The sequence below is a fragment of the Gemmatimonadota bacterium genome (genome assembly GCA_016712265.1).
Lineage (GTDB): Bacteria > Gemmatimonadota > Gemmatimonadetes > Gemmatimonadales > Gemmatimonadaceae > RBC101.
Map to the genome: position 1 here is coordinate 1,323,353 of JADJRJ010000028.1, position 57,671 is coordinate 1,381,023.

The following is a 57,671-nucleotide window of genomic DNA, read 5'->3' on the forward strand; positions in this document are numbered from 1 at the left end:
CGCTGGTGAACGATCGGAACCTGGTGGGCAGTATCGCCGCGTCGATGCAGCGGGTACTGCTCGGCTTTGGCCTCGCGGCGCTTGTGGCGATTCCGCTCGGGATCGTGGCCGGGGCCTATCGCCTGGTGGACGCCGCGGCCCAACCGGTGTCGGTGTTCATGCGCAATATCCCCGTCGCCGCGCTCCTGCCGTTGACGTTGCAGGCCTTTGGGGTCGGGGAATTGCAGAAGGTGATGTTCCTCTTCCTCGCGTGCGCCCCCTTCATGTTTCACGAGACCGCGCGGGCGATCGTCCAGGTGCACGACCGGTATGTCGACACCGCGCAAACCCTGGGTGCAACCTCCACGCACATCATCTCCAAGGTGCTGATCGCCCTCGCGCTGCCCGATATCTACGCGACGTTGCGCTCCAACTTCGGGCTCGCGTTCGGCTACGTCATGCTCGCCGAAGTGGTGGACGCCAAGGCGGGGCTCGGCTTCATGCTCCTCCAGAGCCAGCGACGCGGACTTCCCGAACACCTCCTGGCCACGCTGCTGGTCATCGGACTCATCGCCTGGTTGATCGACCACGGGTTCAAGTTCTTCCAGCGCGGCTTCTTTCCGTACCGGCCGGTCCATGAGTGAGAACGCCACCACGGGCGGGACCCCGGGGACGCCGGCGCCGCATGATAAGCTGCTCGAGGCGCCGGTCGCGCCCAAGCTGCTCGATACCCCGGTGGTGCCGGCCCTGCTCGCCCCACCCGCGCTTCCCCCGGTCGTGAAGTTCGCCGGCGTCTCCAAGACCTACGACGACGGTTACACCGCGGTCCGCGACATCAATTTCACGATCGAGGACAACCCGAACCACATGGAGATCGTGGGGGTCCTCGGCCCGTCGGGGTGCGGAAAGTCGACGGTCCTTCGCCTGATCGCTGGGCTCACGCCACAGTACCCGGCCACCACCGGCACCGTGGAAGTCATGGGCAAACCCGTCACCGGCCCCGGTCCGGATCGGGGATTCGTCTTCCAGGACTACACGTCGTTTGACAACCGATCGGTGATCGACAACATCGCCTTTGGCCTCGAGTGCCAGGGGGTCTCGACCGCGGAACGGTACGAGCGCGCCCGGGAGTGGATCGGCAAGGTCGGCCTCAGTGTCGATCGCGATCAGTACAAATACCCGCATCAACTCTCAGGGGGCATGCGCCAGCGCGTCGCGCTGGCGCGCAGCCTGATCCTCAAGCCGCGCGTCATCCTGATGGATGAACCGTTCGGGGCACTGGACCCGCGGACGCGGTATGCCATGCAGGATCTTCTGGTGGCGTTGGCGCACGAGGTACAAGCCACGGTGTTCCTGGTGACCCACAGCATCGAGGAAGCCGTGTACGTCGCCGATCGCTTGCACATCTTTTCCAGCGCGCCGGGCACGATCCTCAAGGAGATGCCGGTGCCGCCGCCCGATCGCCCGGCGCTCGTGATGCAACGCGAACCGGATTTCATCAAGACCGTGTTCGAGGTGCGCGACCTGATCGAGACCCTGGAGACCTCCACGAAGGCAGGGGATTGATGGCTCCCTCTACGCCACCTCGCCCGAGCTTTAGCCGCTACTTTGGCGCCGCCTTCCGAAACAAGTGGAACCTGCTGCTATTCGGCGCAGGTGCGGCGTTCGCCATTCTGTCGCCCTTTCCGGACGCCCTGGTGCCGATGGTCCTCGGCGTGGAAGGGCTCGTCGCGCTTGGGCTGGCGTCGCACCCGCGCTTCCAACAGGCGGTGGATGCGCAGCTGCACAAGGTGAATCGCTCGGCGACGGCCGTCTCCTCCTCGCAGACGTTCCTGAAGTTGCTGGATCGCCTCGACCCGCGGGACCGGACCCGCTTTCGTCAGTTGGTCACGCATTGCGAGCAGATGCAGGATCTGGCGTCCGGTGTGGGCAGTGGACCGTCCCCCGCCGACGACATGCGGCAGACCGCCCTCAATCGGCTGCTGTTCTTTCACCTCCGCCTCCTCATCACCAGGGACTCACTCCTCACGTTCCTGGAGCAGAGCAACCTGCTGGAGATCAAGGACCGCCAGGTGCGCACCGAGCGCCAGCTGGCGACCGCACGCGCCAATAATGATGCGCGGCTCGTGGGCTCGCTTGAAGACACGCTGAAGGACCTCACGACGAGGATCGCGAACCTCGAGAAGGCAGAGCATGACGCGAAGTTCATCGAGGTCGAGCTGGAACGCATTGAGGGGAAAGCGCAGGCACTCGCCGAGTCGGCCATCGCGCGGCAGGACCCCACCGAGCTTGCCGCGCAGGTGACCGCGTTCACCGACACCCTCAAGCTGTCGGAGGACGTGGAGTCGCGCATGGTGTCACTCAAGGACCTCGAATTGTCGACGACCGACGCCCCCATGATCCTCAATTCCGCGGCGGTGCGTGTCCGTGAGTAGCACTTCCCTGACCAACGGACGTGTCGTGCCCGACTGGCACCCGGACTGGGCGCGCTCGGTCGCTGACGCATACTACGCCGGGACCGCTTCGGTCTTCATTCTGCACGGGAACACGTACGACGAGGTACCGCTCGAGCCAGACCCCGGGACGGCCTACGGTCCGGTGACGACCTTCCTCGCCGAGCAGTTGTTCGGGTCCTGGGATCTCGTGCTGCACTATGACGTCGGGCGTGGGATCCGGCCGTTCGCCGGACGCGACATCACCCGGTTCCGTGCGATGTTGCCGCGCACCGCGGACATCTTCGGCACGGACCTGGAGAAGGCGCGCGTGGTCGAGCCGCAAGCGGTGTTCGCTGCGCTGGATCGCTACCTCATTCGCCAGCTGCACACGCCGAGTGAGGAGCGCCTGCGCGTCGCGCTCCTGGTGGACCACGCCTCATTCGTCTTTCCGTCAGCGGAACCAGGCACCCTCTCGCTGTCCGCGAGCGCGGCCGCCGTGACCATGGTGAACTGGGCCGCCGCGCCGCAGGTGCGTCGTATCGACTTCGCCTGCGTCATGATCGATGAGCGGCGTTCCAACTTGCAGACGCGCCTGGTGCAGAATCCCCACGTGATGGTGCAGGAGATCCCATTGCCAAACGAGGGACAGCGAATTCGCTTTGTACAGGCGATGGTGAACGGTCGCACCCCGACCCTGTCCGACGGACTGACCCTCGACCGGTACGCGAAGGAAACGGCGGGGCTCTCGCTCAACGACCTCGCGCCGCCGCTGCGCGCGGCGCTGGATGGCCGGGCGCTGACCGGCAAGGCGTTCGCTCAGCTAAAGAAGGGGCTGATCGAGCGCCAGTGTCACGGCCTCCTGGAATTTGTCGAACCTCGCTGGACGCTCGAGGACGTGGTGGGGCTGGACGCAGCCAAGCGCACGCTGCGTGAGGACGCGAAGCTGGTCACCAGTGGCCAACGCCAGTTCGCGCCGATGGGGTACCTGATTTGCGGCCCGGTCGGGACCGGGAAGACCTTTCTCGTGATGGCGGCAGCGGGCGAGATGGGGATGCCATGCGTCACGCTGAAGAACTTCCGCTCCAAGTACGTCGGCGAGACCGAGGCCAACCTGGAGCACGTGCTCGCGGTGTTGCGTGCCATGGGCCCGGTCATGGTGATCATCGACGAGGCAGACGCCATGCTCGGCGACCGCGACGATGGCGGTGACGGCGGAGTCTCCAGCCGCGTCTTCGGCATGATCGCCCACCAGATGGGGAACTCTGCGTATCGGGGGCAGATCATCTGGGTCCTGATGACGGCGCGCCCCGACCTCCTGCCGATCGACCTGAAGCGGCAGGGACGTGCCGAGGTCCATATCCCGCTGTTCTACCCGGATAGCGGCGTTGAGCTGCAAGCGATGCTCACGGCGATGGCTCGGAAGGTGGGGACGGCGCTTGCCCCCGATGCACTGCCGGCCGCGGAGTCTATCCCCCACATCGGCATGCTCTCGGGCGCCGACATCGAGGGAATCATTACCCGTGCCGCACGCCAGGCGCGGATTGCCGGAGAAGACACCATCGCGAAGGATCGGCTCGCAGCGGCGCTGGCGGACTTTGTGCCGTCGGCGCAGTCACTGGAGAAGCGTTTGCAGATCCTCGCCGCCGTCCTGGAGTGCACGGATGCGAAGTTCCTGCCACCCGCGTACCGTGAACTGGATCGCAGCGCGGTACAGGGAGAGCTGGCCATGATCCGGGCGCAGCTGGGTTAGGAACGAGACGGCAGATGATCGAGGGCGGGGCTGCCGCTCCGCTCCCCATGCACGTTCGCGTGTCCGACGTGCCGCTCAGGCCTTCGCCGCGGGCCCCGGTGGCGTGGCGTAACCATGTGCCGCCGTGCGACGCCCGCCCTGCGCGTACGCTTCGGCTGGCATGTCGCTCACGCCCGTCGCGTCGATCCAGCGGTTGTAGAAGTTGAACAACGCGCAGACCGTGATCGCGTCGTAGATCGCCTCCTCGCTCCAGCCGGCCGATTTCACGCGGGTAATGTCGTCGGGCCCGATGCGATGCGAGGCCTCGTTGACCTGCACCACAAACCCGAACAGGACGCGCTCCGCGTCGGACAACGGCGCCGTCGTGTAGTCCGAGAGCACGGCGTCCACGACTTCGCGCGATCCCAGCAGCTCCGCCGCGACCGCGGCGTGGGACCCCGTTCAAAACGGGCAGTCGTTTCGCCTGGAGGTAAAGGCTGCGATGAGCTCACGTTGGCCCGGCGACAGCGGCGACGGGCCGCGCATGACCTGCTGGGTGTACTGGGCGAGGAAGTCAGTCGCCGCCGGCTTGTAGGCGAACAAGTGCATGATCTGCGGCACCACCGCGCCAAGCCGCCGGAGTCCGTCGATGCGGCTTCCGTACGCGCCAGCCGCCGGTCCGAACTCGACTTCTGGGAGGAACATCGGGTGCATGGGGATCCGGAACGAGTTCCGTGAACGTATCGGTCGGCGAGGCCGCGCGGAATGTGGCTACGAACCGTTGCGCCGCACCCGAAACACGGCGCTCCTTGCTTCAATCACCCGCCGCTCGCCGCCCAGGAGCCGCGACAGGAGCGTACGTGCCCCGCGGCCGAGGGCGGTCCCCGGATTGCGCCGACCACGGACGGCCGGGTTCAGGTCGCCGCGCACCCAGCGTTCGAGCTCGGCGAGGTCCGAGACGGAGAGCATCTCCAGGGTCAGGGTCGCGGTGTAGTAGAGCGGGGCGGTGTCGTCCGAGGCTCCGCGGAGCGTGGCGCGCTCTGGCTGTTCGATGGCGAGCACGGCATCGGCAAGCCGCTCGAACGTGCCAATCGAGGTGACGTCGTCGTTCACGACCCGCACGCCTTCGTACAGCCGGCGCACCGGGTCGAAACGGAGGACCACGGCCCACGTCGTCGTCTGCAGGCGCCGGTCGAATACACCCGCGGTACTCCACAGCTCAACCTGGTAGGTGAGTCGGGCAGGGAAGCCATGATCGAGGAGCTCGCGAATCGCGTTGGCGCCGAGTACCCCCGTGGCGCGGACGCGTGGTCCAACGATCGCCAGCGAGTCACTGGGCGGAAGGAGGAGCTGGAGGAGTGGGCGCCCCTGGGCGAGCGCGGCAGGCGCAGTCAGCAGCCCCGCCAGGGCCGCACCCACGCTCACCGCACGACGCGCCCACCCGACCACTCAGAACCTCGGACGCAAGCGAATGAAGAAGTTGGCGGGCGCGTCCGGTTGGTGGAGGGGCTTCGCCAGGTACAATCCAAGGTCGTCGAGCACGAGACCGAGCCCGACGTTCGTATGGAATGTGGAGAGCCTCGGGATCGTGTGCCGGGGGTACGAGCGGCCGCCGTCCTCGGGGCCGACGAGCCACCCGCGGCCCGCGTCCGCAAAGACGACCCATTGCGCCCCACGTCCCCACCCGCGGCGGCGCCACTCACGATCGCCATCGAGGATCCCGAATGGATCAAAACCGAGGTCGCCGCGGAACTCCACCTGGGCCATCGCCATCCGTTCGCATTCGCCCGGGGACCCCACAGGGATCGTGCCTGCGGTGCCTTGCAGGTTCGAGCACAGGAGCCGGTCCACCCCGTTCGTCACGGTCGGGAGGCGGAAGTTGTATCCGGGGAGCGCTCCGGGGCCTCCCAGGGAGAACCGTCGCTGCATGGGCAGCTCATCACCGCTCAGCCATCCGCCGGCGACGAGCCGAAAGTTGAGCTGTGCGCCCGGGGCGACGCGGTTGTAGCGCCGCAGGTCGACGAACAGCCGATCGTAGGTCGTCGCCCCGTCGGTGGTCGGGAGGCGCACGCCCGCCGTGGTGGGTGCATAACGAGTGGTCGTGCCGTCCCCGTACTCGTATTCGCCCGACAGGTACCAGCCGGTGGTGGGCTGGCGTTCGTCACTGCGCGTATCGAGCCGGACAAAGCCCTGCCAGAGGTGCATCTGTGCCTCGTCCATCTGCGGGTTCGCCCGCCAGCGATCGGTGTCACGGAACGGCGTCCAGGGATCGTTCGCCGTCCGCGAACCCCACCGGACGTCGGACCAGGTGGCGCCAAGCTCCAGCTGACGCCCCTGGTACACCGAGGCGGTGAGCGATCCGCCGTGTCGGGAGTAGTAGTCGCGGAAATCCCGATGCAGGAAGAACGCTGCGAGGCCGGATTCGGCGTCGCTCAGTTGCCAGCGCTCGACCGATTCCACGACGTCGAAGTGCCGCGCCCCGAAGCGCAGCCCCTGGGACTGTCCCAGCCTCAACTCGGCCTTTGCGGTGTGACCGACATTGTCGGGAGTCCACGCAAACGAGTTCGCGGACCTGATGATCCCGAGCGCATCAACGGAGAGTCGCCCCCAGTCAAATTCGCGGCCGAAGACCGGACCGAACTGGATGGGCAGCCCCTCCACCCGGTTGTAGGTCCTGGCGGACACCAAGCGCAGGTCGCCCCACCCGCGATCGCGCCAACGATCCCGACGGCGCCACCAGGGATCTTCGGCACGTTCCGACCACACCATGCGTTCGCCACGCTGCTCGTACGCGAGGCGGGCACTGTAGGTTCGAATGCTCCCTCGGACCTGCCCTGCTTGCGCGCCGACGACTCGACCACCGATGACGAGCAGGTCGCCTTCGACGATGCCGCCGGGCCGAAACTCCGCGTCCCCGTTGATCACGATGACCTTGCCCGTCGCACGGCCTTCAATCACGAGCGGTCCGCTCAGCACCACCAGGTCAGCCAGGGTCACCCCTTCGCGCAGGGTATACGCGCCTTCGGCGCGTGTTGTCCCCTGCGCGTCGTGCAGCGCCATGACCTCATCGACCACCTCGCGAGGAATCGCGGCCGCATCGAGCCGTTGCGCACGAAGCGTGGGCGCGGACGACAGTGTGGCGAGAGCCAGGCAGAGAAGAGAGCGCGTCATCGGGAAACCGAACGGAAGGGGGACACGGCTCCCATGGCACGAGCCGTACCACACACAAGGTTGCCTCATGACCTTGTCGGCACAACAACTTCCACGACTGTCACTGGTCGAGCCGTCCCCACGGGAGGTCAGCTTCCCTGTGTCGCAATGACATCGGGTGCGATGTCGAGCCGACGCATTCGGCGGTACAGGTTGGGTCGATCGGTCTGGAGGCGTCGCGCGGCCTCGGCCACGTTGCCCCCACTCGCCGCGAGGGCGCGGGTGATGAGGACTCGCTCGTAATCGTCGAGCATTTCGGCGAGCGGGCCGGCAGATTCGGCTCCCAGGGCCACGGCACGAACGGATTCCGGCGTTTCGGGGACCGCGATGACGCGTCGGACGTCGCCGGTCGCGATTTGCTGGCCCGGGTGCAGGATCACGAGCCGCTCCACGATGTTCGCCAGCTCACGCACATTCCCGGGCCATCGGTACGCACTCAGGAGGGCGAGCGCGCCGTCGGTCCATGCCGGGAGGACACGGCCGGTGCGTACGCGCGTCCGCACGGAGAAGTGCCTGACGAGCAGTGGGATGTCGCCGGCACGGTCGCGCAGCGGCGGGAGCGCGATGGGGATGACGTTGAGCCGGAAGTAGAGGTCGTCGCGAAAGGCGCCGTCCCGCGCGGCACGCGGCAGGTCCTTGTTGGTCGCGGCGATCAGGCGGGCGTCCACGGGGATGGCTTTTCCGCCCCCGACGCGCTCGATCTCGCGCGCCTCAATGGCCCGCAGCAGCTTGGCCTGCGCATCGAGCCCGAGGTCACCAACCTCATCGAGGAAGAGGGTGCCCTTGTGCGCAAGCTCAAAACGCCCGATGCGCCGCTCGGTTGCACCGGTGAATGCCCCGCGTTCGTGTCCGAACATCTCACTTTCGACGAGGTCGCGGGGGATGGCGGCACAGTTCACGCGGATGAACGCGCGGTCGCGCCGGCCACTTCCGGCGTGGATCGCGGCGGCGACCAACTCCTTGCCGGTCCCCGACTCTCCGGTGATCAGCACGCGCGAGTCGGTCGGAGCGACGCGGGCGATGAGGTCGCGCAGGGTGCGCATGGCCTCGCTTTCGCCGACCATCTCGTCGGAGATCCCAAGCTCCTGACGGAGGGCCGCGGCCTCGCGCCGCGCGGACCGGAGGTCGAGGGCACCGCCCAGCGCGAGGATCACCCCATCCGGCGTGAGCGGTTTCTCCAGGAATGTGAAGGCCCCAAGCTTTGTCGCACGGACGGCGTCGCTGAGCGCCGCCTTGCCGCTCATCATCACGACCGGAAGGTCCGGGAAACGCTCCCGGAGGATCGTCATCGTGGCGATCCCGTCGAGGTCGCCGGGCATCATCAGGTCGACCAGTGCGACGTCCGGTTCGCTTTCCACTGCGGCGGCAATCCCACTGCGACCGTCGACGGCCTCGCGGACCTCGTATCCCTCCGCGCCGAGCAGCGCGGACACCATGCGGCGAAGGTTGGCTTCGTCGTCGACGATGAGGACGGACGGCATGGGCGAGGCTCAGCCCTTGTGTTCGTGCTGGCGGATGGGTTCGGGAACCCGGGCGCCCTGGGGCCACTGCTCGAGCGGGTTAGGGGCGGGAAGTGCCTTCATCTCCCCGAGCAGCTTGTTGGTGAATCGTTGGCCCTCCGACATCCGCTCGACCTCGATGGCGACGGCGTCGATGGCCTGTTCGAGGCGATCCAGGCGGGGGTTGGGATCGGCGCCGGCGGGAGCGACCGGTCGCGGCTCGAACCGTCGGGCGATCATCCGGATGATGGGCGTCCCGAGAAAAATCATCACGAGCCCCACCATGCCCATCTCGATGACGTTCTGAACGCCGCGCGGAATGTCGTTGGAGTCTTGTCCCCCAGAGGCGCCGGGCCGCGTGCTGCCGGTGATCGCCTGGTCCAGTTGCTCTCGGAGGGACTCCAGCCGGTCCTGCGCACTTGAGAGTTGGTCTTCAATGGCACCCTCCCGCGCTTCGGTGGTGCCAGGTGTCAGCTGACCGGTTAGCGCCTTGATCTCCGCCTGGACGGCGTTGATCTGTCCCTGGATCAACTCGATCGCCCGTTCCTGGTTGGTTTGTGCGAGCGGCTGCACGGCGGGTGGCGGGGGAGGGGTTGGCTGCGGCATGGCTCAGACCGGGGTGGTGTGACGAACGCGCTCGGTGTCGCGCGGGCGCGCCGTCCATGGAGGCAGGGGATCGGCGGCGGGGAGCGCTCGCAGTTCGCCGAGCATCTTGCTGGTGTATCGCTGTCCCTCGGCGATGCGCTCCACCTCGACGGCGACAGAGTCCAGCGCCTGCTCAATACGGTCGAGGCGCCCGGTGTTCTCGGGGGCGGCCGCCGGTGCTCCACGTCGGTCCAACCAGCGGGCAAAGGCCCGCACGAGAGGAATCCCGATCGCCAGGGCCACGACGGTGAAGAAGAATCCCTCAGTTGCATTCCGTGCCATGCGTTCGATGCGTTCGCCGTCCAGTCCGGGCGGAAAGGGGTCGCCTTGCTCGGTGAATGTGATCGCCGGCTGGCCACTGAGCAGCTCATCGAGGCGGGCCTGGAGTTGGTTGAGCCGTGTGCTTGCCTGGTTCAGTTGCGCCTCGATCGCTTCCTGCTGCCGTGGCGCGCCGGACCCCAGGCGCGCGGTGAGATTAGCGACGTCCTCGCGCGCGACGCTGATCTCACCGCGCAGCACGTCCAGCAGGAAGTTGCCGTCAATCGGGGTGGTCGGCGCTGGGAAGTCCGGTCCGCCCTGCAGCCCACCCGTCGCCCCGCCCATTGCTCCGCCCGTCGCCTCGGCCGCGGCCTCACGCGCGGCATCGCGCGCATCGCGGACCACCTGACGAATTTGGTCCTGCACCTGTGTACGGATCTCGTCGCGGGTCTGCATAACGCCTCAGGAAGGAAAGCGCCGCGCCGTTGGCGGCAGGTTGGCCGGCTCCGCTACGCCACGCTCACTGAGCAACTTCGTCGTGAACCGCTGGGCTTCGGCGACGCGCTCGATCTCCACCGCCATGGCGTCGATCGCCTGCTCCATGCGCTCGAGTCGGACATTGCCCTCAGGACCGAGACCGGCCCCGCGTCCCTCGAGTTCCATGCGACGTTCCTTGTGCTGCAGCACCATCCGAATCACGCTGCCCACCGTGATGAAGAAGGCGATCGGGATCAGGAATTCCGGTCCGTTCATGTACGCACCTCGACGGGGTGGACGGGCAGGTGAAAACGAATGGTGGTCCCGCCACCTGGGGGTGACAGGGCGACAATGGTGCCGCCGTGAGATTGCACTACCTGCTGCGCGATCGCCAACCCCAGCCCGGTGCCCCCCGGCTTTCGGGTGACATACGGCTGGAAGATCTGGGGGAGCAGGGCAGGGTCGATTCCAGGGCCCGAGTCCACAACCTCCGTGAGCACGCCGGCGCCCTCCCGCTGCGAACGGACGGTGATCGTGCCCGCGTTTCCACACGCGTCCACCGCGTTCAGGATGATGTTCATCACGGCACGCTGCAGCGCATCGTGCTGGGCGAGGAGCGGCGGCAGGTCGGCTGCGAGCTCCAGGCGAAGCGCGATGTGTGATGGCACGCACGCGGTGGCGGTGGCGCGGAGCAGCTCCGCCATGTCTACCGCCGCCGGTGGCCCGCTGGGCAGCGTACCAAACTGAGAAAAGCTCGTCGCCATGCGCTGCAGCCGGCCCGTCTCCTCCTCGAGGACGCGCAGGCTCTCGGCCCCTTCGGGCGACGTGACGCGGCGCAGGTTGGCCAACGCGAACTGCATGGGGGTCAGGGGATTCTTGAGCTCGTGCGCCACGCGACGGGCGGTCTCCCGGAAGGCCACCAACCGCTCGGCCTCCACCGCGCGCTGGCGCCCCAGCTCGAGTTCGGCGGCCATCTCGCGCATCCCCGTTCGCAGGACCTCGAACTCCGGGGCCCCGCGGGCCCCGGCCTGGGCGGGGAGCGGGGTTCCGGAGCGAATCGTCCGGGTCCAGCCGACCAGCTCGTGGACCGGGCGGCTGAGCTGTCGGCTCAGGTGCCCGGCGACGCGCGAAGCCGCCAGTCCGACGAGGAGAAGCACGGCGGCTGCGGCCAGGGCAACGACCGGTGAAAACCGCTCGATGATGAACTCCAGGCGGCGTGCCTGAGTGGCGGCGTCCTCGAGTTCGCGGGCGTGAGCCAACAAGGCAGCTCGGGCGTCGGTGCTCAGGGAGTCCCTTCCGGTGGCTTCCAGGGCGCTATTTCCACTCTCCACCACCCGCTCCCAGGCCGCGCCCGCCGTGACGAGGGGCAAGGCGCGCCAGGTGACGACGGCCCAAGCCACGGTCACCACGGCGGCCGGGATGATCGAGAACAGGGACAGGGCGAGCAGGAGTCGCTTCCGGAAGTCGAGCGTCACGAGGGGCCTACGCGGTCGCGGGCGTGTGGTTTCGACACGGAAGATACAGGGAGAGGTGATCCCTTTCCCCGCGCAAGTGGTTAGATTGCTTGCCGTTGCCCTTCGCGCCCGCAGGTTGGGGCGCCAGTTCCTGGTGCGACACCGGTGTCTCCGCGCCCACGCGGGGAGCCGGTGAGCGCGCCGCGGCTGAGGGCAGCAGAGGCGGGCTGGTCTCCCGAAGTGGGGGCGCAAGCCGCGTGGCCTCGCCCGCGTTGGGTGGCTCTTCCGTGTGCCGCCGCCGAACGCGACTGGAATTCGATCTCCGGCGTCCGCGTGCGGAGAGGGCACACCAACAATTCACGATATGCAATTGCGTTCGAACCGCCCGGCGGCAACACGCGCCGCAGTGGCCCCCCTCCATCGGGGCCCGCAGGCGCTGCCCCAGCACGCGTATGGTGCGCCGGCCGTGCAGCACGCACCCAACGCCGCCCTCCTCATCGACTTCGACAACGTCACGATGGGGATCCGCTCCGACCTCGCCGGCGAGCTCCGGAACCTGCTTGGGTCCGACATCATCAAGGGCAAGGTCGCCGTCCAGCGCGCCTACGCCGACTGGCGCCGCTACCCGCAGTACATCGTGCCGCTGGCGGAGTCGTCGATCGACATGATCATGGCGCCCGCGTACGGTTCTTCCAAGAAGAACGCGACCGACATCCGCCTCTCGGTGGATGCTATGGAGCTCGTCTTCACGCGCCCCGAGATCGGGACCTATATCCTGCTCTCCGGCGATAGTGACTTTGCCTCCCTCGTCACGAAGCTCAAGGAATACGGCAAGTACGTCATCGGGGTCGGCATCCGGGAGTCGTCGAGCGACCTCCTCGTGATGAACTGCGACGAATACTACAGCTACAACGCATTGGCAGGGCTGGTCAAGTCCGGCGACGAAGAAGTCCGACGCTGGGATCCATGGGAGCTGGTGACGGAAGCCATCACGCGCATGCAGAAGAACGGCGACGTGATGCGGTCTGATCGCCTCAAACAGGTGATGCAGGACCTGGACGCCACGTTTGACGAGAAGAGTGTCGGGTCCGGGTACTCGAAGTTCAGTCGTTTCGTGTCGGATGCTGCGGACAAGGGGTTAGTCAAGATCACCAAGCTGGAGAACGGGCAGCTTGAGGTTTCGCCGCCCGACGGTGCTCCGGTCGTCGTGGCGTCGACCGACGCGGCGCGGCCAGCGAGCGCGCCGGAGGCCGCACGCGAAGATCGCGGAGGACGTCGTCGGCGTGGTCGCGGGCGCGACCGTGATCGCGAGCGGGCACCGGCTGCGGCGGCGAGCGCTCCTGCCTCTGCTCCGAGTGCCGCTCCTGCTGCTTCCGCATCCCCGGCACCGGCACGCGCGTCAGCGCCGGCGGCGCCCGTGGATCCCATGGGGAGTGAGGGTGAGCGGCTCACCCGCGCCGAAGCGTTTGATCTCGCGCGCAATGCCACGGCGGCGGTGGTGAGCGGTGAGGACGCCGCGCTGTCCAGCGTGGTGCGTCGCAAGGCCTTCGAATTGCTCGGCCGGAACTCCGAGTCGCTCTCCGAACGCAATTTCCATCGCATCCTCCGGGACGCCCATGACGCCGAGGTGATTGACCTGCGTCGTCGCGGCGACGACTACGAAGTCTCGCTGCCCGCGAAGGCGGCCAGCGTGGCAGATCAGGTCAAGGCGGCCGAAGCAGCTGCGACCCCGCGGCCGGCTCCCGCATCGGCGCCAACCCCGCGTGGGATGGGTCCTCGCGGCTTGCCGCCGCGCGGTCGCGCCGGCGCCGCTCCGCCGCCGGAACTGCTCCTGGTCGGCGTCGTTGAAGCCAAACCGTCCACAGCCAGTACGGCGCCCGCGCCGGCTGCTGCACCGGCTCCTGCCGCAAAGGAGAAGAAGCCCGCGGCAAAGAAGGGCAAGGCAGACAAGAAGCCCAAGCAAGAGGCGCCAGCGGAGCCCGCCGCCCGCCCGCGAAAGCCCAAGGCCAAGGCCGCCAAGAAGGCGGGGTGACCCGACGGTCGTCGCGACGTGTCCTGGGGGCCGCGTTTTATGCGCGCCCCACGGAAGAGGTCGCACGCGACCTGCTGGGGTGTGTCCTGGAACATCGAACGCCCACGGGGATGACCCGTGGGCGTATCGTTGAGGTGGAGGCCTACCTCGGGCCGGAGGATCCCGCGTGCCACAGCGCCCGGGGATGGACCGAGCGCACGCGGCACCTGCACGGGCCACCGGGGCGCGCGTACGTCTATCGCATCTACGGCCTGCACTGGTGCGTCAACGCCGTGACCAGGGAAGTCGGCCACGGGAGCGCGGTGTTGCTGCGCGCGGTGGAACCGCTGGAGGGGCGCGAGGTCATGCAGCGGCGGCGTGGCGCCGTCCCGGATCGGCAGCTCGCCCGCGGGCCGGGGAATCTCTGCCAGGCGTTTGGGATCACCGGCTCCGACGACGGCGTCTCCTTGTCCCGGGGGCGGCTCCGCATCCTGTCGGGTGATCCGGTGGCGGACGCGGAGGTGCTGCGGACACCACGCGTCGGGATCACCCAGGCGGCGGAGTGGCCCTTGCGGTTCTCGCTCCGCGGGTCACCGTGGGTGAGCGGTCCTCAACCCAGGCGTTAGGCGAGTGGCGCGGCCTCACGATCGATCAGCGCCGTGAGGTGCCGCAGGAGCGCATCGCGAGAGAAGGGCTTTGCCAGCAGGCGGGTGTGGCTGTCGAGTTCGAGGCGCTGGACGTCGATGTCCAGGTACCCCGAGATGTAGAGCACGCGAAGATCAGGACACCGTGCGCGCAACTCGTGGACGAGGTCGCGCCCGCCCATCCCCGGCATGATCACGTCGGTGACGACGGCGGCCAGGCCGGCACATTCAGGTCCGGCGATGGTCAACGCCTCGTAGGCGTCGGCGGCCTCACGCACGATGAACCCGGCGTCGCGCAACATCCGATGCGTCAGCGACCGGACGGCGGCATCGTCCTCCACGAGGAGCACCTTGGCGCCGACCGGGATCATCGTCGCGTCGACCGAGGGCGGGGTGTTCCGCTCGACCGGGCGTGCCGGGGTGCGCGAGGTGCGTGGGAAGTAGAGCCTAAAGGTGGTTCCACGCTCGACCGCCGTCTCGACGGTGATCGCCCCGCCGCTCTGGCGCACAATGCCATAGACCATGGCGAGACCGAGGCCGGTCCCCTTACCCGCCGGCTTCGTCGTGAAGAACGGATCAAAGATCCGCGCCCGCGTGGCTTCGTCCATGCCATGGCCCGTATCGCGGACCACCAGGGAGACGTAGTCCCCGGGGGCCACGCCGAGGCCCGTCGCGGACGCAACGTCGAGTTGGACTGATCGGGTCTCGAGGGTAAGCAGTCCCCCGTTTGGCATCGCATCTCGCGCATTGACGGCGAGGTTCATCAGGACCTGCTCCAGCTGTCCAGGGTCCGCGCGCACGGTGCCGAGCTCTTCCGACGGCTGGGTCAGGAGCACGATGTCCTCGCCAATGACCCGACGCAGCATCTTCTCCATGTCACGAACGAGGGTGCCGAGGTCGATCGGCCGCGCCTGCATGGCCTGCTTGCGCGAGAAAGCGAGGAGCTGTCGCGTCAGCGTGGTGGCGCGCTGGGCCGCATCCTGGATATCGCGGAGCTCGGCGACGTGTGGATGGGTGTCCTCCATGGCTTCGAGGAGGAGGTCCACGTTGCCCCGGATCGCGGTGAGAATGTTGTTGAAGTCGTGCGCGACCCCGCCGGCCAGCCGGCCGATGCTCTCCATCTTCTGCACCTGGAAGAGGTCGTCCTCCAGTCGCTTGCGATCGGTGATGTCGAGGAGGAGCCCGTGCCAGGTGACGGAGCCATCGTCGTGCGGCGTGTCCGGGACCGCGGTTCCCCGGATCCACTTGCGAGCGCCACCAGGCAGCTCCAGCAGGAACTCCTCGGTCCATCGGGAAGCCGTGCGCGCCGCGTCGTCCAGGGTGCGGGCCAGGCGTTCGCGATCCGCCCCCGCCACCAGGGTCAGGAGTTGGTCGAACGAAGGGATGGGGCCGTCGCCCGGGGCGTTGAGCAACTCACGCATCCCCCCGGAGATGAACGTGAAAGTCCGGCGCCCATCGAGGGAGAGGGTGAACTGGTACACACAGCCCGGGACGGCGTCGGTCAGCCGTCGCAACCGCTCTTCAGAGGCGGAGAGCGCGTCGGCGGTCGCGGCACGTTCGGTCACGTCGATCGTGGAGAACACCACGCCGGTCACGACGCCTGACGCATCGCGCAACGCGGCGCCGCTCACGCTATAGTGCCGCCAGGGGCGACCCCTGACGCGGATTTGCATGTGGCGGTCGCGCACCAGGGCTCCCCGTTCCAGCACCATATCCGATGGGCGCCAGCCGGAGGGGTAGGGCTCCCCCTGTGGTGTCGCGAATTCCATCCCGAGGTGCACCACGCCCTGTCCAAGCAGCGCCTCCCGCGTCGTTCCCCACATCTCGGCGAATCGCTGGTTGGCGAACAGCACACGACGCGACGGCAGTTCGATGGCCGAGACCGCCGCCTCCGTCGTGGCGAGGATCGCGTCGAGGAGGTCGCGCTCCTCCGAGACCCGGTTCAGCAGCTCACGGTTCCGGGACTCCGAGTCGAGGAGTTGTCGTTCGTGCTCGGCGAGCTCACGGCGTTCACGACGCGCGCGCGCGTCCACCAGGCAGCCGGCCACAAACGACAGGAAGGCGATGGCGACCTTGACGAGGTTGCCGCCGGAGATGGCTTGGAGGTCGCCACCCGGCGCGAGGACGAACAACGTCGTCGCCGCCCAGGTGATGGTGGCGGCGATGGCCGCCGGCCAGAAGCCCCCGATGGTGAGCACCGCCACGACGGTGATAACGGCTGGCACCATGAACTGGGTGTCGCGCAGTAGGGGGGCGGCCCAGATGGACGCGCCGCCTCCCGCGATGCCCATGAGCACGCCAAGGACCACCCGTGTCGCGTATCGCTCGGACCAGCTCAATGGAGATCCATGAGAGGGAAGCCGAACCAACCTAACGTTAGCCCCGTCCCCGGCGCCACTATTGGCCGCGTCCAATAGCCAAACGGGCCGTCACCGATGGTGACGACCCGTTCCCGCCGGCGCGGAGAGCCCTCAGCGCAGGACGTCGATGGCACTCGCCAGGTTAAACCGCAGCCCGCCTTCGAGGACAAACGTGTGCGAGGAGCCGGAGATCAGGAAGTTGTTCCGCGTGGGCATCGCCGACGCCTGCCCGAACAGGGCGGCACGGCCGAGTTGGATCTGGAGTCCGGCGGTCATCGTTGCCGAGACCTTGGAGGTCTGCTCGGCCACGTCATCGAACACGCTCGTTTGCGACGCCGTGGTCGTAAAGGTGCCCTGCGGGTTCGCGTTCTGGATCACGTTGATACTGAGGCCGAGCCCGGCGTACGGCTTCATGTTGCCCCAGGTCACGGGGAAGGCGAGCAGCCCGATCCCGTACCGACGCCAGTCGCTGACGTCCACCGGACGCACCGAACCTTGCACGGTCGGGTCGTAGACGCCCGCGACATCGTCGAAGAACGACTGATCAACGGAGAGGTACAGCGCGCCGCGGCTGCGGGTGATCAACCATTCCGCGCCGATCGACGAGGCGGTGACGCGGCCGGCGCCGTTCGGGTCGAAGGACGACACGCCGCCCTTGGCGCCCCAATACCACGAGTTCTCGAAGCTGGTACGGGAGGGGGTCGTTTGGGCGATCGTGACCGCCGGGAGGGCGAGGACGACCAGCGAAAGGCCAAGCTGCCGCGCGATGCGCATAGGATGGTACCGAGGTGGGGGTCCGTCACTGCTGGAGGCCCGACTGTGGAGCCGAAGCCCTCATTTCTCAGAAGGGAGACGAGGCAGCGCGGGCGAGGGTCACCGGCGCCACTGGCCTCAAGCCCGACGCTCCCGTCGAGCGGCCGGCACCTGTGCGCCGGGTCACAGTTGTTGCGCGGTGTCCGTCGCGCCCTTCACTTGATGGCCGGTCCGGAGGTGCCGGCCGGCCTTTGATGCGTGTGTCCGGCGGCCGACTCTTGGCGCCGGTGATGCCCTTGGTGAACCCCCGTGGCGGCTCGGAACGCCAGATCGAGGACTCGCTCACTCGCATCGATGCGGAGGGTGGGCCCAGGGGCTCATCGCGCGATGCGCGACCAGCCCGCGCATCGAGGGCAACCAAGACGAGCAGGGTCCTTTGTTCAGTCGCTGGCCAGCGCTGGTCCTTCGCCTCGTACCAGCTGGAGGACCTTCTGGCACTGGAGATGTCGCTGCATGAGGAGCAGGAGCGGCGGGCGTTGGAGGGAGAGCTGGCCACCCTGCAGGACGCCTGGGGCGAGGCCGAGGAGATCGCCGCAATCGCCGATGCGCTGTTGGTCCCCCGCGGGTGCAGGCGGCCCTGACGCGCATCCGGGATGGGATGAAGGGATGATTAAGACGGCGCCCGGGGCCGGCCCTGCGCTTGCGCGGCTCACCGCCGGGATCCATCGTCCCGAAGCCCCGCCACGTCGCGATGTACTCCACCTGCCTGTTCTGCACGTCGGACCTTGGCTCCAACGAAATGGTGGAGGAGTTCCCGGTTGGGCGCCGGTTGGCGTTCGACTCTCGGCGCGGACGACTATGGGTGGTATGCAGGAGCTGCCGACGCTGGAACCTGACGGCCATCGAGGAGCGCTGGGAGGCGATCGAGCAGTGTGAGCGCTTGTATCGCTCGACGCCACTGCGCGTATCCACCGACAACGTGGGCATGACGCGCTTGCGGGAGGGGCTCGAGTTGGTGCGCATCGGGGAGCCCCTCCGGCCGGAGTTCGCCAGTTGGCGCTACCTGCCGCTCTTCGAGAAGCGGCGACAGAACGTGGTCCAGTCGGCGCCAGCGCAGAAACCCACCTGGTCTTCCAGTCTCTGGATGGCGTCGTCCTTCATTTTCTATCCGCCGATGGCGCTGGTGACCCTCGCCGGGTCGATGCGGGACGTGTACACCTACCGATTGAAGACCTACGCCCACGTGCCGACGCCAGGCGGCCGTGGGCATCACGCCGTGAAGGCGTATCACCTCCCCGAGGCGCGCCTGCTGCACGACGACAACCCCTGGGGCTGGAAGCTCGAGGTGGAGCATGAGGCCGGGCGCACCGAGTTGGCCGGCCCGCCTGCACAGCGCGTTTTGGGAAGGTTGCTGGTCGCCATCAACGCCACGGGCGGGTCCGCCGAGGACCTCGATCGTGCCGTGAGCCTCCTGGGCCGCTATGCGCACGCGGACACCTTCTTCAACCGCCAAGGCAAGGCGAGCGATTGGCGGCGCGGGCGGCGCTACTGGTGGGACGATTCCCTCGTCGGCGCGCTGAAGAACCGGGCGCCGTCGGCGCGCCTGGCCATCGAGATGGCGTTGCACGAGACGGTGGAACGTGCGGCCCTCGAAGGGGAGCTGCAGTCGCTCCGCGAGGCGTGGGAGGAGGCCGAGGAGATCGCGGCGATCGCGGATCAGCTCTGACGGCAGAGCGCGTCGGGTCGGCGGCACTCGTCGGGCAAGGGGACCGCGCGGCGGGCGTTCGTGCGTCGCCGCACGGTCCAGTTCCGGTGGCGGAACGCGTGCGACGGCTGCATCGTGGGGGCATGCGATATCCCCTGCTGGCCGTCCTCCTGAATGCGTGGTCGCTCGCCGCGCAGTCCCCCGTCACCGTGCGCGCCGGATTGCTGGTCGATGGGACGGGGTCCGCGCGGCGAGACGTGGTGGTGACCCTCACGGGGTCGCGCGTGGAGTCGATTCGTGCGGCGCGCCGGAACGAGGTGGTGACCCATGACCTGCGGCACCTCACCCTGCTGCCCGGGTTCATCGACACGCATGTACACCTCGATGCGCACTTTGGGCCCGATGGCCGCGCCTCGAACCAGGGGGAGAACGCGGCCCAACGACAGTATGGAGCGCGCGAGAACGCCTACGCCTTGCTTCGCGCGGGGTTCACCACGGTCCAGAGCATCGGGGCCAATGCCGACCTCGAGTTGCGTGACCTGCTCGCGCGCGGCGAGATCGTTGGCCCGCGCCTGCTGACCTCACTCGCGGCCTTGAGTGACACCACACGCAGTCCCGAGCAGATCCGTGCGTGGGTGCGCGAGACCGCGTCCCGCGGAGCGGACGTCATCAAGATCTTCGCGTCCAAAAGCATACGGGAAGGGGGCGACCAGACCCTGTCAGACGCCCAGATTGCCGCGGCCTGCGAGGAAGCGCGCGCGGTGGGCAAACGGATCTGGGTACACGCGCACGCGGCGTCGGCCGTCCGAGCCGCCGCGAACGCGGGGTGCTGGGCGGTGACGCACGGGTCGCAGGTCACGGACCGCGAGCTGGCGCTGATGGCGGAGCGAGGGACGTACTTCGAGCCCAACATCGGGCTCGTGTCGCAGAACTACATCGAGCAAAAGGCCCGCTACCTGGGCATCGGGAACTACGACGAGGCCGGCTTTCGGTTCATGGAGGAGGGCATCCCGCGCAAGCTGGCGGTGTTCCGCCGGGCGATGGCGGTGCCGGGACTGAGGGTGATCAACGGGACCGATGCCACCGCCGGTGCGCACGGGCAGAACGCCCGGGAGGCCATCTACCGAGTCCAGGTGGCCGGACTGCGGCCGATGGACGCGGTGCGCCAGCTCACTGCGGTGAATGCAGCCGCGTTAGGCATGGCCGATTCGATCGGCGCCGTGTCGCCCGGGCGGCTGGCAGACCTGGTGGCGGTGGAGGGGAATCCACTGCAGGACATCACGGCCTTGCGGCGGGTCGCCTGGGTCATGAAGGGCGGGGTGGTGGCGTGGGCCCGGGGGCCACAGGTCACGCCTGGGCCGGCGTCGACGCGGACCACCGGCGTGTCGTTCACCAACGCCCCGGCCGACATGGACGGGGATGGCGATGCGGACATGTTCGTGGGGATGAACGGCGCGCCGAACCGACTCTACCGAAATGATGCAGGGGTCCTCGTGGATGTAGCGCCGGGGACGGGGGTTGCGGACGCGCGCCCCACGCGGGCGGCCGCGTGGGGGGACTATGACGGTGATGGGGACCCGGACCTCCTGGTGGGGTTCGCTCCGGGGCAGGGGAGTGTCCTCCGCCTGTACCGCAACGATGGATCACGCTTTACGGACGTGACCACGGCGGCCGGGCTGGCCCGGGATTCCGTGGCCGTGCGGCAACTCGCCTTTGTGGACCATGACGCCGACGGCGACGTGGACCTGTTCCTCGCGCTCCGCGACCGCGCCAACGCCCTGTACCGCAATGATGGAGGCCGCTTCACCGATGTCGCGGCGGCGCTCGGGGTCGCGGATCCGCGGCCGACGGTGGGCGCCCTCTGGTTCGACGCCGATGACGATGGCCACCTCGACCTGCTCACGGCCAACATGGACGGCACGGCAAACGCCCTGTGGCGCTACGACGGTGCCCGGTTCACGGACGTGTCCGGTTCTTCCGGGATCGCCGCCGGTGGGCGCTCGGTAGGGAACACGGCCTTCGGCACCGTGCGCCCCTGCGTGGCCGACGTCGACAATGATGGGCGCCTCGACGTGGTCATGGCCAACTACGGCAAGCCAGCGCTCTTCCTCAATCGCGGCGCCGGCCGGTTCGACGACGTGTCCCGCGCCTGGGGAATCGCCGTCGACGGCAAGTACGACGCGTGTGCATTGGCCGACGTCGACCATGATGGACGGATCGACCTGTACCTCAATGGAACAATTACAGGTGGGGTGAGTTATCGCGACTTCCTCTTCCGGAATACCGGCGACCGCTTCGTGGACGTCACCCCGGACAGCATTGGGGCGCAACAGGCCGACCACGGCGTGCAGTGGATCGACACCGACCAGGACGGCGACCTCGACCTCTGGTTGACGGGTTCGGCGCCTACAGGGATGCAGATGGTATGGCTGAACGCGCTGGCGCCGGCGTCCGCCGCTCGTTCCCTTGCGGTGCATGTGGTGGATGGGAAGGGTGTTGCCCGCTTCGCCGGTGCCGAGGTGCGGATCTATCGGGCCGGCACGCGACGCTTGTTAGGCACCCGGCTGGTCGACTCGGGGAGCGGGTACGATGCCCAGGGAGACGTTCCGGTCCACTTCGGGTTGGCGGCCGGGGTCTCCGCGGTGGATGTCGAGGTCACCGTGGTTGGTGCCGGCCACCGCACGGTGACCGTACGCCGCGCCGTGCTGCCCGCGCGCTACCGGGGCCGGCCGCTCACAATCGAGGTCCGGTAGGCGACGGCAGGAGTCGGGGCATTCGGGCACGGGCGGCGGGTCCACGCCTGCCGGATCAGGGGCGCTTGCTTCGCTCGCGTCTGCCGCCTGCCGTTTACCATTTGCCCGTCCTACACGAGCCCGAGCTTTCGGCCCACGGACTTGAACGCGCGCACGGCGAAGTCGATATCGTCCTTCGTATGCGCCGCCGAGAGCTGGCAGCGCACCCGCGCCGTGCCGTGCGGGACCACCGGGAAGCCGAAGCCAGTCACGAACACGCCCTCGTCCAGCAGCATGTTGCTCATCTGGATCGCGGCCGCCGTCTCGCCGACAATGATCGGGACGATCGGCGTCGCTCCTGGGATCGGCTTGAACCCCGCCTCGGTGATCTGCTCGCGGAAGTAGGTGGCGTTGTCCCGCAGGCGCTGCACCCGCTCGGGCTGAGCCTCGGTCACGCGCACGGCCTGCATCGCGCTGCACGCCACCGTGGCCGGAAGGGCGTTCGAGAAGAGTTGCGGGCGCGACCGCTGGGTGAGGATGTCACACAGCGCGGTCGACCCTGCCACAAAGCCACCTGCCGCGCCGCCCAGCGCCTTGCCTAACGTTGACGTGATCACGTCAACCTCGCCGAGTACGCCGAAGTGTTCGGCGGTCCCGCGTCCGGTCTTGCCGAGGACGCCGGTGGCGTGCGAGTCATCCATGACGACGATGGCGTCGTGGCGCCGGGCGATCTCCAGGATGTCCGGCAGCTTCGCAATGGCTCCCTCCATCGAGAAGATGCCATCAGTCCAGATGACCTTGCGCCGCGCGTCTTTGCCGGCCTCCAGTTTCGCCACGAGGTCGTCCATGTCGGCGTGCTTGTACACGCCGGTGGAACACTTGGTGATGGCCTTCGCGAGGCGCATCGAGTCGATGATCGAGGCGTGGTTCAGCTCGTCCGACAACACGAGGTCCCCGCTCTCGACGATGTTGGCCGTGAGGGCCTCGTTGGCCGTCCACGCCGAAACAAAGGTCATCGACGCCTCGGTGCCGACGAACCCGGCGAGCGCCGCTTCCAGCTCGCGATGCACCGTAAAGGTGCCGCAGATGAACCGGACGCTTCCGGTCCCGGCCCCGAACCGGTCGAGTCCGTCCTTGCCGGCCTGCACCACGCTCGGCTCGTTGCAGAGGCCGAGGTAGTTGTTGGAGGACATGATCAACACCTCGCCGCGCCCTTCCATCTGCACTCGCGGGCCCTGCGGCGAGTCGAGGTAGTTCAGGACCTTGTAGACCTTGTCCGCCTTGAGCTGGTCGATCCGGCCCTTCAGCTCGGCGTCAAAACGCGCGTTGCGTGCCATGTTAACCCACCTCGAAGATGACCTTGCCGGCTTCCCCGCTCTTGATCACGCCCATGGCTTCGTTGAAGCCCTCCAGCGGAAAGCGGTGCGTGATCACCGGCGTCGGGTCGAACTTGCCCGAGCGCAGGAACTGCGTCATCTGGATCCAAGTGTCGTACATCCGGCGGCCGACCACACCATAGATCGTGATCCCGTTGAAGATCACCTCGGTGGCCAGGTTGATCTCGAGGGGCTTGGAGGGGATGCCGAGCATCTGCACGCGGCCTCCATCCCGCACTTCGGCGAAGGCCTGGTGGATCGCCGCAGGCACGCCACTCATTTCCAGGACGACGTCGACGCCAAGCCCGTCGGTGGCCCGGTCCACGGTCGCCGTGAGTTTCGACGGATGCACGGCGTCGTGTGCGCCCATTTGGCGGGCGAGCTCAAGGCGGCGCGGGTTCACGTCGCTCGCAATCACGCGCGACGCACCCGCGGCCACGCAGATCCCGACCGCGAAGATCCCGATCGGGCCGCACCCGGTGACGAGCACCGTCGCCCCGGGGATCTCGGTCCCATGCAGGGCCGTGTGGAAGGCATTCCCCATGGGATCGTGGATCCCGCCAATGGCAAACGGGATGTTGTCGTCCAGGTGCCAGACGTTGGTGGCTGGCATCGCGATGTATTCGGCAAAACACCCGTTGCGGTCCACGCCGATGATCTTCGTGTTGGGGCAGACGTGGGCGTTCCCCGTGCGACAGAGGTGGCAGCGGCCGCAGACGATGTGGCCCTCGGCCGTCACGCGGTCGCCCACCTTCACGTCGGTCACCAGCTTCCCAACCTCGGCGACCTCGCCAGCGAACTCATGGCCCACGGTGAACGGCGGCTTGCAGCGGCCCGCCGCCCAGTCATCCCACTCGAAGATGTGGACGTCCGTTCCGCAGACGCCGGCGGCCCGGACGCGAATCAGGACTTCGTTGTCGAGGATCTTCGGGACGGGGACGTCGCGAAGGACGAACCCGGGTGCGGCGGCTTCCTTGACGAGAGCTTTCACAGTGGTGACGGCGGTGGGGCAGGCGGATGTGGCGAGCGGCCACAAAGTTGACCCGGCGTCACCCGTCGGGGTAGCTCTTGCGCAGTCCCGGGAGCGACCGCCGGCTCAGACCAGCCCGCCGATCTGTCCCCCGTCCACCTGGATGGCCGCGCCCGTCACGAAGCTCGCCCGCTCGCTCGCAAGGAATGCGACCATCGCGGCGAACTCCCTGGGGTCGCCTGACCGTCCGAGCGGAATCCCCGCGGTCCGCGCCTTGAGCACGTCCTCGATCGGCTTCCCCTCGCGTTCGGAGCGCATGCGCGCGAGTTCGATGGCACGGTCGGTGTCGAAATGACCGGGCATGACCGTGTTCACCAGCACCCCATCCTTCGCCACCTCGCTGGCGAGGGTCTTGGCGAAGCCGAGGAGCCCTGAGCGCGCCGTGTTGGAGAGTAGGAGCCCGGGTACCGGCTGTTTGGCCGCCATCGAGGTCAGGAACAAGACGCGACCCCATTTGCGCGACCGCATCCCGGGCACGCACGCGTGGGCCAGGCGAATGGAGCTCAGCAAGTTCAGGTTGATCGCAGCGAGGTATTGATCGTCCGAGGTGCTGTCGAACGTCGTGGATGGGGGGCCGCCCGCATTCGCCACGAGGATGTCGACCGACCCCATCGACCGTTCGACCTCGTGGACTACTCGCACGATCTCGTCGCGATTGGAGACGTCTCCCGCCACGGCAACTGCCTGGCCGCGGCCGACCTTGTTGATCGATGCTGCCTCGGTGGTAAGGAGTTCCGCGCGGCGGGCGACCATCGCGACGCGAGCGCCCTCGTGGGCGAGCTCGCGGGCGATCGCGAGGCCGAGTCCTGACGATGCCCCCGTGACGAGGGCGACCTTGTGCGTAAGTCCGAGATCCATGCGTTGTGAGGTGCGAACGCTCCCAATCTGGACGCGGGGCGCTGGATTGCTACCCCGTCGGCGGGAGAATCGTGACCCGTTGCGGTGTGGCCTCGGCATCGCGAGTCGCCAGGGTCTGTCGAACCGCTGCACGCACCTCGTACACACCCGGATCCACGAAGGTCACGACACCATTTGTCTCCGTGGGCGACACCCGGTGGGTGGCCCAGGCGAGGCGCTTGGTCGTGTTGGCGCCGGACGCGAGCGGCTCGGCTTGTCCGAGGCAGGTCCCAACGACGCCGTTGCTGGGGAAGGGATAGACCATCCTTCCGGCGGCGTCGTGCACCCTATAGAACGACCCCTGGCAACCTTCGAGGAACACCTCGTGATCCGAGGGATTTGTGATCCGGATCGCAACGCCTACGGGCTGACCGTGCGCGACCGTTGTCTGCGAGAGGATCACTTCAACCCGGATGACCGGCTCCTCCGCGCCGTTGACGGATCGGCACCCGACGGCCGAGGCCAAGAGCACTCCAGTCGCGACCCATCTCATCATGACGGCCTCCCGGGACGATCAACTCGTGACTGTTACGGAGGTGTAGTGATGCGTGACGTTCGCTCCCCTGACATGGAAGTTCGCCGGGCGCAGTTCGTAGACGCCGGGCGCCACGTTCGCCTGCTGCGGCGTCTCCCGCGTGATCCACACTGTTCCAAAGGTCGTGCGCGCGCCGGGGCCGAGAGTGCGCGGCCCGGTGAGGACGGCGGCACAGATGATTCCCACTGGGTGCGGCACAACCGCGCCGCGGGCATCGCGGACCTCGATGGGGAAGGCGCAGTCCGGGCTGAAGAACGTCACCGCCGCATCCCCGGCGTTGATCGCGGTCACGGTGACATTCAACGTCTGCCCGGCACGGATGGTCGACTGCGTCGCGGTCACCGTCAGGACAAGCTCACCCGCCGTCCCGGTGCTGACGCGGCAGCCCGCGAGGGCGCCACACCACGCGAGGACGGCGAGGGTTCTCATGCCGCCCTAGTCGCCGGCAACCGGCGCCGCCACCGGGGCCACCGAGACGGCGCACACCTTGAACTCCGGAATGTGCGCATACGGATCCAGCGCCGGGTTGGTCAACAGGTTCGCGGCCGCTTCGCGATAGTGCATGGGGATGAATACCTGCTTGCGGGCCACACGTTCCGACAGGCGGACGGAAATCAGGATCGTCCCACGGCGCGAGGCGACCTGGACCGTTTCCCCATCGGCGACGCCCATTTCTGCCGCGTCGGCCGGATTCAGCTCGACGATCGGCGTCGATTCCCTTGCGTCCAGGGCAAACGAGCGACGCGTCATCGTGCCCGTGTGCCAGTGGTACATCTGGCGCCCGGTATTCAGCAGGTAGGGGAACTCCTCGTCCGGGAGCTCGGCCGGCGGGAGGAACTCCACGGGATGGAACGTCGCCTTCCCGTCCTTCGTCGGGAATGCATCCGCGAACAGGAAATCCGTCCCCATGTGCTGGTGGTCATTCACCGGGTACTGTAGCCCCCCGTTGCCGTCGAGTCGCGCGTGGCTGACTCCGCGCCAGTTCGGCGTGACGCGCGCGATCTCGTCCATCACCTGGGCGGCGTTCGTGAACGGCGTAGGCAGGCCGATGCGATTGGACAGCTCGATGATGATGTCGAGGTCGGGCCGCGCGTTGCCCGGCGGGTTCACCGCCTTCTTGGACAGCTGAATGCGGCGCTCGGTGTTGACGAAGGTGCCGTCCTTCTCGGCGAACGACGACCCCGGCAGCACCACGTCCGCGTAGCGCGCCGTCTCGGTGAGGAAAAGATCCTGCACCGCGAGGAACTCCAGGTCGCGGAACCAATGCTCGGCATGGGCGACCTCGGGATCCGAGATGATCGGGTTCTCGCCCATGATGTACATCCCTTTCACCGGGGATGACTCGTCGACGATCTGCGTGACCTTGAGCCCGGCCTCGAGCGGAATGCGCTCGTCAGGCACCCCCCAGGTGGACGCAAACAGGTGCCGCACGTCGGGATTCGTCACCGACTGGTAGTCCGTATAGAACATCGGGATGGCCCCGACGTCGCTCGCCCCCTGCACGTTGTTCTGACCCCGAATCGGGATCATCGCGGCACCCCAGCGCCCGATCATCCCGGTCGCGAGCAGCAGGTTCAGGAGCGAGGTGACGATGTCGGTGCCCGTGTGATGCTGGGTGAGTCCCATTGCCCAGAGCGTGCACGACCGCGGACCGCGGGCGTAGGCTTCGGCCGCACGCCGGATCAGGTCGGCCGGGATCCCCGAGATGTGTGAGGCGCGCTCCGGCGTGTAGGGACGCACCGCCTCGCGGACGGCGTCGAACTTGTGGGTGCGACGCGCGATGAAGTCCGCGTCCTCGAGCCCCAGGGCCAGGATGTGATGCAACATCCCGTTGAGCACGGCGACGTCGGTGCCGGGCAGGGCCTGCAGGTGGATGTGCGCGCGCGACGCGAGTTCGATGCGCCGCGGGTCGCAGACGATCAAGGTGGCTCCCCGCTTGATGGCGCGCTTGATCGCCGCGCCAAAGACCGGGTGCGACTCGGTCGTGTTCGCGCCGAGGATGAAGATGACGTCCGCCTCGTGCTCGACCTCGCGCATCGAGCCCGACGCGGCGCTCGTGCTCATCGCCCGCTGCATGGCACTCACGGACGACGAGTGGCAGAGGCGCGTGCAATGGTCGACGTTGTTCGTGCCGAGCCCCCCGCGGAACATCCGCTGCAGGAGGTAATTCTCCTCGTTGGAACACTTGGCGGACTGGAACACGGCGAGGGACTTCGGGCCGCGGACGTCGCGCAGGCGCGTGAGTTCCTGGGCCGTCAGCTCCATCACCTCCTCCCACGTCGCTTCGCGGAAGGGTTCGTACCATGACGCTGGCGTCGCCACGCGGTCGCGCGGGTCGCCAAGCGAGTCCATCCCGGTTGGCGCGCGATTGAAGGGATTGGTCTTCGGTGCGCGTTTCTTCGTGCGGCCCTCGTCCTGGATCCATCCCCACGGTCCGCCGCGGCGACCCCACCCCGCGGCCTCATGGGCCGATGGATCGAAGACCCAACGGCCGTCTTGCTTCGACCAGCCGCGACGCATGAGTGGGGTCGTCAGGCGATCGCGATGCTGGATGAAGTCGGTGCCGAAGCGACCCTTCACACAGGTGCTGCCCTGATTTGGGGTGTTCTCCTCGATCCACGGCGAACGCACGTGCACCACCTGTTCGTCGCGGACCTGGAGGTCGATCTGGCAGCCCACCGCGCAGTACGGACAGACCGAGCGGACCGTGCGATCCGGCTCCGGCATGTCCTTCGAGCGGGAGCGGTCCACCATCTCCCCACCCGCCGCGCGAATCGCCATCGGGATGATGTCGTGGATGGCGCCCGTGGGGCAGACGCGCACACACTCGCCACACCAGGTGCATCCGGCGTGCTCGGGATTGCCGTCCGCCCCAACGATGATCTGCGCATGGTCGCCGCGGTGCGCCACGTCCAGCACCCCGACCACCTGGATGTCCTCACACGCCCGCACGCAGCGCGTGCAGAGGATGCAGGTGGACATGTCGTGCTGGATGATCGGGTCGCCGTCGCGCTCGTCGCCGGTGCGCAGCGGAAGGTCGTGGGACCGCGTGGTCGGCACGTCATACCGCCGCACCAGCTGCTCGAACTCGTTGCGATACCCGCCAGCCGGGATCTCGTCGACCGGGTATCGCTCCAGCAGCATCGACAACACCCCCTGCCGGTTCCGGATGGCGCCGAGCGACTCGGTTGTCACCACCATCCCCTCGGCCACCGGGGTCGCGCACGCTGGGACCAATTTCGGATTCCCGGCGACGCTCACCAGGCAAATGCGGCAGTTCCCGACCGTGGGGAGCTTCGGGTACCAACACAGCGTCGGGACGTCGATCGCGAGGGCCCGGGCGGCGTCGAGGATCGTGGCGCCGTCCGGGGCAGATGTCGCGATTCCGTCGATGGAGAGCTGAGGCATGGGCAGGCTTGAGGGGCGCTGATGCAAGATGCAGGGACGGCACGGGGCGACGGGAGGGGTGCGCGGGGCTGGCCGACCGCCCGGCCACCTCTAGCGGCGTGCTCCCCACACCCGACACATCCACGAAAATGACTACATCTGCGCCTTAAATGACGCGCAGGGTGCGACCGTTCGTTGTCACCGATTCCACCCCATACGGGGTGGCACTAAGCGCTTCCCGGACGGCGTCCGTGGTGATGGACTCGCGGTGTTCCAGAACCGCGGTGCCTACATGGACCTCTGCACTGTCCACGCCGTCCAGGGCCATCAGCGCGGTGCGGACCGCGCGCACGCAGTGCACCGTGCGCATCCCCGTGAGGCGGATCGTGGTGATCACGGCAGGGCGAACGGTTTCGAGGGCATGCCCGGAAACGTACCTTAGGCGGCAACCCCAGCGGTCGGGCGCTTGCACCCGACGAGGTCCGCGTCCCCATGAAGGTTTCGTTTCTCGGTCTCGGCGCCATTGGTACTCCCATGGCGCGACACGTCGCTGCCAAGGGTGACCTGACCATCTGGAATCGCACCGCAAAGACCGCGGCGGCATTCGCTGAGACGGAACGCTGCGTGGTGGCGCCAACGCCGCGAGACGCTGGCGCCGCGTCGCCCGTGGTCATCACCTGTCTCCCCACGAGCCGCGAGGTGGAGTCTACCCTCGACGGCCCGGAGGGGCTGCTCGCCGGGATGGTGACTGGCTCGCTCCTGGTGGACTGTACCTCCGGGGACCCGGCGTCGTCGCGACGGATCGCGGCCCGCCTGGCCGAGCGCGGCATCGCCTTCCTGGACGCCCCGGTGAGCGGCGGCGTGATTGGGGCCGTCAATGGAGCCCTCACCGTGATGTGCGGCGGAGACGAGGAAACATTCGCGCGTGCCCTCCCAGCGCTGCAGATGTTCGGGAAGAAGATCGTGCTGGTGGGGCCGGTTGGCGCCGGGCACGCACTGAAGGCCGTCAACAACGCCTGGCTTGCCACCCATATCTGGGCCGCCGCCGAGGGACTCGCTGCGCTGGCGAAGGCTGGGGTCAAGCCGAGCGTGGCGCTCGACGTGATCAACGCCTCCAGCGGGAGGTCGAATACCTCGGAGAACCTGGTGCCGCAGCGCGTGGTGACCGGCGCCTTCCCGCGAACGTTCAAGCTGGCCCTGCTCGAGAAGGACGTGGCGATTGCCGCCGAGTTCATGCGAGAGCAGCGCATCCCGTCCGCGGTAACCCAGCAGGTGGCGGAGCTGTTCCGGGTCGCACGCGACATGTTGGGCGAGGAGGCGGATCACGTGGAGGCCGTGCAGCTCATCGAACGTTGGAGCGGCGTGGAGATCCGGGGTTGACGGCAGGCCGCGTCCAAGTAGTGCTTCGGGCCTGCCGTCTGCCGTCTGCCGTCTGCCGTCTGCCGTCTGCCGTCCGCCGTCTGCCGTCTGCCGTCTGCCGTCTCATCCCCGTTACTGCCCCATCCCGTGCTCACCACCGCCCAGATCCGCGCCCACTTTCCCGCACTTGCCCGCCAGCACAACGGGCTCCCGGTCGCCTACTTCGATGGCCCAGGGGGTACACAGGTGCCCACGAATGTCGGCGAGGCGATGCTCGACTATCTGTATCACCACAACGCCAACACCCATTGGGCGTATCCGAGCAGCGTGGAGACGGATGCGCTGTTGGCGTCGGCGCGCCAGGCCGCAGCGGACTTCGTCAATGCCGCGCCGGGCGAAGTCGTCTTTGGCAACAACATGACCACGATCACCTTCCATGTCTCGCGTGCCCTGGGGCGTGGGTGGGGCGCTGGCGACGAGGTGGTCGTGACCGAACTCGACCACCACGCCAACCAGGCGCCCTGGCAGGCGCTCGCTCGTGAGCGCGGGATCACGGTCCGCGTCGCCCGCATGCACGCGGACACCGGAACCCTCGACTGGGCGCATCTCGAATCCCTGGTGAACCCGCGCACCCGTCTCCTGGCGATCGGTGCGGCGTCGAACGCGTTAGGCACGATCAACGACATCCCGCGGGCAACCGCGTTGGCGCGCCACGTGGGTGCGCTCACGTTCGTCGATGCGGTGCACTTCGCGGCGCATGGCGTCGTTGACGTCCGCGCCTGGGACTGCGACTTCCTCGCCTGTTCGTCGTACAAGTTCTACGGTCCGCATGCTGGGATCCTCTACGGCCGCGCGTCCCTGCTGCAATCGCTGGACGTCCCCAAGCTCATCCCGGCACCCGACGAGGCGCCGGAACGCCTGGAGACGGGGACGCAGAACCACGAAGGGATCGTCGGCATCGGCGCCGCCATCGATTTCATCGCCGCCGTGGGAGACGGCGCCTCGCGGCGCGAGCGACTTGTCTCCGCCATGACGGAGCTCCATCGGCGCGGTGATGCACTCATCGATCGCTTGTGGCGGGGGCTCGCCGCCGTGCCGGGCGTTACCCTGTACGGCCAAGTACCTGGGACGGGACCACGAACACCCACCTTGTCGTTCGTGAAAGAGGGCGTGCATCCCACAGACCTGGCCCGGAAGCTCGTCACGCGAGGACTTTTCCTCTCGGACGGCGATTTTTACGCGACCACGGTGATCGAGCGTCTGGGCTGCTCCGAGACCGGGGTCGTGCGCGCCGGCTGCGCGTGTTACACCACGGAGGACGAGGTCGACCGCCTGATTGACGCCGTGCGCACGGTGTAGGGCGCGCGGCGCGGCCCGCGTATCTTACGCGCCATGCGGTTCCTCCTCGTCGTCGGGCTCGTCACGGCGTGTGCGCCAACGCCGGAGCGGGTTCCCCCCCTCGATGCGGCCTTTGTCCTCGCCGCCGGCGATTCGACGTTCCTCGTCGAACATGGGGCGCGAGGATTCGAGGTGCATCGGGCGCCCATTCTCCTCGCGCGGCTCGACGGCCGCTTTGAGGAGCTCTACATCGTTGATCGCGACTATTCGTTCCCTCGGGCGCTGTTTGTCAGCCAGGCGGTGTATCGGCGGGACCTCCTCTCGGGAGACTCCACGCTGGTGTGGGAGGATCCCGAGGTCGCCGCCATCGCCGCCCGCTACCACCAGCGGCACCCTGGCGAACGCCCGCTGGGCCCTGATGACGAACTGCTGGACGACAGCACCACCCAGGCGACGACCGACACCGAGCTGCTCGACGCGGTGGGGCCGTACCTGAACATCGAGTTCCACCTGGATGTGGATGCCGCCCCGGAGGCGCATACCCACCGGTCGCTGCGGCGAGTGCTCGACCTTCGCTCGGGCCGCGTCGTGTCCCTTGCGGATCTCACGGATTCAGCCACGGTGCCGACGGCCCTCGCGGCGGGGGAGCGGCTGTTCCGCGAGGCCCGTGACTCGGTGCAGCGGGCGACGGATGCTCGGGCGGCGCGGGCGCGCGAGGTCGTGGGTGCCTTTCGCTTCGACCCGACCTCGTTCGAGCTCGTCGACGTCGACTCGTCGGCGGTCGCCTCGTTTTTCGCGGTCGGGCAGGGCGCCAGCACGGCAGGGTACGTGCTCCCGGTGGGAGACGTGCCCCTCCAGCCCACAGGCTGGTATCGCGCCTACCGTGATACGCGCCCCGCGTCGTTTGACTCCACTCGGCTGGAGTGGCGCGACACGTCGTGGACCCTCGTGGCCACCGCCCGGGCGGATCGCGCCGCGGCCGTCCTGACCCTCGTGGTGAACGGCAGCTCACACGCGATTACTGAAGTTCCCATGCCCGTGCGCCGACTCTATCGGTTGTCCTCGTCGGTCGCGGACCACAGCTGGCGCCAGGCCCTGCGCCGGGCGTTTGCCCAGTGGGCCAGCGACGCGGTGGTCGCTCCGGCCGCATCCCCACGCCCGTCTTCCTCCCGCCTCCCGGGTTCCGCATGAGTTCTCCGACGGCCACACGCACGCCACGCGACTCCGAGGCGATTGTCGCCGACCTCATGATGCCGCACCAGGCCAACGGACTGAAGCAGCCGTCCGTCTTTGGCGGCATCATCATGGGCATGGTCGATCGCTGTGCCGCCCTCGCCGCGATGCGGCACTCCGGCGGGCAGGTCACGACCCTCTCGATTGATCGGATCCTGTTCAAGGAGCCCATTCGCGTAGGGGAGTTGGTCGAGATTCGGTCGCGGGTCGTTTTCGTCGGTCGGACGTCGATGGCCGTTGTCGCGCAGGTCTATGCGGAGAACATGAGCACCGGCGTGCGGCGGCACACCAACGAGTGCTGGCTCACCTTCGTGCATCTCGATGAACACGGCCAACCTGCCGCGGTGCCGCCCCTCAAGGTGGAGACGGCCGAAGACCGCCACATGTACGACCTGGCGGCGAAGCGGCGCGAGCATGCGCTGGCGAGCGGCTGACCGGTGGGGTTGAATCAGAGCAGTCGACTCGCCACCCTTCAGCACATGACGTCCCGTTTCTCGCTCGACCTCGCGAACCGAATGCTCCCCCTGGTGAGCCGGATCGTCGGTGATATTCTGGACCACTATCGACAGTGGCAGCAGGCCGTCGAGGCGTTTGAGGTGGCGACTGCGAATGCACGCGTCGACCGACCGTCGCCGGAAGCGGAGGCGCACCAGCGCCGGGCACAGGTCCTCGCTACCGACATCCAGGGGTTCCAGTCCGAACTCGCCAACCTCGGCGTGGAGTTCAAGGGGTTCGAGCTGGGCTTGGTCGATTTCCCTGGCGAAATCGACGGTCATCCGGTGATGTGGTGCTGGAAATTCGGTGAGACGGCGGTACAGCACTGGCACGAAGTGGACGCGGGGTTCGCCGGGCGCCAGCCGGTGGAGACCCTCCTCGCGTCGAACGCTCCTCCCGAACGCGAGCCATGAAGAAGCCCTTTCGCGGTCCCGACGGCACCTGGTGGGGTGTCGAGGTCGCCATGCCCTCGCACAGCAGCGCGATGGTGATCTTCCATCACCCAACCGGCGAAACCGCGCGCCTCAATCGTTACGCGTGGGTCAACGCGCGGGACGCCGGGGCCATGGACCCGAGCTCCGTGCTGTCCACCGGCGCGGTGACCGGCGCGCTGGATGATCGCGCCTTGTCGCGCATCTTCCGCCGTTCCATGCCGATCAGCACCGATCGGCCGACGTTCATCGCGTCGTAACAGCGACTCCTACGTCGCGTCCGGGAACGGAACGTCGATCTCCATGCCGTCGCGCGCGACCTGAACCACCGGGAACACTTCACGCGCCTCCCGTTCGAGGTCGGAGGTGTCCCGCGTGTACCGCGCGGAGAGGTGCGTCAAGACCAGGCGACGGACCTCGGCGTCGCGTGCGACACCGGCCGCTTCCCGGGCCGTGCTATGCCCGGTTTCCCCTGCTCGAGCCGCTTCTTCGTCTCCGAAGGTGGACTCATGGACCAGCAGGTCCGCTCGATGGGCGGCCTCAACGGTCTCGTCGCAAGGCCGGGTATCGCCTGTAATCACCACCCGTCGCCCCGGCCGCGTGGGACCAACCAGCATGGCGGGCTCGACCACGCGTCCGTCATCGAGCGTGATGGCTTGCCCCTTGTGGATACGCCCCCAGAGTGGCCCCTCTGGAATGCCCATCGCGCGTGCGGTGTCGGGGTCGAAGCGCCCCAGACGATCGTGCTCGACCAAGGCCCAGCTGATCGCCACTGCCCCCCGGTGGCGGGCCTGGACGGCGCGCATCTCGTAGTCGCCGCGCGGCAACACCGCTCCCGGCTCAACCTCGGTGATCTCGAGCGGATAGGTCAGCCGATCGGCGCCGAGCGTCTCGCAACGCTGTAGCACCCGTTCCGCCCCTCTGGGGCCCCAGCATCGAAGCGGCTCGACCCGGCCCTGCAGGGCCAGGGTGCGCATGAGTCCCGCGATCCCCAGAAAGTGGTCGGCGTGGAAGTGCGAGAAGAAGATGTCGTTGAGGGAGAACGAGACACCGTAGCGCATCATCTGGCGCTGCGTCCCCTCGCCGCAATCCACGAGCAGGGTCTCGCCCTCCCGTTCGACGGCGATGGACGTGACGCCGCGTTCGACCGTGGGACGCGACGCCGAGGTCCCAAGGAATCGGACGATGAGCGGCATGGCGCGGGAATATAGCGGCCCTGTAACAGCGGTCCCCCGCCGTGAAGTGTGACGCACATCGCTGAGGCCGGCGTGGGCGCGACCCACATTCGGCGCACCAGGAGGCAGTCGCCATGACGGAGAAGAGCAAGCGCGGGTTCGCGTCGATGGACCCGGAGCGCCAGCGTGAAATCGCGAGCAAGGGGGGGCGTGCCGCCCACGCCAAGGGCACCGCACACGAGTGGTCGAAGGAAGAGGCCAGGCAGGCCGGTCACAAGGGCGGTGTGGTGATCAGCCGGAACCGCGATCATATGTCGATGATCGGTCGCGAGGGGGGCGAGGCCAGGAGCCGCCTGACCGCCGAGCTGCGGCTGAACGGGACGGCGCCGCGCCGCTTTGTGGAGCGGGCCGCTGGAATGGCACACGGCACGGAGGTGCACGATGACGTGGCGCCGCCGCCGCGGTACGGTGAGCGGATGGCCGAGGCCGATCGCCCCCTGGCGCCTACACCGAGAGATTAGTCTGCCGGGGGCGTCCACCGCGCCACGTATTGGTCCACGTCCCATTTCTCTCGTGCCCGTGTGAGGGACATGGGACGGATCAGCCCGAAGACCGGGCGATTGTAGAACGGCCGGTCGAACTTCCCGAAGCACCACTGGACCCCGGCATAGCTGCCGGGGTCTCGTCCGTCGAGGCCGTATTTGTTGTTAAGGTGGAGTGCCCAGGCCAGTCCCTGGCTGTAGCTGGGCGCCCAGGCCAGGAAGTGCTTGCCCCATAACATTCGCACCACGTTGTGCATCATGCCGGTCTGCATGAGCTCGTGCTGTGCGGCGTTCCACAGGGGGTCGTGCGTCGTTGCGGACTCGAACCTGGCGAGCGAGTAGCTGCCGTCGCGGGGATCGGCAGCATGGTCGGCCATCGTCTTGTGGACCCATGGTGGGAGCGCATCGAGCGAGGCGTAGCGCGGATTGCGCAGGCAGAAGTTGAGGGCCAGTTCGCGCCAGACCACCAGTTCGTTCAGGAAGGCATCGACCTGATCGGCCGGCCCCGCTTCCAGCGCCGTCCGCGCCACTTCGGCGGCCGCGATCTGGCCGAAATGCAGGTACGGGGAGAGGCGGCTGGATCCGACGTCGTCGTTAGGGTCGACGCGCCGCCGACTGTATTGTGGCAGGGTGTCGCGACAAAAGGCCAGAAGGCGCGCTCGCGCGGCGGACAGTCCGCTGGTGAGCGCGGCGGCAGGGACGGTGTGGTCGATGTCGCAGCGTGCCACCTCGCCCGCGATGTCGAGGGAGGCGAAATCCACGGCCGCACCGGGCAGGGAGCGGACCAGATCCTCCCGGGCCCGGACACGGGGGGGGCGATCTTCGACGCGCTGCAGCGCGTGTGTGAGCCAGGGGAGCAACCGCGGTCGGATGGTGCGCGCCGCGTATTCCTCCTTCTCGAAGATCCCGGACGGCACAATGGCATACGACTCGATGGCGACCATCCGGCAGTCCACGCGCTGTGCCACGCGGGCATTCCGCTCGGCGATGCCGGCCGTTGGGAAGAGGTCGGTGACCACGAGCGCCGCGCGAGCGGCCAGGGCGTCGACGACTCGAGGATTGTCCGCGCGATCATGGCGCAGGACGAATCGATAGGTGAGGCCCTGCGAACGCGCGGCGACCGCCAGTTCCGCGGCGTTGGAGAGGATGAAGTGGTGAATGCGGTCGTTCGCGTGCGGATAGGTGGGGTCCAGCCCCTGGTGCACGATGAGCGGTAGGCCCAGACGGTCCGCCTGGAGGGTGGCGAAGCGGAGTGCCCAGTTCTCTTGAAGGCGGTGCGTGGCCTGCATCCAGTAGACGACGTATTCCCCGTCAGACCGCGTTCTGTGGTTGTTGAGTCGCACCCCCCGTCGGGAGATTTGGGCGCGGACATACGGGTGCTCTAGTGGCAGGGGGGCGTCGGGTCTCATTTCGCGGTCGGCGGAACTTTCCGGTGGCTTCGCTGGTATCTAGCGTATGAACAGGGAGCCAAGTGCATGTGGTTCCAAGGGTTGCATGGCCGGCGGTTGACACGAGGAATGGCTCCACTAGGTTTCGGCATCGACTCGGCCCGGTTTGTGCGGGGCCGGTTTGTTACGCCGGAGTGCGACCGTCGTATAAGAGCGGAAGCGTTCTCCAGGTTTATCGGGGCTGTAGCTCAGTTGGGAGAGCGCTGCGTTCGCAATGCAGAGGTCAGGGGTTCGACCCCCCTCAGCTCCATAGATTTGCGGTACCTGGGCAGGATTCAGCCAGCCGTCGTTCGGTAGGACGTAGAGTTCCAATGACGACGCGCTTGGCGACTCCCGGCGCACCGCTCCCTCACTGGCCGCCCTCGTGCGGCCAGTTGTGTTTCAGGGGGCGAGCGCGGCGATGTCGCGACGAAGGGCCTCGAAACAGGCCGCGAGGAACCGATTCTCCTCGACCTCCGTTTGGCCCTCGTACTCGCCGAAAGCGGTCGCCCCAAGCCCGCCCAACCACCGCATGATCGCGCTTTCGTGAACGACGAGGCGGAGGTGGCGGAGGCTCATGGTCTGGGACGCGAGATCGTCCCGCACACCAAGGCGAAGCTCGACTCCGCGTCCGGCGAAGGGCGTGCGCAACGGGGTCCGGATCAATTGGTTGGCCGCCAACGGAAAGCGCCATTCAGGCTCCCGTTGCCAGCGCACGGCGATGCCACGATGGCGCGCATCGCCCTCGAAGGTCATGGTGCCGACAAGCCGTCGAAAGCCGACGCGGAAGATCTTGAACTTGACTGACGCGTCCGCGTGCAGCTGAAGGGTGTCGGGTAGCGGGCGGGGTGGCCCATCGAGGGCGACCCAGTGTCGATCCCGGGCGCGGACGACGATGCGGACGTGACCCGGAGTGCCGACGAGGGAGAGGTAGCGGGCGCCCTGCGGGTCAACCAGGGTCGCCGTGTAGTCGGCCGGCATGAGGTAGCGGTCGATCCATGCCGCGAACGACGGAGCCTCACGACGCAGGGAGTCTGGCTGCCAGGCGATGTCGAGGGTCAGCTGGGTGCTGCCGTCGGCGGCCGGTGTACTCCGCAGGGAGTCGATGTGAAACAGGCGCCCAAACTGCCGTGAGGCCAGGGGGAGCACCCGCTCGAGGTTGCCGCGGACCTGGGGCCCCGTCATGCCCTCAAAGGCTGTGAGGAGGTACCGGATGCCGTTGGCCACGGCCGCTGCGGGTGCGCTGCCAATCGCGTGATCGACGATCGTGATCCACTCGTACGTCGACGGGGTCACCTTTCGCAGCCGGATGTAGTGCCGCTCTCCGCCAAGCCTCCGGGGGTACGGGGAGTTGGGGGTCGCGCGGAAGTGGTAGGTCGGTCCCTGCAAGGCGGCGTCGAGGTACAGGGCCTGAGAGGAGTCCGGGGCGCCACGGATCATCCAGAGCGAGGAGTCTCGAAAGAGGCGCGACGGCGCCAGGGCGTATTGGCCCATCAGGGGGCGCGCCGCGGCGAAGGTGGAGTCCCGGCTCACGTTCGTGAAACGGTAGGCGAAGGCGGCCGCCGCTTCGTCGGCTCCGCGGCGTGCGCTGGGGAGGTCAGAGCCCCATCGGGGGAGTGAATCGCCACATGCGGTGACGAGGGCCAGGAGGCAGACGGTGGGCGAGCGACCGATCACGGGTGTGGATTGGGGGGTGCCACGTGGCGGGGGGTGACGGTAGTTTCTTTACGCCGCGTGTGCCGTGAATGGTTCACCGGAACTGCCCCTTGGTGTAACTGGCAACACGTCTGACTCTGGATCAGAAGAGTCCTGGTTCGAGCCCAGGAGGGGCAACTGCAAAGAGGCCGCGTGAGCGGCCTCTTTTTTGTTGCCCCGCCTGGGCTCGCGCCTTGCTGGGAGACGCCGCCTTGAGATAAGGCCCGCGGGTTGTTGCGGCCGAGGGTAGCGGAGAGCGGGATGATTGGCGGACGCCAAGAATTTTGTGGTCCGCAGGAAGGACTTTCCGGGTGACCCGCAGCGGGGTGGGCAGTCCCTGAGGATAGGGCAATTCGCCCGGTCTCGTCATGCCGAACCTCGACCCGCGCCAACCCGACTTCGACGCCGATACGACGGCGGTGCTCCGCGAGCAGTACTCGCGCGCGGAGCGGGTGGTGAATGCGTTCCGGATCGGCATCCTCGGAGCACTCGCGATCGCTGCGACGGTGTATGCGCCGTATCTGGCCGCAAACCTCAATGCCGCCAACTCTCTGGTGCTGGCGCCGCTGCTCTTCTGGGCGATCCTGCAGCACTTCTTGTGGCATTCGCGCACCTTGCACACGCCGCGGTTGCGGGTCATCAACGCGATTCTCGACGTGTCGGCCGTGTCCGCCATTGCGTTGGCGTACGGGGTGTTCGAGAGTGCCAACCTCGCGATCAAGTCGCCGATCCTCAGCGCGTATTTCGTCATCCTTGCAGCGCGCCCGTTCAGCGGATCGCCGCACCTCGCGACGTTGACCGGGCTGACGGCCATCGGGCAGTACTTGGCGGTCGTGGCGTTCCTGGTCGTGTCGGGTCGTCTTGAGCTGCACATGGATCCCCAGCTCACGGCGGTGGCCCCCGGCACCTCGTTTCTGGATGAGGGTGCCAAGGTGCTGTTCCTGGCCGTGAGCACCGCCGTCGCCAGCTATGCCACCTCCTGGAACCGGCGGACGCTGCAACAGGCCGTCGGCGCTCGACGCGACTTCGAGGCGCGTTTCAAGGCGGTCTTCGAGCATTCCGCCGTTGGGGTGGCCCTTCTTGATGACGGTGGCCGCATCGTGGAGGCCAACGATGCCATGTCACGCCTGGTCGGTGGTTCCAACCTGCACTTGATCGGACGGCAGGTGCATGAATTCGCGCCGATGGAGCACCGAGAGGCGGGCGCTGCGCTCGTCTCCAGTATTGTCAGTGGCGGGGAACCGTCGTCCGCTGCCGAGTTGCGCTTCCTGCGAGGCGATGGCACCGAGGTGTGGGCCTCCGTGACGGTGTCGCCCGCTCGTGGCGCCCGCAACGTGCGGCTCATTGCACTCGCCGAGGATGTTACCGAGCGCAAGGCCCTCGAAGCGCGCCTCTTGCACCAGGCGTTTTACGACGGTCTGACGGGGCTCGCGAATCGCTCGCTGTTTCGCGATCGCGTGGAGCATGCGCTCGCGCGGTCTGTGCGCGACCGGGCGAGCGTCGTCGTGTTGTTCCTCGACCTCGATCACTTCAAGAACGTTAATGACACCCTGGGGCATGCGTCGGGCGACGCGCTGTTGCGCATCGTGGCCGGCCGCCTGCTCAATGCGACGCGCGGCAGTGATACGGTCGCCCGCCTCGGCGGGGATGAGTTCGCCGTGCTGTTGGAGAATGCGCGCACCGATGCGGAGGCGACCATTGTCGCCGAGCGCGTCGTGCAGAGCCTGCAGACGGCCATCGAGCTGACGCCAGGTCAGGCGGTTCGCGTGTCGACCAGCATTGGCATCGCCCGCGCGGCGGAGCTGGACACCGTGGACGAACTGCTCCGGAACGCCGACGTCGCCATGTATGCTGCCAAGGCATCCACGCGCGGTGGTTTCGCGTTTTTTGATCAATCCATGCACACCGCGCTCGTGGATCGCGTGATGCTGGAGGCCGACCTGCGCCGGGCGATCGACGACCGTGAGCTGTGGGTCGCCTACCAACCCATCGTGGACCTCGAGACCGGACGGATCAGCGGGATGGAGGCCCTCGCGCGCTGGCAGCATCCGCTCAAGGGCGCGATCCAGCCCGCCACGTTCATCCCAGTCGCGGAAGAAACCGGGATGATCATCGCGGTCGGGAGCATGGTTCTCGTGGAGGCGTGCCGTCAGGTCGCCCAATGGAACGTCGATCGGGCCCAGCCGCTGACGGTCACGGTAAACCTGTCGGCCGCGCAGTTGCAGTCCGAAACGTTGCTGGACGACGTGGCGGGGGCGCTCGCCGGGCCGGGGTTGCTCCCCAGATGCCTGGTGCTCGAAATCACGGAGAGCGTCCTCATGCAGAATGGCTCGGGAGCCCTTGAGCGTCTGCGCGCCCTGAAAGCCCTGGGGGTCCAGCTCGCCGTGGACGACTTCGGGACGGGGTACTCGTCGCTGAGCTACCTGCAGCAGTTCCCCGTGGACATCCTCAAGATCGACCGTTCGTTCACGAGCGGGCTGACGCGTGGTCCGAACCAGGATGCACTCGCGCGAACGATCATCGCCCTGGGTGACCTGCTGACCTTGCGGACCATCGCCGAGGGCGTGGAGCTGGAACAACAACATGAGCGCCTCAAGGAACTCGGGTGTTCCCATGGCCAGGGATACTTGTTCAGCAAACCCCTGACGGCGCGCGAGATGGGGATGCTGGTGGATGGGCACGCGCTGCCTGCACGGCCGCTGCCGGCGCTTAGCCATTCCGCACCGCTGGCGGCCTCGGCCGTTGGCGAGTTGTGACCCACGTCGCTTGTTGCCGAGCACGCCGGGGGTAATGTTCCGTGGTCGCGGCGCGATGGTTTCGCCCGCGTGGTGGGGAGGGGGGGAGGCCGCGCGGATCCGGACCCGACATGCTGACACCGACGTCTAGCGACCCCCCGCTCTCGGGATCCGAGGGCCCTGCCGTCCGTGGGGCGGCAGAGCTGCTGCCGGCGACCCTCGATCACCTCGCGCGCCTGGGGCTGGCCGTGTCGGGGGGCGACGCGTTTGTTGTGGTGCTCCTCGGGTCTGACCGTCGCAGCTTTACGGCCGGCGAATCGCCGCCCGCCTGGATGGCCCACGACCCCGGGATCCTCCTGCGGACGGGGATTCTCGCCCGGGCGGTGGACGCGGTGGACGTCGCACTGGCCTTGCAGGTGGACGACGCCATCGACCACGAGGCCCTCATTGAGCTGCGGGTGGGTGGCCTGCTGGTGGCCCCGATCATCCGCGGGGATGGCCTGGTGGAAGGACTGGTTGCCGCGTGCGTCTCAGCGCCACGGCCCTGGGGGGAGGCTGCGCGGGCCGCGCTCGTCGACGTCGCGCGCGTGGCGCAGAGCGCGCTGGGGTGGCAGGCGCTGGCGATGGACCGGGCGCCGCGGGGACGGCGCCCCGATGCGCACCTGGACGTGTTGACGGGCCTACCGGCCCGCAGCGCGTTCCTCAAGCGACTCCACGAGGCGGCATCGCGCGCGCAGCGCGATGCGGACTCGCCCTTCGCGCTGTTGCTGCTCGATCTGGACGACTTTCGGGCGGTGAATGAGAGCCTTGGACATGCTGCGGGTGATGCGGCGTTGGTGGAGGTCGCGCGGCGGCTGGAGCACTGCGTGCGCGGGGGCGACCTGGTGGCGCGGCTGGGTGGTGACGAGTTCGCACTCCTCCTCGAGCGGGTGAGCGACGCCCGCGAGCCTGCACTGGTGGCGGCGCGTGTGCAGGAGGCCCTCCGCACGCCGATGTCGTTAGGTTCCACCGAGTGGGTGGCGTCCGCGAGTCTCGGCCTCGCCCTGTCCGGGCCGGGCAACGGGCCGCCCGAGGCGATCCTCCGGTCGGCCGACATGGCGATGTTCCGCGCCAAGTACCAGGGGCGCGGGCGTATCGAGCTCGATGATCGCGCCAGGCACGTACGGGCACTCACGCAACTCGAGATCGAGGCGGCGCTCCGACAGGCACTGGAGCGCGACGAGTTCGTGTTGCACTACCAACCGTTGGTCCGGTTCCGGGATGGCGCGGTCACCGGCGTGGAGGCGCTCGTCCGCTGGAACCACCCAACCCGCGGTCTGCTGATGCCTGACGAGTTCGTCCCGGTGGCAGAGAGCAGTGGACTGATCGTGCAACTGGGGCGATGGGTACTCCGCCATGCCATGGCCGAGTTGGCCGCGTGGGAACGACGCGCCGACCTCCCCCGTGGCCTGACGTTGGCAGTCAACCTCTCGGCGCGGGAGTTTGCCCAGGTAGACCTGGTCCGCGCCGTCTCCGACGCGCTCGCCGAGTCGGGCGTGGCACCTGGTCGCCTGCACCTGGAAATCACCGAGAGCACCCTGTTCACGCGGCAGGACGTCGCGATGGACACTGTCGCCGCCCTCAAGGCGCTGGGCACGCAGATCCACGTCGATGACTTCGGCACGGGCTACTCCTCCTTGAGCTACCTGCATCGACTGCCACTGGACGCGATCAAGGTCGACCGGTCCTTCGTCCGCGCGATTCAGGTCGAGTCGCGTGCTCGTCACCTGGTGGCCAGCCTGGTGTCCCTGGCGGCGGGGATCGGGATCGACGTGGTGGCCGAGGGCGTGGCGACCGCTGGACAGGCGCGCTTGCTGGCCGACATGGGGTGTACGTGGGGGCAGGGATTCCACTTTGGTCGGCCGGCACCGGAGTTCGAGGCAGTGCGGGGAATGTCCGGGGTGTTGCCGATCACAGGTCGACGCCGCGCGTAGGCCAACGGCGCGCCGGGGCCAACGGCGTTTCAAACGACGCTCGCGCGGGAGGGGGCGCCGGGCAAGGCGGGGACATGCGCGGTGTTCTTCTCTGGCCCCCGTGGCCACTCGGCACTACCGTTCCGGCCGTGCCGACCCTTGGTGACCTTGGAACCGCTCATTCGCCGCTCATTCCTCAAGCAGGGCTTTGCCGCCGGCGCCACGGTGGCCGCGGCGCCGCTCCTGAGTTCGTGCAGCCCTTCCGCGGAGCGAGCGGATGGCGCACCGGCAGCTGTGCCTCCGTTTGCGCTCGAGGAGGCCACCGTCGCCGACCTGCAGGCCAGGATGGTATCGGGTGAGCTGTCCGCTGCGCGCATCACCGAGCTCTACCTGGAGCGCATTGCCGCGGTGGATCGGGCGGGGCCGACCATCAACAGCGTGCTCGTGACCAATCCGGACGCGAGGGCCCTTGCGGCCCGCGCGGACAGCGAACGCGCCGCAGGGAAGGTGCGCGGCCCGTTGCATGGCATCCCGGTGCTGCTCAAGGACAACATCGACACAGCGGATCAGATGCGGACGACGGCCGGCTCGCTGGCGCTGGCCGAGTCCACGGCCGCTCGTGATGCCGGCCTCGTGGCGCGACTGCGCGAGGCAGGAGCGGTCATTCTGGGCAAGGTCAACCTCTCGGAGTGGGCCAACATTCGGTCGAACCGCAGTACGAGTGGCTGGAGTGCGGTGGGCGGGCTGACGAAGAATCCCTATGCCCTCGATCGCAACGCGTGTGGTTCATCGGCCGGGACGGGGGCCGCCATCGCCGCGAACCTGGCCTGCGTGGGGATCGGGACCGAGACTGATGGCTCGATTGTCTGCCCCGCCAACGCGAACGGCCTCGTGGGCATCAAGCCCACGGTGGGCCTGGTCAGTCGCGCCGGCATCGTCCCCATCTCGCACACGCAGGACACGGCGGGTCCCATGTGCCGCACCGTGCGCGATGCGGCCGCCCTGCTGTCGGTCGTGGCGGGAGCAGACCCGCGTGACGGTGCGACGTCGGCGAGTGCGGGCCATGTGTTGGCCGACTACACGACCGCTTGCGACGCCGCGGCGCTCAAGGGCGCTCGGATCGGCGTCGTGCGGCAACTCTTCAATGCGGGGCCGCAGGTTAACGCTGTGATGGTCGAGGCGCTCGACGCCCTGCAGGCGGCGGGGGCAGTCCTGGTGGATCCGGTCGACATTCCGTCGTTGAACCAGCTTGGGGATGCCGAGTTCACCGTGCTGCTCCACGAATTGAAGGCTGATATGGCGGCGTACCTCGCCACGTGCGGCCCGAACGTGCCCCACCGCAGCCTCGCGGACCTGATCCGGTTCAACGAGGCCAACCGTGCGGTCGAGATGGCGTGGTTTGGCCAGGAGGTCTTCGAAATGGCGGAGCAAACTCAAGGGCTTGACGCGCTGGCGTATCGGGTGGCGTTGGGAAAGTGCCAGCGATTGACGCGCACGGACGGGCTGGACCGCGTGTTGGCCGACTACAAGGTCGATGCGCTCCTCGCGCCGACGGGCGGGCCGGCGTGGGTGACGGACCTTGTGAACGGCGACCATTTTGGTGGTGGCAGCTCGCAGTTGAGCGCGGTCTCGGGGTACCCGGCCATCACGGTCCCCGCGGGCCAGATCTCCGGGCTGCCGGTCGGGTTCACCCTCATGGGGCCCGCCTGGAGCGAGGCGCGGTTGATTGGCTATGCCTTTGCGTTCGAGCAGGTGCGGGCGGCACGACGGCCGCCGGCGTTTCTTCCCACGGTTGTTCCGTCGCCCGTCCGCGCGTCCTGACCGGTGTCGCGCGTGCCTTCCCTGACTTCTCACTGACATGGCTGATCGATTCTCCTGGGGCTCGTTGGCGCTCCGCATCGTGGCAGCGCTCGTGCTGGTGTTCGCCACCTACAACGCCGAGGGGTGGTCCTACTACCACTGGGCCTTGGCGCCGCTCGCGGGTGGTGCAGGGTTCAACGCGCTCAAGTTCCTCGCCGGCATCCTGTTGGTGGCGGCGTGGGTGGTGTTCCTGCAGGCCACGCGTCGGTCGATCGGCATCATGGGAGCCATCCTCGTGACCGCCGTGTGCGGCGGCGTGATCTGGCTCCTGATTGACTACAACGTGGTGAGCGCGACCAGTACCCGCGGGATAACGCGGGTGATCCTGATTGCCATCGCGTTGGTGCTGGGGGTGGGGCTGTCGTGGTCGCACCTGAGTCGCCGCATTACGGGCCAGGGAGATACGGACGTGGTCGGCTAGCGTGGTCCGGCCCGGCGCTTCGATCGCCGTTCTTGGGGCCAGCGGATATGTCGGCCAGCTGCTGACCCAGGCGTTAGGCGCCCTCCCGGACGGGCCACGCGTGCTGGCCCTGGACGTGAGGCGGCCCCAGGCGGGCCTTCCGCCGCGTGTGACGTTTGAGGAAATGGACGTCAGATCGGCGCGTTGCGGCGAGTTGCTGGCCGAGCACGAGGTGGAAGTGGTGGTGCACCTCGCGGCGGTGGTGAACCCGCCGTCTGGCATGTCGCGCAATGAACAGTATGCCATCGACGTGGACGGGACCCACAACGTGCTCGAGGCGTGCATCGAGCATGGCGTCCGTCAGGTGGTGGTGCTGTCGAGCGCCGCCGCGTACGGCTTTCACGCCGGCCTGCCACCGCTGCTGGACGAGGGAGCACCGCTCCGCGGCAATGAGGAGTTTCCCTACGCGCGGCACAAGCGGCTGGTGGAGGAGCTGCTGGCGAAGTATCGCGAGCGGCACCCGGAGCTGCGGCAGGTGGTCTTTCGACCCGCAACCATCCTCGGCGACGGTACGCGGAACAGCGTCACGGCGATCTTCGAGCGTCGGGTGCTCTTTCGCCTGGTGGATGGTGAGGACCGGTTCGGGTTCATCTGGGACGGCGATGTGGTCGCCTGCATCGTGCAAGCGATTTGCGACGATCGCGCGGGCACCTGGAACCTCGCAGCGGACGGCTTCCTGGACCTTGGTGAGATCGGGGCCCTGACCGGGGCGACGGTCATTCAGGTGTCGTCGTCGACCCTGGCCAGCATGTTGCGGGTGGGACAGTGGCTCGGGTTCACGGAGCATGGTCCGGAGCAGGTCCCGTACCTGCGACATCGACCGGTGTTGTCGAACCGGCGGCTCCGGGAAGAGTTCGGCTTTGTCCCGACACGCACGTCGCGCGAGGTGTTCGAGGGATGGTGGCAGGCGCGTCGCCGCGTTAGGTTGGCGCGAGGCGCCTGACGAGTGACAGGGCCGGTTCGATCGTGACGCAGTCGTGACGCGGGCCGCGCGTGGCCAGGCCCGGGGAGCTACGCAGTGAGCGAGGCAGGTGTGCATCGGTGGCCCCGCCTGTTTCGGGCGTTCGGGCACTCCATGGATGGCTTTCGCAATGCGATCGCACATGAGGCCGCGGTCCGTGAGGAACTCGCGACCCTCGTCGTGCTCGGGCCGGTGGCGTGGTGGCTCCCGGTGAGTCGCGTGGAAAGCCTCGTGTTGTTCTGCTCGATGCTGCTGGTCGTGGTGGTAGAGCTGCTGAATACAGCCGTCGAGCGCACGGTGGACCGCATCTCGAGCGAACGACATCCCCTCGCGGGCAACGCCAAGGACATCGGTAGCGCGGCGGTGCTTGCCTCCGTCGTGATGTCGGTCGTGTGTTGGCTCACGATTGCCGGTCCCGTGGTCATGCACTGGTGGCGCACGTGACCGTCATCACCCCCCACGGGCGGCGGTGCCATGCCTGATCGGCGCCACTTTCTCCAGCAGCTCTCCGCGCTCGGTCTCGGTGCCGTCGCGGGAGCGCGCGTGTTGCCCGGGCTGCGGGCCAACGGTGACCCATTCACGTTAGGCGTGGCGAGCGGCGATCCCTGGCCGGACGGGTTCGTCCTGTGGACCCGGCTTGCGCCGGATCCGCTCAACGGGGGCGGGATGGGCGCCGAAGACGTGGTGGTGCGGTGGGAGGTCGCGACGGACGACGGGATGCGACACATCGTACGGCGAGGCACCGCGGTGGCCGCAGCGGACTTTGCCCACGCGGTCCACGTCACGCTGCGCGGCCTCGCGCCCGATCGGTGGTACTGGTATCGGTTCCACGCCGGCGCGGCGACCAGCCCCGTGGGCCGGACGCGGACGATGCCCGCGCGCGGTGCGTCCCCGGCACGACTCCGGCTCGTGGTGGCTTCGTGCCAACACTATGAGGCGGGATTCTATGCCGCGCATGCCCACCTGGCACGTGAAGACGCCGACCTGTGCGCCTTCCTCGGGGACTACATCTACGAGAGCCACGCGACCCGGCGCGTTCGTGCCCACGAGGCGGGCGAGCCAACGACCCTCACGGAGTACCGGAACCGGTACGCCCGCTATAAGTCCGACCCCCAACTGCAGGAAGCGCATGCAGCGATGCCGTGGGTCGTGACATGGGACGACCACGAGGTCGACAACAACGTCGCCGGGCTCGTGTCGGAACGCGGGGACCCGGTGGAGGCCTTCCAGCTCCGGCGCGCAGCGGCGTATCGCGCGTACTACGAACACATGCCCCTGCGACGGAGTAGCGTTCCGCATGGGCCGGACATGCTCCTGTACCGCTCCCTGGAGTTTGGGCAGCTGGCGCGCCTGCATGTCCTTGACGGGCGCCAGTATCGCTCGGACCAGAGCTGTGGCGACCGGCAAAAGGCGCCGTGCGCCGAGTGGGACCAGGAGGGCCGCACCATGCTTGGCGCCGCCCAGGAACGGTGGCTCGCCCGCGGCCTGGTGCAGCCGGGGGCCATGTGGCAGCTCCTGGCCCAACAGGTCATGATGATGCCGCTCGACCTGGATCCGGGACCTGGCGAAGTGTTCAACATGGATAGCTGGAGTGGGTATCCCGCCGCGCGACGCCGCCTGACGAACCTCCTCGCCGAACGGCGAGTGGCGAACGCCGTGGTCCTGACGGGGGATGTCCACGCCAACTATGCCGGCGAGGTGCCGCTCGATTGGCGCCAACCCGATGCCGCGCGGGTCGCCGTGGAGTACGTCGGTACCTCCATCAGCTCCGAAGGAGATGGGATGGACGCCTATCCGCAGGTCGAGCGGGTCCGGTCGTCCACCCCCTGGCTCAAGTTCCACAATGCGCGTCGCGGGTACATCCGCTGCGACATCACCCCCGATGCCTGGCGCAGCGACTACCGGATCGTGCCCTCGATCCAGACGGCATATGCCCCCATCGCGACGGTGGCCTCCTTTGTCACGCCGTCCGGACGTTCGGTCATCGAGCCGGCCTGACGGCGGTTACCAACGCGCCACCAGCGGGGCGAGCAGTGCGGCGAGCACCGCGCCCACGACCACCATCGAGAACCCCCAGGCCATCAGCTGCCGAAAGAGCACCCGCGCCTCGCCGACATCGTCCACCGCGGCGACACACAGGGCGCCTAACGTGGACAACGGGGTCACATCCACCAGGGCTGACCCGATGTTGATGGACAGCGCGACCGCCAGCGGGTCACCACCGCCGACCTGTGCCACCAGCCCGGGCACCGTGGGCAGGAAGGTGGGCATCACCACGCCCGAGGTGCTGCTCCAGGTGGAGATGAGCCCCGTGACCAGGGCGATTACCCCATTGAGCGACCCGGGGCTGGCCAGCCGCGCCAGGAGAGACGTGAACAACTCCATCCCTCCCGTCTTCTCGAGGAGCGCGATCAACACCGAGACGCCGCACACCATCATGATCACGCCGAGGGGGATGCGTCGGACGGCGGCCCCTTCGTCGGCGGCGCGCAGGAGGAGCAGAAGCGTTGCGGCGGCAAAGGCGGACAGACCGAGGGCGAGCTTGAAGCCGACCACACCGATGATCCAGGCGGCGATGACCAGCATCGTGGTGCGCTGAGATACGGTGAACGCCTGCTCGGCATCATCCCGTGCCGCCGCGGCCGGCGCCGCCGCATGGGAGCGACCGAACAACACCAACGCGGCCACCGCCACCACGGCACTCGCCAGCAGGTTGGCGAGCCACACCTTGCCTTCCAGGCCCGTGAGGCCGGCCTTGGCCATTCCTGCGTTGGCGATGGCGCCGATCGATGAGACGGGAGACAGGTTGCCGGCGTTGGCGCCGTTGGCGACCATGAGGGACATCAGGAACGGCGAGACTCCCACGCGTCGCGCGATCACCATCCCGAGGGGAATCAGCAACGCGACCGTGGAGATGGACCCGGGCCCGACGGATGACAGTCCCGTCGCCAGCAGGAAGACCAGCGGAGGGACCCAACGGCGACTCCCTCGCACCAGGCTGACACTCCGATGCGCCAGTTGGCCCAGCGTGCCGTTGGCCTCCGCGATGCCAAAGAGCAAGGTCACGCCGATCAACGTGAGAAACAACGAGACCGGGAACCCCGCCATGATGGCGTCCGGCTTCATCGCGGCCGGCCCGACGCCGATGAGCCACGCGGCCGTGATGGCCACCCACCCCACGTTGATCCGCGAGGTCATGGAGAGCACCAGTGCCCCGCAGAGCGCCGCGAGGGCGAGGACGGCGGGACTCATGACCACGGGGGCAGCAGGTGTTTCTGGACCTTGCCTAACGCCGTGCGGGGGAGCGACGCGACCGGGACGATGGCCCGTGGCACCTTGAAGGAGGCGAGTTGGGCGCGGCACGTCGCCAACAGGGACTCGGGATCGGCATGGCCGACGACATACGCCACCGGCAGCTCGCCCCGCGCCGCATCGGCCACCCCGACGACGGCTACCTCAGTCACCCCGGGTTGGTCCAGGAGCACGTCCTCGATCTCGCGCGGGTAGATGTTGAAGCCGCCGGAGATGATCAGGTCGGACATGCGGCCATGGAGCGTGTAGTAGCCGTCCGCGGCGCGGGAACCCAGGTCCCCGGTACGGAACCATCCATCGGTCCAGGCGCGGGCCGTGGCGGCGGCATTGTCCCAGTAACCGGCGCACACGTTGGGTCCTCGCACCCACACCTCGCCCACCTCGCCGTCGGGAACGTCGCGGCCGTCCGGGGTGACGACGCGAACCGACACCCCGGGGAAGGGGACACCGACGGAGCCGGCGCGCCGTTCGCCCCAAGCCGGATTCCCGATGTTCATGAGCGTCTCGCTCATCCCGTATCGCTCGAGAATCGTGTGCCCGAAGTGCTCCTGGAACGCGGCCATCACCGGAGCGGGTAGCGGGGCCGAACCACAAACAAACAGGCGCATGCCGGCGCCGATCGCGCGGGCCTCCCCGGGGGGCAGTTGCAGGAGCCGGTGGTACATCGTCGGGACGCCGAAGAACAGGGTGGGTCGGTGGTCCCGGAACCACGACGCGACCTGATCGGCCTGGAAGCGCTCGGCGAGTATCATCCGGCAGCCGCTGGCGAGCCACGACACCACGCCATTGGCGAGGCCATGTACGTGAAAGAGGGGGAGGGTCGCCAGGTAGCGGTCCGCGGCCGTGATGCCCCACGCCGCGAGGAGGGACGTCGCGTTGGCCAGGAAGTTGTTGTGGGTGAGGATGGCCCCCTTGCTCCTGCCAGTTGTTCCCGATGTGTAGACCAGGGCCGCCGGGGTGTCGCCCTCGAGCGGGGCGCGCCCCTCGAAGGGGCGGTCGCCACGGAGGGCGGAGACCGGCCAGATCGGGATGCCCGTTTCGGGAACCACGGCGCCGTCCTCCACTACCAGCGCGGCGGGGCGTGCGTCGCCGAGGATGTGGCCGAGCTCGCGTTCCCGGTAGAGGATGTTGATCGGGACGACGATGACCCCGAGGCGGGTGCAGGCCAGGAAGAGGGTGAGGTACTCGTAGCGATTCGGGAGGTACAGGGCGAGCCGGTCACCCCGCGTGACGCCGCGCGCGAGCAGGACGCCGGCCATGCGGGCGGCATCGTCCTCCAGCTCGCCGAAGGTAATAGCGTGCCTGCTCTCCGTGCCGATAAGGTCGAGGGCCGGGGCCCCGGGGCGCCCGAGCAGGTGCGCGTCAAAGAGGTGGTGAAGGTGCATGCGGCGGGCAATTGAACCCGGGGATCGGGGTGGCGCCAGTCGATCCACGGATGCCCACGAGGTTTGCGATGCCCTTGCAGCGAGTCCATATTCGCGCCGATGCGCCGCCCTATGCTTGCCGCCCTGCTCGCGTGCGCACCCCGCCTGGCAATCACCCAAGCGGGTCCGCCCCTCACGATCGTGGCGCCCGCCGCTCCCGGTGGGGGATGGGACCAGCTCGGCCGCACCATGCAACGCGCCCTTGAGCGCGAGGGCATCCGTCGTTCCGTGCAGGTGGAGAATGTGCCCGGGGCCGCCGGCACGATTGGCCTCGCGCGTTTTGTCTCGAGTCGTGCGGGCGATCCCGATGCGTTGCTGGTGACCGGGTTGGTGATGGTCGGTGGCATTGCGCAGAACGCCTCACCCGTGCGGCTGGAAGCGGCGACCCCAATCGCCCGGCTCGTCGGCGAGTACGAGGCGGTGGCGGTCCCGGCAACATCGACGATACGATCGTTAGGCGACCTGCTGCGGCTGCTTGACGGCGACGTCGGGGCGGTGTCGTGGGGGGGAGGGTCAGCGGGTGGGACGGACCAGATGCTCGTGGACCTGGTGTCCCAGGCCCGCGGGCTGGATCCGCGGCGCACGAGCTACGTGGCCTTTGCGGGTGGTGGGGAAGCCCGGGCGGCCTTGTTAGGAGGGCAGGTCACCGTGGGGGTGTCCGGCGTGGGAGAGTTTGCCGAGCTGGCAGCGAGTGGCCTGGTGCGCATCCTCGCGGTGTCCGCACCGGCGCGGCTGCCGGGGATCGACGCGCCCACCTTGCGCGAGTCCGGGGTGGACGTCGTCCTGGCGAACTGGCGCGGGGTGATGGCGCCGCCCGGGCTCCTCGCCCAGGAGCGTCGGCGCCTGGAGGCCGACATCCTCCGCATGGCTGCCTCACCGACCTGGCGGGAGGAGCTGGCTCGCTTGGGCTGGCAGGACTTGACGATGGGGAGCGATGCCTTTGGCCGGTACCTGGTATCGGAGGTGAACCGCGTGGAACGCCTCGCGCTCGCGCGACGTGGCGGCGGGCCACCGGTTGCGACAGGCGCCCCTCGGTTGGCGGTCGTGCTAACTGCAGTGCTGGTCCTCTCGTTGGTGATGGGGCGACGCGCGGCCGGCAGCGCGTCGGTGGCCCGCCGCCGCTGGCGACCCGTGGCGCTGATCCTCGGCGCGATGTTGGTCAACATCGCCGTGAGTGAACGCGCAGGTTTTGTAGCGGGTGCGGCGATCCTGTTCGCGGCCACGGCGATCGCCTTCGGGGACCGGCGCCTGGTTCGGGTCGTGCCGGTGGCGGTTGGGTTCGCCCTCGTCACCTTCCTGCTCTTTCGTGGTGTCCTTGGGGTGGCGCTCCCGGTCGGTTCGTGGTGGGGAGGGGCATGATGAGCCTCGCCGATGGCCTGGTGATCGCGCTGCAGCCGATCCACCTCCTGTGGGCACTGGCCGGAGCCGCGTTAGGCACGGCGGTGGGCGTCCTGCCAGGGGTCGGCCCGGCGATGACGGTGGCGTTACTCCTGCCGGCGACCTTTGGCCTCGAGCCGACCAGCGGGATGATCCTCCTGGCCGGGATCTACTACGGCGCGATGTACGGGGGATCCACGACCTCCATCCTCTTCAACATTCCCGGCGAAAGCGCGACGATTGTCACGGCCATTGAGGGACACGCCATGACACGCCATGGCCGCGCCGGGACCGCTCTCGCGACGGCGGCCATTGGCTCCTTTGTGGCCGGGACGATTGGCACTTTGTTGATCGCCACGATCGGGCCGGCGCTGGCGCAGGTGGCCCTGCGGATGGGTCCAGCCGAACAGTTTGCGCTGATCGTCCTTGCCTTTGCGATGGTCACGACGGTGCTCGGGGACCGGCCGTGGCTTGGCCTGGCCTCCCTCTGCCTCGGCCTCCTGATCGGTGCGGTGGGGATTGACGTGCAGACCGGGGAGGCCCGTCTCACCCTTGGTGTGCCCCAACTATTGGACGGGATCGACATCATCGTGGTGGCGGTCGCGTTCTTTGCGGTGTCGGAGTCGCTGCACCTCGCGTGGACTGGCGACGTAGCGCCGGTGGCGCTGGGCCCCAGTGGCCACATCGGCCTGACCCGAGCCGAGTGGCGTCGGTCCTGGCCGGCGTGGCTGCGTGGGACGGCGCTGGGCTTCCCGTTAGGCGCGATTCCGGCGGGTGGGGCAGAGCTGCCAACCTTGCTCTCGTTCGCGCTGGAGAAGCGGTTGGCGCGGCAGCCAGCCGAATGGACGCCCGTTGGCCCGGGGGCGATCGAGGGGGTCGCCGGCCCCGAGGCGGCGAACAATGCGTCGGCGGCCGGGACGCTCGTCCCGATGTTGGCGCTGGGGATTCCCACCACCGCGACCGCCGCGGTCCTTCTCGTGGCGTTGCAGCAATACGGGCTGCAGCCAGGTCCGTTGCTGTTCCGCAACGCGGGGGAACTGGTGTGGGCTTTGCTGGCGTCGCTCCTGGTGGGCAATGCCATGTTGCTGGTCCTCAACCTTCCCCTGGCCCACTGGTGGGCGCGTCTCGCGGCGATCCGTCCGGCGTACCTGCACGCGGGGATCCTGGTGTTGGCCACGGTTGGGACCTGGACGCTCCACCGGTCCACGGTGGACCTGATGGTGTTGGCGACGTTAGGCGTGGTCGGCTTCGCCTGGCGCGTCCTGGGGTGCCCGGCGGTCCCCGTTGTGATCGGCGCGATGCTCGGCCCGCTCGCCGAGCAACATCTGCAGCGCTCGCTGGTCGTCGCCAACGGTGACTGGCGCGCGGTGGTGGCGCGCCCCGGCGCGGCGGGCCTTCTCGGCCTGGCCGTCGTTGTCGCGGTGGGGGCGCTGGTCGTTCGGCGGCGGCCGCGCCGTCCGGGGGCCTAACGCTGGAGGCGTTCGCCGGCCCGGTTGACCAGGAGCACCGTCAGAAAGATGGCGGCACCGGGAAACAGGGCCACCCAGGGTTCGGTGGTCATGACGGCCTGGGCCTGGTAGAGCATGTTGCCCCAGCTGGCGGTGGGAGGTTGGACACCAACCCCAAAGAACGACAGCGCACTCTCCATCAGGATCGAGCGTCCAACGGCGAGGGTGGCCGATACCGCCAACACGCCGGTCACGTTGGGGACGAGGTGTCGCCGGATGACCTGCATCGGGGCGACGCCCAGCGCGCGTGCGGCCTCCACGAACCCTCGCGGCACGAGTGACAGCACCTCGGCGCGCACGACCCGCGCGGTTTCCATCCAGCCCACCAGGCCCACGAGGAGCACGAGGAGCGGGACGGACGGCTGCAGGATGGCGGCGATGGTCATCAGGAGCGGGAGTCGCGGGATGGACAACATCGCATCGGTCACGCGCATGAGGAACGCATCCACGGCACGGCTGGCCGATCCCGCGACCAGGCCAATGACCGCCCCGAGCGCGACCGAGGTCGCGGCGGCGAGCAGGCCGATAGCGATGGAGATGCGCGCCCCATGGAGCGCGCGGGTCAAGACGTCGCGGCCGAGGTCATCCGTGCCAAACCAATGCGCGGCCGATGGTGCCGCGCGACGGAGCGCGAGGTCCACGGCATCTGGGGCGTAGGGAGCGAGCCATGGTGCGAGGGCTGCCACCAGGAGCAGCGCCGCGATCGTGGTCGCGCCATCCGGGAGCCGCCGCATCACGCGCGCACCCTCGGGTCGAGCCACCGGGACGCGAGGTCAGCGAGCAGGTTCATGGCGACGACCACGACGGACGAGAGCATCAGGAAGGCCATGAGGACCGTATAGTCGCGACGGGCCAGGGCTTCGGTGAACAGTCCGCCGAGGCCGGGCCAGGCGAACACACTTTCGGTCATCACGGCGCCGGACACCATGATCGCCGCGTCGAGCATCACCACCGTGAAGAAGGGGAGCAGCGCGTTGCGCAGGGCGTGCCGGTAGTGCACCAGTCGCGCCGGGACGCCGCGGCCGCGGGCGGCAAGGACGAAGCGCTGGTGCAGGACCTGGCCCATCGCGCTGCGCAGGTAGCGCGTCCAGGCAGCGGCGTGGAGGACCGCGAGGGTTGCCGCCGGCAGCGCAAGGTGCGCCAAGCGGTCCCCGATTCCACCGCCGAGGAGCGACGATCTTCCACTGGACGGGGCCCATCCGAGCCACACGGCAAAAACCAGCTGAAGCAGCAGTCCGAGCCAAAATGCGGGAAGCGATATCCCGGCGACTGTCAGGGCTCCGGTCACGCGATCCAACAGGGCGCGCCGACGAACGGCGGTGATCACCCCGACGGGAACCGCCGCGATGAGTGCCACCACGAGCGATGCACTCACCAACTCAAGGGTCGCAGGGATGCGTTCGGCAATGCGCGTCGCCACCGGTCGTCCGTCCGTAAACGAATATCCCCAGTCACCCACGAGGAACCCGCGCAACCATGCCAGGTATTGCACGGGGAGTGGCTGGTCGAGCCCCAACGAGGCCTTGAGGCGCTCGATATCGGCTGGGCGGACGTTCGGGTTCTCCAGATAAATCGACATCGGCCCCCCGGGCGCCGCGTGCAGGAGGGCGAAGACGAGCACGGAGAGGAGGAGCAGGAGCGGGATCGCCTGTGCAACCCGGCGCACGACAACGATCGCGCTCATGGACAGGTCCGGGCGGTCACGCCGTCACGACGCGAACTGGCGGAGGTGGTGATCGGTGTGGCGCCACCCCCAGTGTTGCCACTCGGCCTGGGTCAGCGGCCCGAAGGCTGCGTGCGGCCGACCCTCCCCGTTCCACGTGGCGAAACGTTGGATGAGGTCGACCACGTCGGTCTTGAGGTGTTCGAACTCGGGATCGACCGCCGGTTGACGACGCACGGCATCGAAGTGTGGGAGCGTCGGGCCATTACGGGGCCAGGCGAAGGGTGCGTAGAACGCGAACGGGCGGATCACCTTCCGGAAGAACCAGTTGCTCTGGTCACGGACGGCGATATCACCCAGCGCGGCGCGATAGGCCTCGGCGACGTGCCAGAGCATTTGCGAAACGTTCATCTTGCCCCATTGGCGTGGGGCGCCGGCGCTCAATGCGCGCACGCGAGACACGAGCGCGTCGCGCGTCGCGGGATCGGTCAGGGTGGGGGAGAGGGGCACGGACGAATCGGCAGGAAATGAGGGGCGAGCGCTAGGGCGGCGAGACCACGTCCCACTCGTGCACGTTCCAGAAGACGCCGGTGTTGGTGGGATTGCCCTTGAACCCTCGCAGCGTGGCCGGCACGCCATCCAGGCGCGTCACGTTGTACAACGGAATCTCCGGGGCCAATTCGGCCAGGCGCTGCTGCACCTGGACCAGGAGGCGGCGCCGTCGTGTCTGGTCGATCTCCCGATCGCTGGCGTACATCATCGAGTCGAGCCGCGCGTCGGCCACGTAGTTGATGTTCCGACCTGCGGGCGGGGTGCGGTCAGAGGCGAAGAAGAGGGTCAACTCCGGGTCGGCCGGCATGTGCCACCAGTGGAGCATGGCGTCAAAGTTCCCCTCGAACCAGAGCGAGGAGATCGACGTACCGTCAACCAGCTGAATCTTCATGTCGACGCCGACATCGCGGAACGCGCGTTGCACGACCTGCGCCACGTTTTCGCGGGTGACAAAGCCGGCCTGTGTGAGGAGGGTGAACGTCAGGGGCACGCCGTCCTTCTCGCGAATGCCGTCGCGATTTCCGTCGGTCCATCCGGCTTCGTCGAGGAGGGACCGCGCGCGCGCCACGTCAAACGGGTAGGTGGCCACGCTATCCGTGAACGCCCACGACAGGGGCTGGATCGCCCCGTGCACCACGGGCGCCAGCGAGTCGAGGATCGTTCGGGTAATCGCCTCGCGGTCCAGGGCATGCGTGAGCGCGCGCCGGACGCGTACGTCGGCAAAGGCCTGCACGCGACGTTGATTGAGCGTGATGTGTTCGTACGAGTTGCCCATCATGCGGTGCACCGTCACCCCGGGCACCTCGCGGAGTTCTCGTGCGCGATCCCACGGGACCAACGCCACCACGTGCGCCTCGCCGGCGGCCAGTTGGTTGATGCGGGTGGTGGCGTTCGTGATGAACTTGAACTGGATGCGCCGGATCTTTGGCTGGCCTCGCCAATAGGTGTCCACGCGCTCCAGCAGGATGTACTCACCCGTCTTCCACTCTGTGACCCGGTAGGGCCCGGTGCCTAACGGGTTTCGATTGTAGTCGGCCGCCTGGTCGATGTTGCGTC

The 57,671-nt window shown here is 68.1% G+C and carries 52 protein-coding genes and 2 tRNA genes (2 of these 54 running past the window's edge); 27 read left to right on the forward strand and 27 right to left on the reverse strand.

The features are described 5' to 3' along the window. The 4 genes in view from IPK85_12465 to IPK85_12480 are tightly spaced (each overlapping or abutting the next) and all read left to right on the forward strand, a layout consistent with a single transcriptional unit that may run on beyond the window. Positions 1-623 carry the 3' portion of an ABC transporter permease gene (locus IPK85_12465; GenBank protein MBK8248202.1) on the forward strand. 145 nt of this gene lie to the left of the window's left edge, so 623 of the gene's 768 nt are visible here — the last part of the coding sequence; its start codon lies off the left edge, out of view; the stop codon is at positions 621-623. Continuing rightward, the gene (locus tag IPK85_12470; GenBank protein MBK8248203.1) at positions 616-1,545 is read left to right on the forward strand and encodes an ABC transporter ATP-binding protein; all 930 of its coding nucleotides are present in this window, start codon (positions 616-618) and stop codon (positions 1,543-1,545) included. Before IPK85_12465 ends, IPK85_12470 begins: the two co-directional genes overlap by 8 nt. Next, entirely contained in the window at positions 1,545-2,414 is an 870-nt protein-coding gene (locus tag IPK85_12475; protein ID MBK8248204.1) for a hypothetical protein, read from the forward strand. Before IPK85_12470 ends, IPK85_12475 begins: the two co-directional genes overlap by 1 nt. After that, positions 2,407-4,164 (forward strand): ATP-binding protein, encoded by a 1,758-nt coding sequence (locus IPK85_12480; protein MBK8248205.1) that lies wholly within the window; start codon positions 2,407-2,409, stop codon positions 4,162-4,164. The genes IPK85_12475 and IPK85_12480 overlap by 8 nt, the downstream gene beginning before the upstream one ends. 75 nt (positions 4,165-4,239) lie before the next feature. Here the strand turns inward: IPK85_12480 and IPK85_12485 are convergent, their stop codons facing one another. The 9 genes from IPK85_12485 to IPK85_12525 form a co-directional block, all read right to left on the reverse strand. Then, positions 4,240-4,554 carry a peroxidase gene (locus IPK85_12485; GenBank protein MBK8248206.1) on the reverse strand — a complete coding sequence of 105 codons (315 nt, stop codon included), beginning with the start codon at positions 4,552-4,554 and terminating at the stop codon, positions 4,240-4,242. Positions 4,555-4,605: 51 nt separating this feature from the next. Continuing rightward, a complete protein-coding gene (locus IPK85_12490; GenBank protein ID MBK8248207.1) occupies positions 4,606-4,857 on the reverse strand; it encodes a peroxidase in 252 nt (83 codons plus the stop codon). Between the two features lie 57 nt (positions 4,858-4,914). Next, complete coding sequence (locus tag IPK85_12495) at positions 4,915-5,562, reverse strand: hypothetical protein (GenBank protein ID MBK8248208.1); 648 nt, start codon at positions 5,560-5,562, stop codon at positions 4,915-4,917. Positions 5,563-5,592: 30 nt separating this feature from the next. Next, positions 5,593-7,314, reverse strand: coding sequence for a BamA/TamA family outer membrane protein (locus IPK85_12500; GenBank protein ID MBK8248209.1), 1,722 nt, complete (start codon positions 7,312-7,314; stop codon positions 5,593-5,595). A gap of 128 nt (positions 7,315-7,442) precedes the next feature. Further along, a complete protein-coding gene (locus IPK85_12505; GenBank protein MBK8248210.1) occupies positions 7,443-8,834 on the reverse strand; it encodes a sigma-54-dependent Fis family transcriptional regulator in 1,392 nt (463 codons plus the stop codon). A 9-nt stretch (positions 8,835-8,843) separates the two neighbouring features. Continuing rightward, complete coding sequence (locus tag IPK85_12510) at positions 8,844-9,458, reverse strand: hypothetical protein (GenBank protein ID MBK8248211.1); 615 nt, start codon at positions 9,456-9,458, stop codon at positions 8,844-8,846. Positions 9,459-9,461: 3 nt separating this feature from the next. Next, positions 9,462-10,211: a hypothetical protein gene (locus IPK85_12515; protein ID MBK8248212.1), complete on the reverse strand. Its 750-nt coding sequence runs from the start codon at positions 10,209-10,211 to the stop codon at positions 9,462-9,464. Between the two features lie 6 nt (positions 10,212-10,217). Beyond that, positions 10,218-10,508 (reverse strand): hypothetical protein, encoded by a 291-nt coding sequence (locus tag IPK85_12520; protein MBK8248213.1) that lies wholly within the window; start codon positions 10,506-10,508, stop codon positions 10,218-10,220. Next, positions 10,505-11,707, reverse strand: a complete 1,203-nt coding sequence (locus IPK85_12525) for a hypothetical protein (GenBank protein MBK8248214.1) — start codon at positions 11,705-11,707, stop codon at positions 10,505-10,507. Before IPK85_12525 ends, IPK85_12520 begins: the two co-directional genes overlap by 4 nt. 445 nt (positions 11,708-12,152) lie before the next feature. On the opposite strand from IPK85_12525, the gene IPK85_12530 reads away from it, so the two are divergent. Together IPK85_12530 and IPK85_12535 are read left to right on the forward strand one after the other, a co-directional pair. Beyond that, a complete protein-coding gene (locus IPK85_12530) occupies positions 12,153-13,718 on the forward strand; it encodes an NYN domain-containing protein (GenBank protein ID MBK8248215.1) in 1,566 nt (521 codons plus the stop codon). Positions 13,719-13,741: 23 nt separating this feature from the next. After that, a complete protein-coding gene (locus tag IPK85_12535) occupies positions 13,742-14,323 on the forward strand; it encodes a DNA-3-methyladenine glycosylase (protein ID MBK8248216.1) in 582 nt (193 codons plus the stop codon). Here the strand turns inward: IPK85_12535 and IPK85_12540 are convergent. Further along, positions 14,320-16,680 (reverse strand): response regulator, encoded by a 2,361-nt coding sequence (locus IPK85_12540; GenBank protein MBK8248217.1) that lies wholly within the window; start codon positions 16,678-16,680, stop codon positions 14,320-14,322. The genes IPK85_12535 and IPK85_12540 overlap by 4 nt on opposite strands. A gap of 132 nt (positions 16,681-16,812) precedes the next feature. Continuing rightward, the gene (locus tag IPK85_12545; GenBank protein MBK8248218.1) at positions 16,813-17,475 is read right to left on the reverse strand and encodes a hypothetical protein; all 663 of its coding nucleotides are present in this window, start codon (positions 17,473-17,475) and stop codon (positions 16,813-16,815) included. 482 nt (positions 17,476-17,957) lie between these two features. On the opposite strand from IPK85_12545, the gene IPK85_12550 reads away from it, so the two are divergent. From IPK85_12550 to IPK85_12560, 3 genes are all read left to right on the forward strand, one after another. Next, a complete protein-coding gene (locus IPK85_12550) occupies positions 17,958-18,095 on the forward strand; it encodes a hypothetical protein (GenBank protein MBK8248219.1) in 138 nt (45 codons plus the stop codon). A gap of 110 nt (positions 18,096-18,205) precedes the next feature. Beyond that, entirely contained in the window at positions 18,206-19,180 is a 975-nt protein-coding gene (locus tag IPK85_12555; protein ID MBK8248220.1) for a hypothetical protein, read from the forward strand. A gap of 122 nt (positions 19,181-19,302) precedes the next feature. Beyond that, positions 19,303-21,912 carry a VCBS repeat-containing protein gene (locus tag IPK85_12560; GenBank protein MBK8248221.1) on the forward strand — a complete coding sequence of 870 codons (2,610 nt, stop codon included), beginning with the start codon at positions 19,303-19,305 and terminating at the stop codon, positions 21,910-21,912. Between the two features lie 110 nt (positions 21,913-22,022). On the opposite strand, the gene IPK85_12565 is transcribed toward IPK85_12560, so the two are convergent. From IPK85_12565 to IPK85_12595, 7 genes are all read right to left on the reverse strand, one after another. Continuing rightward, a complete protein-coding gene (locus tag IPK85_12565; protein MBK8248222.1) occupies positions 22,023-23,228 on the reverse strand; it encodes a glycine C-acetyltransferase in 1,206 nt (401 codons plus the stop codon). A gap of 1 nt (position 23,229) precedes the next feature. Beyond that, positions 23,230-24,258 (reverse strand): L-threonine 3-dehydrogenase, encoded by a 1,029-nt coding sequence (gene tdh, locus IPK85_12570; GenBank protein ID MBK8248223.1) that lies wholly within the window; start codon positions 24,256-24,258, stop codon positions 23,230-23,232. A 105-nt stretch (positions 24,259-24,363) separates the two neighbouring features. After that, positions 24,364-25,155, reverse strand: a complete 792-nt coding sequence (locus tag IPK85_12575) for an SDR family oxidoreductase (protein MBK8248224.1) — start codon at positions 25,153-25,155, stop codon at positions 24,364-24,366. A 49-nt stretch (positions 25,156-25,204) separates the two neighbouring features. Further along, on the reverse strand, positions 25,205-25,690 hold the full coding sequence (locus IPK85_12580) for a hypothetical protein (protein MBK8248225.1): 486 nt from the start codon (positions 25,688-25,690) through the stop codon (positions 25,205-25,207). Between the two features lie 18 nt (positions 25,691-25,708). Further along, positions 25,709-26,158, reverse strand: coding sequence for a hypothetical protein (locus IPK85_12585; GenBank protein MBK8248226.1), 450 nt, complete (start codon positions 26,156-26,158; stop codon positions 25,709-25,711). A 6-nt stretch (positions 26,159-26,164) separates the two neighbouring features. Next, the gene (fdhF, locus tag IPK85_12590) at positions 26,165-29,137 is read right to left on the reverse strand and encodes a formate dehydrogenase subunit alpha (GenBank protein ID MBK8248227.1); all 2,973 of its coding nucleotides are present in this window, start codon (positions 29,135-29,137) and stop codon (positions 26,165-26,167) included. A 145-nt stretch (positions 29,138-29,282) separates the two neighbouring features. Next, positions 29,283-29,513, reverse strand: coding sequence for a heavy-metal-associated domain-containing protein (locus IPK85_12595; protein MBK8248228.1), 231 nt, complete (start codon positions 29,511-29,513; stop codon positions 29,283-29,285). 95 nt (positions 29,514-29,608) lie between these two features. On the opposite strand from IPK85_12595, the gene IPK85_12600 reads away from it, so the two are divergent. From IPK85_12600 to IPK85_12625, 6 genes are all read left to right on the forward strand, one after another. Beyond that, positions 29,609-30,496: an NAD(P)-dependent oxidoreductase gene (locus IPK85_12600; GenBank protein ID MBK8248229.1), complete on the forward strand. Its 888-nt coding sequence runs from the start codon at positions 29,609-29,611 to the stop codon at positions 30,494-30,496. Positions 30,497-30,622: 126 nt separating this feature from the next. After that, positions 30,623-31,834, forward strand: coding sequence for a cysteine desulfurase-like protein (locus tag IPK85_12605; protein MBK8248230.1), 1,212 nt, complete (start codon positions 30,623-30,625; stop codon positions 31,832-31,834). A 33-nt stretch (positions 31,835-31,867) separates the two neighbouring features. Continuing rightward, on the forward strand, positions 31,868-33,004 hold the full coding sequence (locus IPK85_12610) for a hypothetical protein (GenBank protein MBK8248231.1): 1,137 nt from the start codon (positions 31,868-31,870) through the stop codon (positions 33,002-33,004). After that, positions 33,001-33,480, forward strand: a complete 480-nt coding sequence (locus tag IPK85_12615; GenBank protein ID MBK8248232.1) for an acyl-CoA thioesterase — start codon at positions 33,001-33,003, stop codon at positions 33,478-33,480. Before IPK85_12610 ends, IPK85_12615 begins: the two co-directional genes overlap by 4 nt. A 45-nt stretch (positions 33,481-33,525) precedes the next feature. Further along, positions 33,526-33,954, forward strand: coding sequence for a DUF2203 domain-containing protein (locus IPK85_12620; protein MBK8248233.1), 429 nt, complete (start codon positions 33,526-33,528; stop codon positions 33,952-33,954). Further along, positions 33,951-34,232, forward strand: coding sequence for a hypothetical protein (locus IPK85_12625; GenBank protein MBK8248234.1), 282 nt, complete (start codon positions 33,951-33,953; stop codon positions 34,230-34,232). Before IPK85_12620 ends, IPK85_12625 begins: the two co-directional genes overlap by 4 nt. A 9-nt stretch (positions 34,233-34,241) precedes the next feature. Here IPK85_12625 and rnz read toward each other — a convergent pair whose 3' ends face one another. Continuing rightward, positions 34,242-35,168: a ribonuclease Z gene (gene rnz, locus IPK85_12630; GenBank protein ID MBK8248235.1), complete on the reverse strand. Its 927-nt coding sequence runs from the start codon at positions 35,166-35,168 to the stop codon at positions 34,242-34,244. Positions 35,169-35,281: 113 nt separating this feature from the next. On the opposite strand from rnz, the gene IPK85_12635 reads away from it, so the two are divergent. Beyond that, on the forward strand, positions 35,282-35,668 hold the full coding sequence (locus IPK85_12635; GenBank protein MBK8248236.1) for a hypothetical protein: 387 nt from the start codon (positions 35,282-35,284) through the stop codon (positions 35,666-35,668). Here IPK85_12635 and IPK85_12640 read toward each other — a convergent pair. Beyond that, positions 35,665-36,978 carry a deoxyribodipyrimidine photo-lyase gene (locus IPK85_12640; GenBank protein MBK8248237.1) on the reverse strand — a complete coding sequence of 438 codons (1,314 nt, stop codon included), beginning with the start codon at positions 36,976-36,978 and terminating at the stop codon, positions 35,665-35,667. The two genes, IPK85_12635 and IPK85_12640, sit on opposite strands and share 4 nt — an antisense overlap. Before the next feature lie 336 nt (positions 36,979-37,314). Here IPK85_12640 and IPK85_12645 point away from each other — a divergent pair. After that, positions 37,315-37,387, forward strand: a tRNA-Ala gene (locus IPK85_12645). A 131-nt stretch (positions 37,388-37,518) separates the two neighbouring features. Here IPK85_12645 and IPK85_12650 read toward each other — a convergent pair. After that, a complete protein-coding gene (locus IPK85_12650; GenBank protein MBK8248238.1) occupies positions 37,519-38,793 on the reverse strand; it encodes a hypothetical protein in 1,275 nt (424 codons plus the stop codon). Between the two features lie 83 nt (positions 38,794-38,876). On the opposite strand from IPK85_12650, the gene IPK85_12655 reads away from it, so the two are divergent. The 8 genes from IPK85_12655 (at position 38,877) to IPK85_12690 (ending at position 48,777) form a co-directional block, all read left to right on the forward strand. Continuing rightward, positions 38,877-38,949, forward strand: a tRNA-Gln gene (locus IPK85_12655). A gap of 230 nt (positions 38,950-39,179) precedes the next feature. Continuing rightward, the gene (locus IPK85_12660) at positions 39,180-41,567 is read left to right on the forward strand and encodes an EAL domain-containing protein (GenBank protein MBK8248239.1); all 2,388 of its coding nucleotides are present in this window, start codon (positions 39,180-39,182) and stop codon (positions 41,565-41,567) included. Between the two features lie 110 nt (positions 41,568-41,677). After that, positions 41,678-43,519 (forward strand): EAL domain-containing protein, encoded by a 1,842-nt coding sequence (locus IPK85_12665; GenBank protein MBK8248240.1) that lies wholly within the window; start codon positions 41,678-41,680, stop codon positions 43,517-43,519. Positions 43,520-43,741: 222 nt separating this feature from the next. Then, the gene (locus IPK85_12670; protein MBK8248241.1) at positions 43,742-45,319 is read left to right on the forward strand and encodes an amidase; all 1,578 of its coding nucleotides are present in this window, start codon (positions 43,742-43,744) and stop codon (positions 45,317-45,319) included. Between the two features lie 37 nt (positions 45,320-45,356). Further along, positions 45,357-45,779, forward strand: coding sequence for a hypothetical protein (locus tag IPK85_12675; GenBank protein ID MBK8248242.1), 423 nt, complete (start codon positions 45,357-45,359; stop codon positions 45,777-45,779). Position 45,780: 1 nt separating this feature from the next. Beyond that, on the forward strand, positions 45,781-46,761 hold the full coding sequence (locus IPK85_12680) for an NAD-dependent epimerase/dehydratase family protein (GenBank protein ID MBK8248243.1): 981 nt from the start codon (positions 45,781-45,783) through the stop codon (positions 46,759-46,761). A gap of 132 nt (positions 46,762-46,893) precedes the next feature. Beyond that, the gene (locus tag IPK85_12685) at positions 46,894-47,223 is read left to right on the forward strand and encodes a diacylglycerol kinase (GenBank protein MBK8248244.1); all 330 of its coding nucleotides are present in this window, start codon (positions 46,894-46,896) and stop codon (positions 47,221-47,223) included. A 30-nt stretch (positions 47,224-47,253) separates the two neighbouring features. Further along, a complete protein-coding gene (locus tag IPK85_12690; protein MBK8248245.1) occupies positions 47,254-48,777 on the forward strand; it encodes an alkaline phosphatase D family protein in 1,524 nt (507 codons plus the stop codon). 6 nt (positions 48,778-48,783) lie between these two features. Here the strand turns inward: IPK85_12690 and IPK85_12695 are convergent, their stop codons facing one another. Continuing rightward, complete coding sequence (locus tag IPK85_12695; GenBank protein ID MBK8248246.1) at positions 48,784-50,031, reverse strand: C4-dicarboxylate ABC transporter; 1,248 nt, start codon at positions 50,029-50,031, stop codon at positions 48,784-48,786. Then, positions 50,028-51,476 carry an AMP-binding protein gene (locus IPK85_12700; GenBank protein MBK8248247.1) on the reverse strand — a complete coding sequence of 483 codons (1,449 nt, stop codon included), beginning with the start codon at positions 51,474-51,476 and terminating at the stop codon, positions 50,028-50,030. Before IPK85_12700 ends, IPK85_12695 begins: the two co-directional genes overlap by 4 nt. Before the next feature lie 99 nt (positions 51,477-51,575). Here IPK85_12700 and IPK85_12705 point away from each other — a divergent pair, with 99 nt between their 5' ends. Both IPK85_12705 and IPK85_12710 read left to right on the forward strand, forming a co-directional pair. Further along, positions 51,576-52,874 carry a tripartite tricarboxylate transporter TctB family protein gene (locus IPK85_12705; protein MBK8248248.1) on the forward strand — a complete coding sequence of 433 codons (1,299 nt, stop codon included), beginning with the start codon at positions 51,576-51,578 and terminating at the stop codon, positions 52,872-52,874. Next, positions 52,871-54,361, forward strand: a complete 1,491-nt coding sequence (locus tag IPK85_12710) for a tripartite tricarboxylate transporter permease (protein MBK8248249.1) — start codon at positions 52,871-52,873, stop codon at positions 54,359-54,361. Before IPK85_12705 ends, IPK85_12710 begins: the two co-directional genes overlap by 4 nt. On the opposite strand, the gene IPK85_12715 is transcribed toward IPK85_12710, so the two are convergent. The 4 genes in view from IPK85_12715 to IPK85_12730 are tightly spaced (at most 31 nt apart) and all read right to left on the reverse strand, a layout consistent with a single transcriptional unit that may run on beyond the window. After that, a complete protein-coding gene (locus tag IPK85_12715) occupies positions 54,358-55,137 on the reverse strand; it encodes an ABC transporter permease (protein ID MBK8248250.1) in 780 nt (259 codons plus the stop codon). The two genes, IPK85_12710 and IPK85_12715, sit on opposite strands and share 4 nt — an antisense overlap. Continuing rightward, a complete protein-coding gene (locus IPK85_12720) occupies positions 55,134-56,084 on the reverse strand; it encodes an ABC transporter permease (GenBank protein MBK8248251.1) in 951 nt (316 codons plus the stop codon). Before IPK85_12720 ends, IPK85_12715 begins: the two co-directional genes overlap by 4 nt. 24 nt (positions 56,085-56,108) lie before the next feature. Next, positions 56,109-56,573: a DUF1569 domain-containing protein gene (locus IPK85_12725; GenBank protein MBK8248252.1), complete on the reverse strand. Its 465-nt coding sequence runs from the start codon at positions 56,571-56,573 to the stop codon at positions 56,109-56,111. 31 nt (positions 56,574-56,604) lie between these two features. After that, a protein-coding gene (locus IPK85_12730) for a peptide ABC transporter substrate-binding protein (protein MBK8248253.1) crosses the window boundary here: on the reverse strand, positions 56,605-57,671 show its 3' portion. 535 nt of this gene lie beyond the right edge of the window; 1,067 of the gene's 1,602 nt are visible here — the last part of the coding sequence; its start codon lies off the right edge, out of view; its stop codon occupies positions 56,605-56,607.

What these genes read in the sequence shown, in the direction of transcription:
- IPK85_12470 (MBK8248203.1), top strand. Translation starts at nt 616, where the DNA reads ATGAGTGAGAACGCCACCACGGGCGGGACCCCGGGGACGCCGGCGCCG.
- IPK85_12475 (MBK8248204.1), top strand. Translation starts at nt 1,545, where the DNA reads ATGGCTCCCTCTACGCCACCTCGCCCGAGCTTTAGCCGCTACTTTGGC.
- IPK85_12490 (MBK8248207.1), bottom strand. Translation starts at nt 4,857, where the DNA reads ATGCACCCGATGTTCCTCCCAGAAGTCGAGTTCGGACCGGCGGCTGGC.
- IPK85_12500 (MBK8248209.1), bottom strand. Translation starts at nt 7,314, where the DNA reads ATGACGCGCTCTCTTCTCTGCCTGGCTCTCGCCACACTGTCGTCCGCG.
- IPK85_12505 (MBK8248210.1), bottom strand. Translation starts at nt 8,834, where the DNA reads ATGCCGTCCGTCCTCATCGTCGACGACGAAGCCAACCTTCGCCGCATG.
- IPK85_12510 (MBK8248211.1), bottom strand. Translation starts at nt 9,458, where the DNA reads ATGCCGCAGCCAACCCCTCCCCCGCCACCCGCCGTGCAGCCGCTCGCA.
- IPK85_12515 (MBK8248212.1), bottom strand. Translation starts at nt 10,211, where the DNA reads ATGCAGACCCGCGACGAGATCCGTACACAGGTGCAGGACCAAATTCGT.
- IPK85_12520 (MBK8248213.1), bottom strand. Translation starts at nt 10,508, where the DNA reads ATGAACGGACCGGAATTCCTGATCCCGATCGCCTTCTTCATCACGGTG.
- IPK85_12545 (MBK8248218.1), bottom strand. Translation starts at nt 17,475, where the DNA reads ATGCGCATCGCGCGGCAGCTTGGCCTTTCGCTGGTCGTCCTCGCCCTC.
- IPK85_12550 (MBK8248219.1), top strand. Translation starts at nt 17,958, where the DNA reads ATGTCGCTGCATGAGGAGCAGGAGCGGCGGGCGTTGGAGGGAGAGCTG.
- IPK85_12555 (MBK8248220.1), top strand. Translation starts at nt 18,206, where the DNA reads ATGTACTCCACCTGCCTGTTCTGCACGTCGGACCTTGGCTCCAACGAA.
- IPK85_12560 (MBK8248221.1), top strand. Translation starts at nt 19,303, where the DNA reads ATGCGATATCCCCTGCTGGCCGTCCTCCTGAATGCGTGGTCGCTCGCC.
- IPK85_12565 (MBK8248222.1), bottom strand. Translation starts at nt 23,228, where the DNA reads ATGGCACGCAACGCGCGTTTTGACGCCGAGCTGAAGGGCCGGATCGAC.
- IPK85_12575 (MBK8248224.1), bottom strand. Translation starts at nt 25,155, where the DNA reads ATGGATCTCGGACTTACGCACAAGGTCGCCCTCGTCACGGGGGCATCG.
- IPK85_12580 (MBK8248225.1), bottom strand. Translation starts at nt 25,690, where the DNA reads ATGATGAGATGGGTCGCGACTGGAGTGCTCTTGGCCTCGGCCGTCGGG.
- IPK85_12585 (MBK8248226.1), bottom strand. Translation starts at nt 26,158, where the DNA reads ATGAGAACCCTCGCCGTCCTCGCGTGGTGTGGCGCCCTCGCGGGCTGC.
- fdhF (MBK8248227.1), bottom strand. Translation starts at nt 29,137, where the DNA reads ATGCCTCAGCTCTCCATCGACGGAATCGCGACATCTGCCCCGGACGGC.
- IPK85_12600 (MBK8248229.1), top strand. Translation starts at nt 29,609, where the DNA reads ATGAAGGTTTCGTTTCTCGGTCTCGGCGCCATTGGTACTCCCATGGCG.
- IPK85_12610 (MBK8248231.1), top strand. Translation starts at nt 31,868, where the DNA reads ATGCGGTTCCTCCTCGTCGTCGGGCTCGTCACGGCGTGTGCGCCAACG.
- IPK85_12615 (MBK8248232.1), top strand. Translation starts at nt 33,001, where the DNA reads ATGAGTTCTCCGACGGCCACACGCACGCCACGCGACTCCGAGGCGATT.
- IPK85_12620 (MBK8248233.1), top strand. Translation starts at nt 33,526, where the DNA reads ATGACGTCCCGTTTCTCGCTCGACCTCGCGAACCGAATGCTCCCCCTG.
- IPK85_12625 (MBK8248234.1), top strand. Translation starts at nt 33,951, where the DNA reads ATGAAGAAGCCCTTTCGCGGTCCCGACGGCACCTGGTGGGGTGTCGAG.
- rnz (MBK8248235.1), bottom strand. Translation starts at nt 35,168, where the DNA reads ATGCCGCTCATCGTCCGATTCCTTGGGACCTCGGCGTCGCGTCCCACG.
- IPK85_12635 (MBK8248236.1), top strand. Translation starts at nt 35,282, where the DNA reads ATGACGGAGAAGAGCAAGCGCGGGTTCGCGTCGATGGACCCGGAGCGC.
- IPK85_12640 (MBK8248237.1), bottom strand. Translation starts at nt 36,978, where the DNA reads ATGCAGGCCACGCACCGCCTTCAAGAGAACTGGGCACTCCGCTTCGCC.
- IPK85_12660 (MBK8248239.1), top strand. Translation starts at nt 39,180, where the DNA reads ATGCCGAACCTCGACCCGCGCCAACCCGACTTCGACGCCGATACGACG.
- IPK85_12665 (MBK8248240.1), top strand. Translation starts at nt 41,678, where the DNA reads ATGCTGACACCGACGTCTAGCGACCCCCCGCTCTCGGGATCCGAGGGC.
- IPK85_12675 (MBK8248242.1), top strand. Translation starts at nt 45,357, where the DNA reads ATGGCTGATCGATTCTCCTGGGGCTCGTTGGCGCTCCGCATCGTGGCA.
- IPK85_12685 (MBK8248244.1), top strand. Translation starts at nt 46,894, where the DNA reads ATGGATGGCTTTCGCAATGCGATCGCACATGAGGCCGCGGTCCGTGAG.
- IPK85_12690 (MBK8248245.1), top strand. Translation starts at nt 47,254, where the DNA reads ATGCCTGATCGGCGCCACTTTCTCCAGCAGCTCTCCGCGCTCGGTCTC.
- IPK85_12695 (MBK8248246.1), bottom strand. Translation starts at nt 50,031, where the DNA reads ATGAGTCCCGCCGTCCTCGCCCTCGCGGCGCTCTGCGGGGCACTGGTG.
- IPK85_12700 (MBK8248247.1), bottom strand. Translation starts at nt 51,476, where the DNA reads ATGCACCTTCACCACCTCTTTGACGCGCACCTGCTCGGGCGCCCCGGG.
- IPK85_12705 (MBK8248248.1), top strand. Translation starts at nt 51,576, where the DNA reads ATGCGCCGCCCTATGCTTGCCGCCCTGCTCGCGTGCGCACCCCGCCTG.
- IPK85_12710 (MBK8248249.1), top strand. Translation starts at nt 52,871, where the DNA reads ATGATGAGCCTCGCCGATGGCCTGGTGATCGCGCTGCAGCCGATCCAC.
- IPK85_12720 (MBK8248251.1), bottom strand. Translation starts at nt 56,084, where the DNA reads ATGAGCGCGATCGTTGTCGTGCGCCGGGTTGCACAGGCGATCCCGCTC.